The sequence below is a fragment of the Maribacter huludaoensis genome (assembly GCF_029350945.1).
Taxonomy (GTDB): domain Bacteria; phylum Bacteroidota; class Bacteroidia; order Flavobacteriales; family Flavobacteriaceae; genus Maribacter; species Maribacter huludaoensis.
The window spans coordinates 475326-532996 of record NZ_JARKMS010000002.1; the positions used below are offsets into that span (position 1 = coordinate 475326).

A 57671-nucleotide genomic window follows, 5' to 3' on the forward strand; every position below is an offset into this window, starting at 1 on the left:
TGATGGGTCTGTAGATGGGGCATTGATTTATAATAAATTCTCATTAGAGTTAAGATATCCATTAACATTAAAGCCTTCTGCGTCTATTTATGGACTTGCATTTTTAGAAGGTGGTAATTCTTTCAACAATTTTCAGAACTTTAATCCGTTTGAATTAAAACGATCGGCCGGTGTGGGGCTGCGAATCTTTATGCCAGCATTTGGTTTGTTGGGTATTGATTTTGGTTATGGGTTCGATGAGGATCTTAGACCACAGTCTATAGGACAAGGACCTAGCGGATGGCAAACTCACTTCATTATTGGTCAACAGTTTTAATTTTCATTGAATTATTATACTCGTGCTTTATGCTAATCCTTTAATTATGATAGATTTAGTAATTTTGGCACGATATTTTCTATAGGATTAAACGACATTAACAATGAGTACAAAAACAAGAGTTCTATTTATAGTTTCGGTCATCTTCATGACTGTTCAGGGTTTTGCCCAAAGAGGGGTAAGAATGGCATATGTAGATATGGATTACATATTACAGAATGTAGATGAGTATAGAGAAGCTACGCAGCAATTAGAAACTAAAGTACAACGTTGGAAGGTTGAAGTGGAGCAGAAGCAAAGTGTGGTAGAGCAGATGAAGAAAGATTTGATGGCGGAGAAAGTACTGTTAACTCCAGAACTTATAGCGGAGCGCGAAGAGGAGATTCAAATTTTGGAACGTGAGATGATCGAATACCAACAAGATCGTTTTGGACCACAAGGAGATTTAGTGTTGCAAAAAAGAAGGTTGATACAGCCTATACAAGATCAAGTGTTCAATGAGGTTCAGAAAATTGGCACGAATAAAAAGTATGATTTTATTTTTGATAAATCTGCGGATGTTGTAATGTTGTATTCCGAAAAAAGACACGATATTAGTGATTTGGTGCTAAGAGGTATTGCTAGAACAAGAAAAATTAGTAAACCCACCAAAAAGTCGGATGATCGTAGTAGATTAGATGATTTTGAAGGTGAAGAGGAAGAAGAAGTGGTAAGCGTGGCTTTACAAGAGCGTTTGGATAAAGCGGCACAAGCTGCTGAGACAAGGGAGAAAAGTGCAGCTGATGCCAAAGCGGAGCAACTAAAGTTGCGCGAGGAAAGAAAGAGGGCTTACGAAGAAAGAAGAAAAAAGTTATTGGAGGAAAGAGAAGCCAAGAGACAGGAAAAGTTAAAAGACAGAAGCGAAAATAAAAAAGAAGAAAATAGCGATACCGAAAAAGATGATAACGGTACTATTTAAATAGGTCTATAGACCGTAAATTAACACTCAAAATTGAATTAAAATTACACTCATGAAACAAGTAAAACAAATTGTGGTAGCCTTATTGTTGTTCGTAGCAACGACAAGTTTTGTAAATGCCCAAAGTAAAGTAGCTCATATTGATGTTACTCAATTATTATCTGCAATGCCAGAGATGAAAGCTGCAGAAGCAGAGCTTAAAAAGTTACAAGAAACGTACAATGCGGATATCGAAGGTTCAATGACGGAATTGCGTAATAAGTACACACAATACCAAAATGAAGCTGCTACGAAATCTAAAGAAGAAAACGAAAAAAGAGCGGTAGAGTTACAAGGTTACGAGAAGAATATTGGTGAAGCTCAGCAAAGAGCGCAACAAGAATTTCAAAAGAAACAAGCTGAGTTGTTCGCTCCAATTTCTGAAAAAGCTAAAGCGGCAATAGAACAAGTTGCAGCGGCGCAAGGATTTGATTACGTTATCGATGCACAAGCTGGTGGTGGTTTGATCGTTGCGAAAGGAAAAGACCTTTTGGCAGATGTTAAAAAACAATTAGGTTTCTAATAGATACCTCATATTATAAAAAAAAGCCATCTATCAGATGGCTTTTTTTATGCAATTATTTTTCTCTTGATATTCGTCCATCGTAGGTTTCTTATAAATTTACCCTCTTCTTTTGTAACTAAATATGCCCTGCCGTTCAATAAGGCCTGTGTATAACCAAGCATATTGTTCCAAAAAGACTTTATGGATTTATTTTTCATCGCCATTTTTAAGGAAGCTATACATGTAATTGCAAATCCATATCGCATAGCATACATTGCCTTTCCTTGTAGTTTTTTTGCTCTTGCGTTATATCCTTTTCCAGTAGGTCTTAAATGCTTTACATGAAGGTTTTCTTCGGTATATATAGAAAAGCCATGAAACCTTGCTAAGAGCTCATCTACAGTATCCCATCCCATTGCGTTCTTCAGTCCTCCTATGGCTTTAAAACAAGCTTTAGAATAGGCTTTAATGGCTCCTCGTACATGGTCTTTATCCATTGGGTGGTTCAGCATCCATTCTCCAGCATTATTTTGCTCATAAATGAATCCGCCACAAATACCTAAATTCTTATTTTGTTGATAATGCGAACATATTACTTTAAAATAATTAGAAGGTAAAATAACATCTGCATCTAGTTTTACGATAACATCATAATGGTCATCTAATAACTCTAATCCCTTATTAAACGCATTAATGACTTTGCTGCCCGGCATGTGTTGTGTAGACGAAGTTGTGTTCAGCTTTTGAAACAGACTGTTTGTTGTACAGTAGTAGTTTATGATGTTTTCAGTGTCGTCTGTAGAATTATCATTAACTAGAACAACTTTTTTAGGGGCTAATGTCTGTTGTAAAATAGAGTCTAGAGTACTTTTTAGAAAAGCCTCTTCATTGTGTATAGGAATAACTATGTAGTAATCCATTTTAAATGTGGTCTCTTATTTTCTGGTCGCGTAAACAATATAATATCTAGGGGTAAATAATCTTAAAATTGGTCTAAAGCCAATTTGCTTTACGGGATTTGTCCATTTCATTGAATCTTGTATCTCCCAACCAGCTTTCTCCAGAAGCCAATTAAATTGCCAATCTTCAAATTCATGATAGTGCCTATCCCACTTATCGGTTTTGCTTCTGTAAGCGGGCGAAAACCAAAGTTTCAATGGAATACTTGCTACAAGCTTTTTAGATTTTGTGTTGGATAAAAGGTGAAGCGGAGCTAATAGATGTTCAAATATTTCAAATGCCGTTATTACTTCTGCGTCCGTAGTTGTTACGGCACTAAAATCAAAATCCAAATCTTCTCCGTTGGTATTGGTTACTTGGTAACCATATTGCCGCATTATTTTTGTAAACGGATTTTCCACTCCTAAATCTAAAATAGACTCATTAGTGTTTATATGTTTACGTAAAAATTGTAATGTATGCTTATAGCGTTTGTTCGGAAAAGTGTTCTCGTACATGATTAGATTCTGTATACCATTGCATTGACGTTCATTCCGGCGCCAACACTAGCAAAGATAACAACATCTCCCTTTTTAACTTCCTGATTTTCCAATTTACCGTCCTTTACTAGGTCAAATAATGTAGGTATGGTTGCAACAGAGCTGTTGCCCAACTTGGATATACTCATTGGCATAACGCCTTTGGGCATTTCTTTACCATATATTTTGTAGAAGCGTTTTACTATCGCCTCATCCATCTTTTCATTTGCTTGGTGAATAAATATCTTCTTTACTTCATCAATTTTAACGCCACTTTTATCTAGGCATGAAGCCATAGCGGGCGGTACATTGGTAACGGCAAATTCATATATTTTTCTACCGAACATTTTTATGTAATACGCTTTTTTATCGTCCTCTTTGTTATAGGATTTGCCAAAAAACAGAAAGTTTGCTTCGTCGTTCGCAAACGTAGCAGACTCGTGTGCTATAATTTCGCCTCCGTCACTTGATTCTTCTACAATTGCCGCACCTGCGCCATCTGAATAGATCATAGAATCACGATCAAAATCATCTACGATTCTCGATAAGGTTTCGGCACCTATTACCAAACATTTTTTAGCTATGCCACTTTTTATAAACGCGTTGGCCTGGATCATGCCTTCTAGCCAACCTGGGCAGCCAAAAATTAAATCATAAGCAACACATTTAGGATTCTTTATCTGTAATTGATGTTTTACCCTGGTAGCCAGGCTTGGTAAAGTGTCTCCTTGTATATAGCCATCTTTTAGGTCTCCAAAATTATGGGCTACAATAATATAGTCTATAGTCTCTTTATCTACATTAGCATTTTTGATAGCCTTCTCTGCGGCAAAAAAAGCCAAATTAGAAGTCGTATGTTCTTTGGGGGCATATCGCCTTTCCTCAATACCTGTAATGGCCTTAAATTTCTCAATTATAACTTCGTTGTTATGTTTGAAAGAAGTGCCGTCTAAATTTAAAAAATTATGCTTATTAAAATCTTTGTTAGAAATTTTTAAATCAGGAATATAACTTCCTGTTCCTGTAATTGAAATGCTCATTTTTAAATTTTGAATTGTAACCGAAATTTAATCAAATTGTAAAAATATTCTATGCATGCATAATTAATTTTACGATGGTCAAGCTATTTTATTTTAAAGGGAGAAATGAAAAAAGCCTTTTCGAAATGTCGAAAAGGCTTTGATATATGGGGTTTCTGCCATTATTCTGTTTCCATATACGCTTCAATAGGTGCGCAAGTACAAATTAAATTACGGTCTCCATATGCATCATCAACTCTACGGACAGAAGGCCAAAATTTGTTTTCTGCTATGTACGGCAACGGAAAAGTTGCTTTTTGTCTTGAGTATGGAAATTGCCAATCATCTGTAGTGGCCATTTCTAAAGTATGTGGAGCGTTTTTTAGAACATTGTTTGGCTCGTCTGCATTAGATTCATCTATTTCTTCCCTAATAGAGATCATTGCTTCACAGAATCTGTCTAATTCTGCAAGATTTTCACTTTCTGTAGGTTCTATCATAACGGTCCCTGCTACGGGAAAAGAAACTGTTGGTGCGTGAAAACCATAATCCATTAGTCGTTTTGCAATGTCCGTAACTTCAATTCCATTTTTCTTGAATGGTCTGCAGTCCAGAATCATTTCATGGGCAGCTCTTCCTTTTTCACCGGTATAAAGAACATCAAACTTGCCTTCTAATTTATGTTTAATGTAATTGGCGTTCAAAATTGCAATCTTTGTAGATTGGGTTAGACCTTGTTCTCCTAGCATTTTAATATAACCATAAGAAATTAGGCAGACCAATGAGCTTCCCCAAGGTGCTGCTGATATGCCCGTGATAGCATTTGTGCCACCCGTTTTTATTACCGGGTGGCTTGGTAAGAACGGTACTAGTTGTGGTGCAACGCATATTGGGCCAACGCCAGGGCCACCACCACCGTGTGGAATGGCAAATGTCTTGTGAAGGTTTAGGTGACAAACGTCTGCACCAATAGTTGCAGGGTTTGTTAAACCTACTTGTGCGTTCATATTTGCGCCATCCATATAGACTTGTCCGCCGTGGTCATGGATTAATTTTGTAATCTGTTTGATCGATGATTCAAATACACCATGTGTAGATGGGTATGTTACCATCAAAGCAGCTAATTTATCTGAGTGTAATTTTGCTTTTTCCTCAAGATCTGCAACATCAATATTTCCTTTTTCATCTGTTTTGGTTACAACAACTTTCATTCCTGCCATTACAGCGGAAGCCGGATTGGTACCATGCGCGGAAGAAGGGATCAAGCATATGTTTCTTTCGGAGTCTCCTCTAGCTTCGTGGTATGCCCTAATGACCATCAACCCTGCATATTCACCTTGTGCACCAGAGTTAGGTTGCAATGAAGTATCTGCAAAACCTGTAATAACCGAAAGGTCTTTTGCAAGTTCTCTTAATATTGTTTGGTACCCTTCAGCTTGTTCTACTGGTACAAATGGGTGAATATTGCCCCAGTTAGATGAACTTAGAGGAAGCATTTCACTGGCGGCATTTAATTTCATAGTACAACTTCCTAAAGAAATCATACTGTGGTTTAACGCTAGATCTTTACGTTCAAGTTTCTTGATGTAACGCATTAATTCAGTCTCTGAATGATATGAATTAAATACCTTGTTTTCCATAAAAGAACTTGTGCGCTGTACATTACTTGGAATTGAAGTAGTGCTTAATAAACTTGTTATTTCTGACGAGGTTTTACCAAGTGCTTCAGCGAATATGGATACAATCTGATTTAGGTCGTTTAATGAAGTAGCTTCATTGATCGCAATAGAAATAGTGTCATTGTCAACATAGTAGAAATTCACTTCATTTGCTTCTGCAATTGGGCGAACTTTTTTAGCATCTGCTTTTACCGTTATGGTATCGAAATAGGCTGAGTTTGTTTGGTAAATACCTAAATTTTCAAGGGCATCTACCAAAGTAACTGCGGTAGCATGAATTTTTGATGCTATGTATTTTAATCCCTTAGGACCATGATATACTCCGTACATTCCTGCCATTACGGCAAGCAATACCTGTGCGGTACAAATATTAGAAGTTGCTTTGTCCCTTTTAATATGTTGCTCTCTGGTCTGTAAGGCCATTCTTAAAGCAGGCTTACCATCGGTATCCTTGGTTACCCCTATAATTCTGCCGGGGATGTTTCTTTTAAACTCTTCCTTTGTGGCAAAGAATGCTGCATGGGGCCCACCATAGCCAAGTGGAATACCAAAACGTTGTGTTGTGCCCACAACAACATCCACTCCAATTTCTCCAGGTGGTGTCAATAAAACTAAGCTCATAATATCCGCGGCTACGGCTACCTTAATATCATTGTCTTTTGCTTTAGCTACAAATGCGGCATAGTCGTAAACTTGACCGTGTTTACCGGGATATTGTAAAAGTGCACCATAAAAATCAGAGCTGAAATTGAATTCCTCATGGTTTCCTATTACCAATTCAATTCCTAATGGAATAGAACGTGTTTTTAGTAGTGACAACGTTTGTGGTAATATTTCTTCTGAAACAAAGAATTTAGAAATAGAATTCTTTTTTTGTTCACGACTTCTAACATCAAATAACATGGTCATGGCTTCTGCGGCTGCCGTACTTTCATCAAGTAAAGAAGCATTGGCCAAAGTCATGCCAGTTAGGTCGGAAACAATAGTTTGAAAATTTAATAAAGCTTCTAATCTACCCTGGGCTATTTCAGCTTGGTAAGGCGTATATGCAGTATACCATCCTGGGTTTTCAAGAATGTTCCTTTTTATTACTGACGGTGTTAAGCTTTCATGATACCCTAATCCAATATAGGTTCTAAAAACTTTATTTTTTCTGGATAAAGCTTCTGTATGAGCAAGAAATTTATGCTCACTCATTGGTGGGTCTAATTTTAGGGGTTCTTTAAGTCTTATATGTTCTGGTATGGTCTCAAAAATAAGTTGTTCCAGATTTTCAACACCAACCGTGTTGTACATGGTATTTAAATCTTCTTCCCTAATGCCGATATGGCGCAAAGCAAACACGTCAGTCTTCATAGATACTATTGTTATATATCTTGTAAAATTACCACTTTTATGTGTTTAATTTAGTGTCGTAAGATGTCCATATTCTGAAAGTTTTTAACCAAAACAAAAGGTTATAAACACTTTAACTACTTTTGTTTAATGACCATGATCAAAAAGATTTTTGATTTTTACCTTGACGCTAGTATTCATGTCGCTTTGGCGATATTTAGCTTGGTTCATGTTACGGCCCTTACCTTAAACATTAACGTACCTTTTGAACTTTACTGTTTTATCTTTTTTGGGTCTATTAGCTGTTATAATTTTATAAAATTTGGTGTAGAGGCAGAAAAGTATATTCTTGTTGCCAATACGTATCAAAAAAATATTCAATTTTTTAGTCTAGGATGCCTTTTGGTAGCAGCGTATCAATTATTTTTTCTGTCGGAAAAGGTTTTGATTTCATTATTTGTTTTGGCTGCGATTACTGGTCTTTATGCGTTGCCCGTACTGCCCAGGCATAAAAATTTTAGAAGCTTTAGTGGATTAAAAATATTAATAGTTGCGGCAGTTTGGGCTGGTGCTACAGTAGTTTTGCCAAGTATTTCTGTGTTAAATGAAATTTCTTGGAATATAAAAGTAGAAACGTTACAACGATTTTTCTTTGTATTGGTGTTACTGGTGCCTTTTGAAATTAGGGATCTAAAGTATGATAATGTGGCACTTAAAACATTGCCCCAAAGGGTAGGGTTTAAAAGAACAATAGTAATCGGATATTTGTGGGCAATTTTCTTCTATACCCTTACATTCTTAAAATTAGATGTAGATTTAAATTACATAGCGGTTAAAACGATTGTATTTATTATTTTAATGGTAATGCTGTATAAAACAGAATTAGATCAAAAAAGATATTTTTCATCTTTTTGGGTAGAAGCAATTCCATTATTTTGGTGGTTGGTTTTTTTACTTAGCAAGAAGTATATTATTTAGCTTTCGTAAAATTTTCTTTCATCTTCTTTTTCTCTTCATCTGTTAAAACAGCTAATCTTGCCTGATTACATAGAGAAGTTAATTTTGTATTGTCTTTGCTGTGCTTGGCACAGGTTTTACAAATAAGTAAGTGAAACTTTAATTTTAATTTATCCCAACCCGAAGCTTCTTCGTATTGAGCTTTGTCGCAAATATTTGCCGCCTTTTCACATGAAATCATCATAACTAAAACCAATTTTGATTTAAACAACCCATTAAGCCCGTTCTGGCTCTATGTATCATTACCCAAAGGTTAGACGCATTAATACCTAAAGCATTACAAATATCTTCAGTTTCCATTCCTTCAATAGTTTTCATGGTAAAAACTTGGGCTTGCTTTTTTGGTAATTTAGAAATACAAAGTTGTATGGCCAGGCCTAATTCTTCGTTTTCAATAGCATCGTTTTCAAAATTACTGTTGGGGTCCGCAATACGTTCTTCTAACCAATCACCTTCTGCATCGGTCTGTGAACTATAGCTCATACGTACTTCCGCTTTGCCTTTTTTTGAATTTATTTTGCGGTAGTGGTCTATGACCTTGCGTTTTAGAATTGCTATTAACCAAGTACGTTCGGCTGCATCACCCTTAAAATTTTTAGCCGATTTTAGACCTGCGATAAAAGTATCTTGAACAAGATCTTTAGCAATTTCGGCATCGCTTACCCTTGTAATGGCATAATTAAACAGGTAATCTGCATAGAGATCCACCCACTTGTCTGGATTTAGGTTGTTTGTTTCCATTTTATATTCTGCACTTCAAAAGTAATTGAATTTTGGTTATTATATTTATTTTTGGGTATAAACACTGTTATTATGAGGATTTTACTGTTTTGTGTATTGTTGATGAGCGCCCAATTTGTGATCGGCCAGTTAGTGTCTAAGCCAATTGTGGAATTTGCAGGTTATCAACAATCTTCAGAAGTTTTAATAGATGTTAGGACTCCTGTAGAATTTGAAGAGGGGGCAATAGAAGGTGCTGTAAATATTGATTGGTTTTCCCATGACTTTAATCAGCAAGTACAATCCATAGATAAAAACAAAATAATTTATGTGTATTGTAAAAAAGGTGGTAGAAGCTTAAAAGCTCAAGCCAGGTTAGAGGAGTTAGGCTTTAAAAACGTAATTAATCTAGAAGGTGGTTACGATGCTTATTTGCAAGAAGAGTAGGTTGGGAAAAACTACAACTCTGCTAAAATTTTAGTCAATTGGTTGTCCCTTATCGGTTTAACGATGTAGTCCGTTACTTCTTTTATATTTTTTGTTTTTTCAAAATCTACCAGGTCTACAGAAGATGATAAGATGTAAATGGTAATTTTTTTGCTGGTTTTAGGTAGTAATTTTATGTACTCGTCCATAAACCGATAACCGTCCATAACCGGCATATTAACATCCAAAAAAACAACATCGGGCAATTGGTTATGGTTATTTATGTTTTTGGAGAAAAAGCTCATTGCTTCTGCACCATCCGTAAATGGTATGATCTCACTTACTGACCTGTGTGCGTTCAACGTATGAAATATAGTGTATTGAAAAACTTCATCATCATCTATTACGCATACCTTAATACTATGATCCATTTTAGTTTAGTTTAAAGTGATATAAAATGTTGTTCCAATATTTACCTTACTATCTACAGAGATAGAACCTCCCATAGATGTTATCTGTGCTTTTGTCAAAAATAGACCTACACCTTTTGCTTCGGGATGTTTATGAAAAACTTTATTAAGTCCAAAAATTTTGCTCCCGTGCATGTTCATATCTATACCTGATCCATTATCCTTAAATTCTAAAAGTACTCTGCCATTCACTTTTTTTGATGATATAAAAATTTCGGGAACTCTTTCTAGTGATCTGTACTTTAGAGAATTACTAACTAAATTAAGAAAAATACTTTCTAAATAGATAGAATTGTATTTTACATTTTCGGCATTTGTAAAATCACTTGTAATTTTGGCACCTGTTTCTATCATTTCTGCCGCTAAAACATTTTTGGTTTTAAGTAGCATTTGTTCAAATGAGATTTCTTCTGTTACTGCTGCTGCATTATGCTTAATGGTAATAGTCTCTATTAGTGCATTTAATGTTTCTGACAAGTGTTCAATTACAATTTCAAACTTTTCAAAGACCTCTTGTTTTGTTTGCTCGTTCTTGGTTTTTTTGTACAGTGCCAATAGGGCATTTAAATTACTTACCGGTGAACGCAGATTATGTGAGGTAATATGGTTGAATTCGGCAAGCTGCTTATTTTTTGAAGTTAAGATGATAGTGGATTTTTCTAAACTTCTATTCGTGTCCAGTATTTTTTGTTGTGCCTCAATCTGTTCCGTTATATCTTGGCTTGATCCTATTAGCTCAATAACATTATCATCAATATCTAGTATAACCTCACCAATTATTTTAATGGTTCTTATAGAGTTGTCGTTCTTTATAATTCTGTGATGGAAGGTATTGAACTTTTTGGTCTCAATAATTTTTTGACTCATTTCAATAACCTTCTCGCGATCGGCGGGATGCACTTTCTGTAAATATGTACTAAAATCTGGTTTTGTCCCCTGTTCAAAATCTAAAATTTTCAATAAATTTTCAGATTTGTTCATTACATCTTTTACAATATCCCATTTCCAATGACCTATACTAGATAATTGTTCGGCAAAATTCAACAGTTGATTTTTTTCTAGTAAATCCTTTTCTATTTTTAAACGTTCTGTAATGTCTTGTGCAGTTCCTGCTATTACGACTACTTCTCCGCTATGGTTTTTGGTAATACCGGCTATTGATTCTATAGAAAGAACGTTGCCATTATGTAAGACTATGCGAAAAAGGATTGGTTTTGTACTTTCGTCTCCCTCTGTATATCTTTTAACCCGGTCTTTTACATATTCCAAATCGTCTGGATGTATTTTAGAATAGAAAATATTCATATCCATTGGTGAACTCACCTCTAGATTATAAATCTTATAAAGATTATCTGACCATTTTAATTCATTTGTACGTAGATCAAAATGCCAAGAACCCATTTTGGCAATTTCTTCTGCATAAGATAGTAATTGGTTTTTTTCTTTAATTTTCTCCTTGGCCTCAATTTTTTCGGTAACATCACGTGTTGTACCAATTAATTCGGCAATATCTCCGTTTTGATTTTCTATGATTTCAGATACCAATTCTAAAGAACGTACTGTATTATCATTTTTTATAATACGAAATGATAAAATTTTTCCGCTTTCATGCGTTTCAAGAATGTTGTTAATATGTTGATATGTTCTATCTATATCTTCTGGATGTACTTTAGATAAAAACTTTTCGAAAGTCATTGGGGTGTTCAGTTCAATGCCATAAATTTTATAAAGGTTATCTGACCAAGTAGAAACGCCGGTAGTAGGGTTCCACTTCCAAGAGCCCATTGTTGCCATTTCTTCAGATACCGATAATAAATGGTTTTTTTCTTGAATAAGTTGTTTTGCCTTGATCTGATCGGTAATGTCCTGTGTAGAACCAATAATTTCTATATTGCCTTCATTATCTTTTGTAATTTCCCGTCTAACTTCCAAAGTTTTTATTTCTCCGGTATGTAGCAAAATACGGTAGTAGCTATGTTTGTGTTCTTTACCTTCAAAAATTTCTTTGATCAATGTTTTAACATCTTCCAGGTCTGGAGGATAAACACTGGCCAATGCACGTTCAATGTTGATTTCTGACCCTAATTCAAACCCATATATTCTATAAAGGTTATCAGACCATTTGTATATATTCTTTTTTGGTTTCCATTCCCAAGAACCAAGCATTGCCATTTGCTCTGCCATGTTCAATTGTTGGTTTTTTTGCAATAACTCTAACTCTTTGGTTTTTGTTTCTGTAATATCTTGACAAACACCGGTCATTTCCAAAACTTGGCCTTCACTATCACGTATAATTTTCCCTAATGATTTTATAATTTTAATGGTACCGTCATTTAATTGAATTCTATACGTTGAATTTGGAAATTCACCCCCTTTCATGGCACTCGTCAGTTTAGAGACGATCTGCTCTCGATCTTCTTCATGAATATAATTGATATAAGTCTCAAAAGTTAGCGGGGCATCTTTTTTGTGGCCGTAAATGGAATGTAAGTTATTTGACCAAATAACCTCGTTGGTTGGCGTGTTCCATTGCCAATAACCGATCATAGCCATTTTTTCGGCAACGTTTAAACGATAATTCTTTTCTGATAGTTCTAAATCTTTTGTGTTGCCTTCTGTAATATCTAAGCATGTACCCAACAATTCTTGTGTGCCATCTGTTTTGTTAACGGTTACCTTTCCAATAATCTGAATTACTTTTGTTGTCCCGTTTTTAAGAAGGATTCTATGGGTAAAGTTGTAGAATTTGTTGTCATTTATAGATTGAGCTACTTTTTTCTTGACAAAGGCTTTATCTTTTGGGTGGACTTTGTTAAAATATGTTTCAAACGTCAGATTATCTATGATGGGTTGTTCAAAGATCTGAAACAAATTCTTTGACCAAAAAACACTGTTTTCACTAGGTTTATATCTCCAATAACCCATAGTTGTCAGGTGCTCTGCAAAATCTAGCAATTGGTCTTTTTGAACTAATTCATGTTCTATATCTATAGTATTGGTAATATCACGAGTAGTACCTATCAATTCCCTCTCCTTGTTTATGTCATTAGAGATAATATCGGCAACTATTTCTAGCGTTCTAACACTACCGTCTTTGATTATAATTCTATGAACGAACTTACATTTTGTATTTGTGTCCTGTACAAATTGCATTGATTTTTTAACAATGTCCTTGTCTTCAGGATGTATGCGTGTATACAAAAGAGCGAAATTTATGAGGGTGTTTTTGTTAAAATCCATAATTTCATATAGATTTTCTGACCATTTAAACTTGCCTGAAGATGGGTTCCATGACCATGTGCCGGCTTTTGAGGTTTCTTCCGTTAGGCTTAGTTGATGGTGTGTTTGTATCAACTCTAGGTCTTTATTGACTTTATGGGAAATGTCTTGGGTAGTACCAATAAGTTGTATGACCTGACCGCTGGTATCGGTAACCGCATCTGATACTACCTGAACCGTTTTTACCGAACCATTTTCTAAAATAATTCTATGTAAGAACTTGTGAGATTTTTTGTTGAGCAGAATTTCATTGAACTTTTCTTTGAGATGCTCTAAGTCATCTGGATGCGTATAGTTTTGTAATGTCTCAAAAGTCATTTTTGTACCAATCTCTATTTCAAAAATTCTATAGAGATTATCGGTCCACCTGAATTCTTCTTTTTTTAAATCTAACTGCCAAGAACCCGCTTCGTTTATATTTTCCGTTAATTTTAATTGATGGCTGGTCTGTGAAATTTTTTCCTTTATGGCAATCTTTTCTGAAATGTCTTGGCAAGTTCCCAGCATGGAGATAACCTCTCCTTGTTCATTGCAAATAACTTTACCGGTAGAGCATAATGTTTTAACGGTACCATCTTTTAATTGAATTCTATAATTTAATTCTGGAAATTGTTTGGTTTTCAGCGCTAAATCAAACTTAGCCCTTACTGCCTGTTTATCGTCTTTATGAACATAACCAATATATATCTCATAAGAAATGGGGTTGTTTTTGTTATGGTTGAAAATAGCGTAAAAATTATCTGACCAAGTCAATTCACCGGTAACGACATTCAAATTCCAAGATCCGGATTTTGCTAATTTTTCAGCATAGTTCAGTTGATGTTTTATTTGCAGATTTTTACTGTGTGTATGGTCATTCTCGCTCCTATCTTCAACCACTCCATATACACTCGTGCATTCTCCATCAATTATTACCGGTTGTGCAGATAGGTGTAAAGGGCGAGAATTTCCTTTGGCAGTTATAATTTCGTAATCCAGTTCAAATGGAGTGCCGTTTTCTATAGCTTGTTTATGTAATTGTAAGATTTTATTTTTTGAATCAACAGCTTTACACTTGCCATAGCAGTTTGTAATATTTGGAACATGATCCATAGAAACTTCATGAAGTTTCTTTAAGGTGCTGTTCCAATCAACCGTGTTGGTTTTTAAATTGATTTGGAACATACCTGGTTGAGATACTTTCCGGGAAGTTTCTGTAATTTGTATTGCAGGCGAAAGAGCGTCCTCTTTACTCATTATTAAAGTATTAGGTGATTGTCTACAAAATCTCTAATAAAAGCAATAATCGAAAAAGAATAGATTTGTAGCTATATGGCTACAAGATAATTATTAAATATTTGGCACACAGCAAGTTTTTAATTTTTTGGAATTTAAATAACATCACTTTTTTAAATTTTATCTGATTTATGTGGTTGTAGCTTTAATTGCTGTAACTATTATATAGGTTGTACTTTGTATTCTAGTACAAACAATTAATTTAGTCATCTTGTTGTTCAATTAATTTTCTCTAAACTATTCCATGTATAAATTTAAAAGGGTTCTAAGTGTTTTTTCAATTCTAAATTCTAAACATCTACTGCTGTTAAGTGTTTTTTTAATCAGCAATTTACACTTGGCTTATTCACAAAACGATACTATTTTCTTTAACGCCAAGTGGAAAGTGGTTCCTAAAGAGGATGCTTCTTTTTTTAGGCCCAAAGTTAAAAAGGTGGGTGCTTTGTATAAAATTGAAGATTATTACATAAATGGTAATGTTCAAATGCGGGGTATGTCCTCAAGCGCAGAAAAAGATATTTGGGAAGGCGAGGTTATTTGGTATAATGAAGATGGTACACCTTACAGGCAGGGTACGTATGTAAATAATAGGTTGCATGGTAAGTTTATAAGCTATAGTGAAAATGAAAAATTGGTTGCCAATTATGTAAACGGGTATTTCAATTCAGGTGCAATGGTTTCTGATTATGGTGAAGGCCATTTTTTTCAAGAAAAAAAAGGAGACACATTGCTGCAAGTGTATTATGATAATGATAGAAAAGGAATTAGGTATGAGAATTTTAGCACTTCAATAAAAGGAAATTATTATTCTAGGTATTATGGTGATGATGGGGCGTTGATTGGTGACCGTACGCTACTATCAAATGGTTATGTTAAAGGGATTGAGGTGTTTTATTATTACGATCCTATGAGAGTTCGGCAAATAAGATATTTGCCATATGGTCAAGAACTAGCATCTGCAACATACTATGGTAACGGTCAAATACGCGAAAAGGTAAATACCAATGATAAATGGTCAAAAGAGTATTATTCTGAAAAAGGGGCATTATTAGGTAAAATAGAATATACTCTAGACGGTGATTATTTACGCCCAATGAACGGTACGCTAATAAAATTTCAATTAAGTGAAACTAAAGATTACAGTGGGGCAATAGGTTCTATAACTACCTATTCTGATGGGGGAATTCAACTAGAAGAAATTTTTAATGCCGCTAATAAAAAAACTAGGTCTGCCCAATTTGAAAACGGCGTCAAGTCCTTGCAAGTAAATTTTGACGATAACGGGAAGGAAATCCATAGAATGGTCTTTAAAAACGGTTTACCTTTTCATGGTGTAGAGACTACTAATTATCATACTATAGTTTATGAAAATGGAGATTTGGTAGAAGAGGTCTTTTTTTACCGAGATACCAAGAAGCCTCAAAAGAAGTTGAATAAGACTAAAGAGGTTTATTATGACTTTGACGGCAATATTTTGGGCGAGCTAAACATTAAGTTTGAAAACGGATATAGCACTCCTTGGCAGGGACAACGGTTTACCTTAGGCGCAGAAAAGGGTGAGGTTTTAGGTATAAGTGAGTATAAAGAAGGGGTGTTGGTTAAGCGAACTGATTATAGAAAACGTCTTGTGGACAAAGATACTTACAAGACCTTTAAGAAAATTGAAGAATACGGTGACAACGGTTATGATAAAACAAGGGAGGTTCGTTTTTATAGTAATGGAAAAATGCAAAGTGATATAACTTTTTCTAAATACAAGGAGGTGAAAGGTGTGTTTTTTAATGACCAAGGTGAACAATTAGGTGTTTTTGATTATGAAAGCAAAGAAGGAAAAATGTATAAATTCTTTGTTGATACCAATGAAATACAATTAATAGAAAGTTATGAGAATGGCAGACTGGTAGCATCAAAAAGATATGAGATGCAGAGAAATGTAGATTATAACATAAGCAAACCTATTTTAATACATGATGTTGATATTACTTGTTGTGAATCGTTTTATAGCGATGAGACAGGAGAGTTACTTGGCCGTGTTGAATATGTAAACAACAAACCTTGGAAAGGAACAGCTTATAATACCGCAGATAGAACCAAGTTTGTAATAAATCAAGGTAAACGCAATGGTGAATATGTTAAGTATGATTATTCCGGTAAAATAAAAGAACAAGGTAAATTTGTAAATGATAAAAGAGAAGGCGCGTTTAATTATTATAGTTATAATGAAGCTTTAAAGAAAACTGAAAATTATAAGAATGACATATTAGATGGAGATGTAGTTTACTATAACGACGAAGGTAAATTGATTTCTAAAGTTGAATACAAGAATGGCAAGCCTTACAATGGTACAATACTTCTAAATACATACTCTAAACGTGGTGCTAACGAAGAGTCTTACGAAAAAGGTGTCTTGGTAAAACGTATAACCTATGGTGAAAATGGTAAAAATGTAACTACATATGTAAATGGAATAGAAGATGAGACTCTTTCTTTTTATCCCGAATCAGATTTTATAAGGCTTAAGTACCGGTCAAAAAACAATTATATAGATGGTGATGTAATTAGATATGATGAAAAAGGTAACCAAGAGTTTAAGGCCAATTTAAAAATGGGAAAATTATTATCGGGCACTATATTGTTAACTACAAATGATTATAATAACAGGGTAAAGTATGTTAAACTTACCAAAGACAATGAATATGTAAAAACAGAAGTATTCGATATTGACAGCATAGTTATTTTTGAGGCCAAAGAAAAAATAATATTAGGTTCTAGACCAGAATATTTAGAACGTTTAAATATTGTTACGAAGTTTATTGACAGCAATTATCTGTATTGATTTTATATATACAATTACCACTAATAATTAAAAAGGGAGTCGATGTAAATCGACTCCCTTTTTTAGTTTATAAGTAAAATATTAAGATTGTAATAAGCCTGCTCTCTCTAATAATGCTTCTACTTTTGGTTCTGCTCCTCTAAACCTTTTGTAAAGTGTCATTGGGTTTTCTGTACCACCTTGAGAAAGTACATTGTCCTTAAATTTCGTGGCGACTTCCTTATTGAAAATTCCTTCTTCTTTAAAGTAGGCAAAGGCATCTGCATCTAACACTTCAGCCCATTTGTAGCTGTAGTAGCCAGATGAATATCCACCTTGAAAAATATGTGAGAATGCGGTACTCATGCACGTTTCTGGTGTTGCTGGGTAAAGACTGGTGTCTTTAAATGCTTCGTCTTCGTGTGCTTTTACGTTGGTAATGCCTGTTGGGTCAATACCGTGCCAAGACATATCCAATAATCCAAAACTTAACTGTCGCAGTGTCTGCATACCTTCTTGGAAAGTTGCCGATTCCTTTATTTTTTTAACCAGTTCCATTGGTATGGTTTCTCCGGTTTCGTAATGCTTTGCAAACAGTTCTAATGCTTCTTTTTCGTAACACCAATTTTCTAAAACCTGACTAGGTAATTCTACAAAATCCCAAAAAACAGATGTTCCAGATAGGCTAGGGTAGGTGGTGTTTGCCAACATGCCGTGCAAACCGTGTCCAAACTCATGGAACAAAGTAGTAACCTCATTAAAAGTCAATAAAGATGGTTTGCTCTTTGTTGACGGAGTAAAGTTGCATACGTTGGATATATGCGGACGCACATTTTCTCCATTTCGCTTCCATTGGCTTTTAAAGGAAGTCATCCAAGCTCCACCACGTTTTCCTGCTCTAGGGTGAAAATCTGCATAAAATAATGAAATGAAGTTTTTATCGGCATCATAAACTTTATAGGTTTTAACCTCGTCATGATATTTTTCAATGTCGTTAACTTCTTCAAACTGTAAATCGAATAAGTTTTCCGCTACTTTAAAAACACCGTTTATAACATTTTCTAATTTGAAATAGGGTTTCAGTTTTTCATCATCTAAGTTGAATAACTCTTGCTTTAGTTTTTCTGAATAATAACTACTGTCCCATTTCTGTAACTTGTCTATTCCGTCTAATTTTTTAGCGAAGTCTTCTAATTGCTTGAACTCACGTTCTGCAGCTGGTTTCGCTTTTTCAAGCAATTCGTTTAGAAATGAATGTACTTTTTCTGGCGTCTCTGCCATTCGCTCTTCCAAAACAAAATTGGCATGTGTTTTATAACCTAATAAGTTGGCTCTCTCAAAGCGTAATTTGGCAATTTCTAGTACGTTTTCTTGATTGTCCAATTCATCATTATGAAAACCTTTGCTACCAAAAGCCAATGAAAGTTCTTTGCGTAACGCACGGTTTTTGGCATACTTCATAAACGGAATATAACTGGGGTAATCTAAAGTAATCATCCAGCCATCTTCTTTTCCTTTAGATAGTGCTAGCTGTGCGGCAGCTTCTTTTGCTCCTTCTGGTAAACCGTCCAAGTCAGACTCATCTGTAAGATGCAATTGGTATTTATTGGTTTCGGCAAGTACGTTTTCGCCAAAAGTCAATTTCAATTTAGCCAGTTTGGCATCTATTTCACGTAGTCGTTTCTTTTTCTCTTCTGATAAATTAGCGCCGTTTCGGCTAAAACTCTTGTATTTCTTATCTAAAAGAGTGTTTTGCTCAACCGTAAGGTCCAAATCATCCTTCTGGTCATAAACTGCTTTTACTCTCTTGAACAAATCTTCATTTAAAGTAATGTCATTACCGAATTCTGAAAGTAGCGGAGAAATTTCCTGTGCTATTTTCTGAATTTCCTCATTTGTTTCAGCGGAATTTAGATTGAAAAATACACTTGAAATTCGGTCTAATTGCTGACCCGAAAATTCTAAGGCTTCAATGGTATTTTCAAATGTTGCGGCATCTGTATTTTGTGTAATGGTATCTATTTCTGCTCTTGCATCTTCTATTGATTGTAAAAATGCAGGTTTAAAGTGCTCGTTTTTTATTTGTGAAAAAGGAGCGGTATCAAATGGAGATAATAATGGATTCATATGTCAAATTCAATTTCAAGTGTCAAATTCAAGACCACTCAAATAAATTAAAATTAGTTTAACTCGATAATCGAGATTTAAATGCTCCGACGTTTCAGTCGAAATCTAAATAAAATTTTCAATTCAATGCTTCGCGGCTTGTTCCCAGGTTGTTTACTAACTATTTACCGTTTACAGCCTTTGCGCCATCTATTACTTTTTGCTTTAAACCTTCTTTGTATAAAATAATCTTGTCTAAAACACATTTGTCTGAACTGCCTATAATTTGTGCTGCCAAAATTCCGGCATTCTTTGCGCCGTTAAGAGCAACGGTAGCAACTGGTACGCCACCTGGCATTTGTAATATAGATAGTACAGAGTCCCATCCATCTATTGAATTACTACTTTTTACGGGCACGCCGATAACTGGTAAGGGTGACATTGAAGCTACCATACCAGGTAAATGTGCTGCGCCACCGGCACCTGCGATAATTACAGAATATCCGTTAGTATGTGCATTCTTACTGAAATCGAACAGTTTTTCCGGTGTTCTATGCGCAGATACGATATCTACATCTACCTCTATATCAAAACCTTTTAAAATATCTATGGCGTCTTGCATTACGGGCATATCACTAGTGCTACCCATTACTACGGCTACTTTACTCATGTTTTTTATTTTGAAATCACTTGAATTGTTGACTTTACCTTTTCGGCTATCGCTCTCGCTTTGCCCAAATCATTATTTACAATGGTAACATGGCCCATTTTTCGAAATGGCCTTGTTTGTGCCTTTCCGTATATATGTGGAGTAACATTTTCCATCGCTAAAATTTCTTCTATATTTTTATAAACCACATCACCTGTGTGATTTTCTGCACCAACTAGATTTACCATGACACCCGCAACTTTGCTGTCAGTGTTACCTAGCGGTAGCCCTAAAATACTTCTAATATGTTGCTCAAATTGGTTGGTGTAACTGGCTTCTATGCTATAGTGGCCGCTGTTATGCGGTCTTGGTGCTACTTCGTTTACCAATATATCATCATCTTCAGTTTGGAACATTTCTACGGCCAACAACCCGGTAAGTCCTATTTTATCCGCTACTTTTAACGCTAAGGCCCTTGCTTTTTCAGCTACTTCATCTTTAATACGAGCGGGGCAGATTACATATTCTACCTGATTGGCCTCTGGGTGAAATTCCATCTCTACCACAGGGTAGGTCTTAATTTCCCCTTTTGCATTTCTAGATACGATTACCGCCAACTCATTTTTAAATGGAATCATGCTTTCGGCAATGCATTCACCGGCCGGCAACCCTTCAAGGTCGGCCATGCTTCTGATTACTTTAACCCCTTGACCGTCATAACCAAACTGTGCTACTTTCCAAACAAAAGGAAATTCTAATCCGCCATTGGTTATACTATCCTTTATTTCGCTTGAGTAGGCAAAACGATTAAAATCTGCGGTAGGTATTTCATTGTCTACGTAGAATAATTTTTGTTTCGCTTTGTTCTGTATAATACGCAAGGCCTTTGGCTGTGGAAATACTTTTACGCCCTCATCCTCTAACTTCTCTAGCGCATCAAGGTTTACGTTTTCAATTTCAATGGTCAACACATCTACATCTTTACCAAAATTGTAAACGGTATCAAAATCCAATAGACTTCCTTGAACAAACTCGTTACAGGCCATTCTACTTGGTGCTTCAGAAGAACCGTCTAAAACTTTAGTGTAAATATCCCATTTACGGGTTTCGTACAACATCATTTTACCTAGTTGCCCACCACCTAAAATGCCTAATTTAAAACCTGAAGAAAAATAATCCATATAATTGTTGCTTTTGGCAGATGAAAAATGCCTTAAGTACTACAAAAATACGGTTAAATCTTAGAAACCAATTCCTTTCTATTCAAAAACACAAGGCAAAAGCTTATCTTTGCAAACCTTGATAATTTATGAAAATTGATACAAATTCACGACAAGTTTTTTAAACCTTATCTCAGCGAATCTGAAATTTTGCAGGCGGTAAAAACGGTTGCCGATAAGATTGCTGTAGATTATAAAGATGAAACACCCATTTTTGTTGGTGTGTTGAACGGGTCTTTTATGTTTGTGTCAGACTTAATGAAAGCCTACCAGCACCCGTGCGAAGTTTCATTTGTTAGGCTTAGTTCTTACCAAGGTCTAACATCTACGGGTATCGTTGAAACATTGTTGGATGTACCTGAAAATATTGAAGGGCGCAGCGTCATTATTTTAGAAGATATTATTGATACAGGGCGTACCTTGCAGAAATTGGTGCATTTATTTTCAAAAACAAAGGTCAAAGAATTTAAAATAGCCAGTCTTTTTTATAAACCAGATGTGTACAAGGGCGAATATGCCATAGATTATTTTGGCTTGGCCATTCCTGATAATTTTATTGTCGGTTACGGTCTGGATTATAAGGAACAGGGAAGAAATTTAAAAGAAGTATACCAATTAAACCAGAAACATATGATTAATCTTGTACTCTTTGGTAAGCCAGGAGCCGGCAAGGGCACACAAGCACAATTCTTAAAAGAGAAATATAATTTAAAGCATATTTCTACGGGAGATGTTTTTAGATTCAATATCAAAAACGGAACCGAGTTAGGTACTTTGGCCAAATCATATATTGATAAGGGAGAGCTAGTGCCAGATGAGGTAACTATTAAAATGTTGCAAGAAGAGGTAGAGAAAAATGCAGATGCAGACGGCTTTATTTTTGACGGTTTTCCAAGAACGGCTGCACAAGCAGAAGCTTTGGATAATTTCTTGGAGTCCAAAGACATGGGTATCAACGCAACTATTGCTTTAGAGGCCAATGACGAAATTTTAATTGATCGTCTTTTAGAGAGAGGTAAGGTTAGTGGAAGAACAGATGATCAAGATGTGGCCAAGATTAGAAATCGTTTTGACGAGTATAATGCTAAAACTACGCCTGTAAAGGAATTTTATGAGGCGCAAAACAAGTTTCATAGTGTTAACGGTATTGGTACTATTGCCGAAATTACCGAACGCCTTACCGATGTAATCGAAGGCTTAAAATAATATCGATTTTTTATATCAATTTGTTTGATGTAATTGGTTGAACTGAAAGAATTAAAATGACCGAAGGTAATTTTGTAGACTACGTAAAAGTGGGTTTGACTTCTGGTAAAGGGGGCAAGGGATCTGTGCATTTGCATCGTGAAAAATTTATTACCAAAGGTGGTCCTGATGGTGGTGATGGTGGTCGTGGCGGACATATAATTGTTCGTGGAAACGAAAACTTGTGGACCTTGATCAATTTTAAATACAAAAAGCATTTTAAAGCTGGTCATGGTGCTCACGGTAGTAAAAGCCGTAGTACCGGGGCAGATGGTGAAGATGTGTATTTAGATGTGCCGTTAGGTACTGTAGTTAAAGATTTTGAGACCAAAGAAGTGCTTTTTGAAATCACCGAGCATGGTGAAGAAAGAATTCTACTTAAAGGTGGTATGGGTGGTCGTGGTAATTGGCATTTTAGAACATCTACCAATCAAACACCAAGATATGCACAACCTGGTATGGACGGTCTTGAGGGTGAGTTTTTGTTAGAGCTTAAAGTTTTGGCAGATGTTGGTCTGGTTGGTTTCCCAAATGCTGGGAAGTCTACTTTATTATCCGTTATTACTTCTGCAAAACCCAAAATTGCCGATTACGAGTTTACCACCTTAAAGCCAAACTTGGGGATTGTGGAGTACCGTGATTTCAAAAGTTTTGTAATGGCAGATATACCTGGTATTATTGAAGGTGCCGCAGAAGGTAAAGGTTTGGGCCATTATTTTTTAAGACATATAGAACGTAATGCCAATTTATTGTTTTTAATTCCTGCAGATAGTAAGGATATCAGTAAGGAATACGAAATTTTATTGGATGAATTGCGCCGTTACAATCCAGAGTTGTTAGATAAGGAACGTCTTATCTGCATTTCTAAAAGCGATATGCTAGATGACGAATTAATGGATGAAATGCGAGAAGAACTCAACAAAGAGTTAAACGGAACTCCGTTCATGTTTATATCATCTGTTGCGCAAATGGGAATCCAAGAATTAAAGGATAAGCTTTGGGCAATGCTTAATGCAGAATAATGGTTAATGAAACAGTATCTCAAAAATATTGTTGAAATTAATGATAATAGAAAGAGCAGGGTATTTGCCTATTTTATACAAGCTTTAATATTTATTTCTATTATCTCCTTTTCTTATGAGACTATTCCAGATTTAGATACCTCGACCCGAAAAATATTGAGGATAATAGAGGTTTTTTGTGTACTCGTTTTTTCAATAGAATATTTACTGAGAATTTATGTGGCCGATCACAAATTAAAGTTTGTATTCAGCTTTTATGGTATTATTGATTTATTGGCCATACTCCCTTTTTATTTGGCGTTGGGTATAGATTTAAGATCATTAAGGGCACTTAGGTTTTTAAGATTGTTCCGTATTTTAAAACTAATGCGGTACAATAGGGCCATTAACCATTTTACAAAGGCTATAGCATTGGCAAAAGAAGAGATATTACTGTTCCTAATAGTCACGCTGATTTTAATTTACTTTTCTGCCGTTGGTATCTACTATTTTGAAAATGAAGTGCAACCGGAAAATTTTTCTTCAATTTTTGACAGTCTTTGGTGGGCAATAATAACACTTACAACTGTGGGGTATGGAGATGTTTACCCTATTACGGTGGGCGGTAAGGTATTTACGTTCTTTATTCTCATGATCGGTCTAGGTATCGTAGCTATTCCTACAGGAATTATTTCTTCTGCCTTAACAAAATCCGTAGATATAAAGGAAGATGAATAACATTTTTTGTAGAGATAAGGTCACTAAGGCATGTTTTGGGTTCACATTTAGTCGAATACCTTTATAAAATCATATAATAATCTTTTAATTTCTTTAATTTTAAGAAAATACATTTTCATGAGAACTTTTCTTTTTAGTATGGTCTTGATCGTTTTGGCTTCTTGCGGTGCGGCAAGGGTCAATTATGATTATGATGACCAAACCGATTTTACGTCTTATGCTACATATAACTATTTTAGTGATATGGAGACCGGGCTAAGTGAATTGGACGAAAAAAGATTGATGGATGCCTTAGATGCTACCTTAGGCGAAAAAGGTTTTATGTTCGCAGAAGAACCGGATATGTTCATTAACATTAAAAGCTCTGTTTACAGAGACCAGGCTAGTGGTAGTAATGTTGGTGTGGGACTTGGTGGTGGTAACCGTGGTATTGGTGGGGGAGTGTCCATTGGTATTCCCGTAGGCGGTCCAAAAATGACAAGGCAGCTACAGATAGATTTTGTTGACAGTAACAAAGATATGCTTATCTGGCAAGCCATTAGCGAAAGTCCGTTTCGTGAAGGAGATACACCTCAAGAAAAATCGGAAAAGCTACAGGCAGTTGTTGATAAGATATTTAGTAAGTACCCGCCAGAATAATATTATTTTACTTTAATGACATAGGTAGCGATCAGTTGTTCGTTGACCGAAATATGAACATCGTATAAACCTTTCTTTTCAAAGAGTTGTACCAGACTTATTTCATTTGCTTTTCTATTCACAACTGGATCAGCTTTTCTTTGATTACCTCCTCTATTTAATAATAACTGAACTTCTCCGTAAAATTCTGTTGGTACTTTAATGGTAAATGTTAATGATGTTCCTTTTTCTATATTATGAAGCATTTTAGTTGGTGAAATGGGAATTATAGGAGCTAAAAATGCTTCTTTATAAACCACCGGTCCTGCCAAGTAGGTCTTAAATGCTTCAGTTTTTAGATATTGTTCATTTTCTTTTTTCAAAGGGAAATGATTTTTTGCAAATAACTCTGGGTCAGCTAAAAAATAACCATCGAAATAGTCTGGTTGAAAGTACGGTGTGCCGTTTACAACAATAGTTTCTCCTGCAGACCAAGTAGCATCGCACAGATACCATTTGTCATTTATTTTTATCCTATTCCAAGAATGATTTGGTGTACTATCTTCTTTCAATACTAAAGTAGGTGTACGTCCATAGCCATCAATAATATCACATTCAAAGCCTGCAAGGTTCGCCATTTCTTTTACCAAGTAGGCATAGCCCGTACAAGCCGTTTTTCGGTCTTTTAATAAGCTTTTGAACATTTTAGGTGTAACACTCATATTCCAATCTAAAAAAGCTACACGATCTTTAGCAAGTCTTTTTCTTTTGTTGCTAATTTTTAAGTATGAAGAATAATCATTGGTAATGTTAGCGCAGATCCAGGTATAAATTGCCCTGAATTTTTCAACATCGGTCTTTAATGAGGCTGTTAAATTATGGGTGAGCACCGGTAAATTTTTAAGGCTTGCATCTTTATAATAATCAGCAATGCTATCGGCCTGTATAAAATCTATTTCTTGAAAATCTTCACGTTGGGCAAAGCTTGTTATATAAAAAAAGAACAAAATCGTAAAAAAGGAAATTCTCATTTTTTAAAGATGTCCCCTATTTTCTGAAAGATGTTTCTTTTGCTTTTATAGGCACCAACGATTACAATTTCGCCCATTAGTTCAACATCATAAGTGTCAAACGCTAGGCTAATGTCTATGTTAGAATCTGTGCTTGCCGCTACTTGGTAGGTTTTGGTTTCATATCCTATAAAGCTAAACACCAAAATATCATTTACTTCTAGTTGTTGTGGAAATTCAAACTTACCATCAAAATCTGTTTGTGTACCAATGGTAGTGCCTTTTAAAACTACGTTTACGCCAGGTAAAGGTTCATTTGCCTCATCAACAATGGTGCCTGTTAATGTGTATTTTTCTTGTGCTACTTGTACTTTGCCTACAACACCTTCCAATGAAGACACTAATTCAATTGGTGGGTCTAAACTTGCGGTTTCTTGACCCTTTACGTCAGTGGCACACAGTGCCAACAAAGAAAAACCCATCATTGCCATTCCTTTGGGAAATATAGAATTGTTCATAGTGTGTAAAGAATTGGTTTCATATGTTTTTAATTGTGATGCCTTGAACATACCGCAGGCTTTTTTGTTACCATGGTTTAAATAATTGATAAGCTCGTTATCAGAGAAATTGGTGAAATCAATTACTTCCTTTTCACAGCTTTTGCAAAAACCTCCCTTTTCGGTTTTACTAAAATTACTAAATTTTTCTTTGCAAGGTTCTTTTACGGAAATTGTTAATGTGCTTCTCATATTGTTATGGTTTTATATTTATGGTTCTAAAGTATTACGGATACCAGTTGTATAAAATAGAGAATGAGTAAAGTGCTACTTTCAATGAGTCAACAAGATTTTGTTATGATTTTAGGAGTTGTAAATAGCTTATTGTCAAATGTTAATCTTGTAAATTGATAGTGAAATAAACCTATTGAAAATAAAATCCTGTTATTTTTGTAACAAAACTCAAAACGGGCGTCCTATAGGGCAATACGTTTAAAACTAACTCACAAATGAAAAAAGTTTATTTATTCGCTGCCGGTTTGGTAGCCCTGGCTTCATGTAAAGAAGAGGCTAAACCTACTGCTGAAGTAGAAAAAATTCCCGGTATTGTTCTTGCGAATATGGATACTACCCAAAACCCTAAGTCAGATTTCTATAATTATGTAAACGGTAACTGGATGAAGTTTACCGAAATACCTGATGATAGAACCAGTTGGGGCGGTTTCAGCGTACTTCGTAAGTCTACCGATGACGATGTGTTGAAAATATTGGCAACTGCCAAAGAAAGCGGAAACTACGCGGCAGATACGGACCAAGCGAAAGCTTTGGCAATTTTTGATTCAAAATTAGATACTACTGCTAGGAACAAAGCTGGTATTACGCCTTTAAATTCAGCTTTTGAAGCTATAGCAGGTGTAAAGAATCTAAATGATCTACAAACGGTATTGGCTACAAATGCAGCTGTGTCTTCTCCTTTTCTTAATATTGGTGCCGGTGCAGATTTGAATAATAGCAGCATGAATGCCGTGTATTTAGGTGCAAACGGATTAGGATTGCCGGATCGTGATTTCTATTTGGAGGAAGATGAAAAGTCTATTGAAATACGTGAAGAGTACAAGAAGCATATTTCTAAAATGTTGCAGAAATTAGGTGATTCCGAAGCTGATGCAACAAAGGCTGCTGACAAAATTTTGGCTTTGGAAACTCAATTGGCGGAACCTCGTTTGAACAAAGTGGAACGTAGGGATGCTAGAAATTATAACAACCCTAGGACGATTGATGAGGTTGATAAGATGATGTCTACTATAGATATGAAAAAACTTATCGCTGATTTAGGTATTACTAAAAAATTTGACACCCTGTTGGTTACTCAATTAAGATATACGGAGGCCTTGGACAAGTTCTTGAAATCTACACCCATAGAGGATATTAAAACTTTGGTTAGATGGGATACGTTCAATAGTGCCGCGGGTAAATTGACTACTGAAATTGAAACTGCAAACTGGGAATTTTACAGTAAATATCTTAGAGGGGCTAAAGAACAACGCCCAGCGGACGAGCGTGCATTGGCAACGGTAAACGGTACTGTTGGTGAAGCTTTAGGGCAGCTATACGTAGACGCTAAATTTCCGCCAGAAGCAAAGGCTAAAGCTGAATTGATGATCGCGAATGTAATCGATGCTTTTAAGGAACGTATTTCTGTTTTAGATTGGATGAGCGATTCTACAAAAACAAAGGCGATAGAAAAGTTGGACAAGTTCACCGTTAAGATTGCGTACCCGGACAAATGGGAAGATTATTCTACCATGGAAGTTTCTGCCGATAAGTCTTATTTTGATAATATGACTGCGGTTAACAAATGGGGAGAGTTAAAGAACTATTCTGAAATTGGTGAGCCTGTAGACAAAACAGAATGGGGAATGTCTCCACAGACTGTGAATGCATATTTTAATCCGTTGAACAATGAAATCGTTTTTCCTGCAGCTATATTACAACCTCCTTTTTATAACTATACGGCTGATGAAGCTGTAAATTATGGTGGTATTGGTGCAGTTATAGGACACGAGATTTCCCATGCTTTTGATGATAGTGGTTCTCGTTTTGATGCCGACGGAAATCTTAAGAACTGGTGGACAGATGCTGATTTGGCCGCTTTTACTGAAAGAGCTGATGCTTTGGCGGTACAGTACGATAGCGTAATGGTATTACCAGAAGTATATGTAAATGGTAAATTCACCTTAGGTGAAAACATCGGTGACTTAGGCGGATTGCTAGGTGCTTATGACGGATTACAGAAATACTATGCTGAAAATGGACGTCCTGAAGATATTGATGGTTTTACGGCAGAGCAACGTTTCTTTATGTCTTGGGCTACGGTTTGGAGAACCAAAAGTAGAGATGAGGCTTTAAGAACACAGATCAAAACCGATCCGCATTCTCCTGGTATGGTTAGGGCTACACAACCTTTATTAAATATTCAAGCGTTTTATGATGCTTTTGATATCAAAGAAGGTGATGATATGTACCTAGCTCCTGAAAAGAGAGTTCATATTTGGTAAGCTAATTTTTTAGTAAAAGACGGAAAAGGCGCTACATTGTAGCGCCTTTTTTTGTGCTATTTCGTCCTTACGAGGAGCATTTTTCGCGACGAAGCAATCTGTGTGTTATTGGTAAGGAGTAAGTTTTAGTCAGTTCATAAACAGATTACTTCACGCTGTTCGTAATTAAATTAGTTGCTCACCGAAACACGAACTCCTTCACTATGACTACTAAACTCCGGTGCATACATACTTTCAATTGTAGTAATACCATTGCTAAAATCGCCAGCATTATTTACACGAACATCATATTCAAATACATAAACTCCTTTACGTAAATAGTCAAAGAAGAAATTGGTGCTAGCATCTTTTGTGCTTTCGTAATACCCAAGTCCGTCTTGCCATTTGTATCTGGAAATTACGTTTATTGGCTCAAAACCGGCAGCTCGCATATCTTTCATATGTACAAACTCCATGTCTCTATCCGCTCTTAATTCTATTCTTATTTTAACCAAATCTCCCACCTTTAAAGTAGTTTTATCCGTTATTACAGAAATTTCCTCGCCACTATCGGTATTCTTTTTTAAGAAGATTTTCTTCTTTAGATTTAATGGGGTCTCAGCGCTTGTAATTTTGTCTAAGTCCTCAAAATACTGCCAGTACAAAGCTCCCCAGGCAATACCGTTGCCTTTTTTACTGATTTGCACATCACCCATTTTAGGAGAAATCTCAGCAGTATTCCATGACGTTTTAAAGTAACCTGTACCAGCTTCGACCTTTACATCCTCTAAACTGGAAGGGTCTATCTTTTCTCCTCCAATTAGAACATCTACAGCATCTGTAACGGATAGCCATTCACTACCCTGAAGTAGTAACGCATATACTGCTTCTGTGGTAGCTTTAGTAGTGCTCCATTGGTTGGTCTGTTTGTTTTTAAGCAACCAAATCTTAAGGTTGTCTATGGTTTCAACATCCGTAGGGCGAATTTCGGAAAATGCTTCAATTAATAGCGCTTGTGTTTCAATGGGCGCTTGGTACCAAAACCATGAGCTGGTATTGCTTTTCCAGTACATGCCCAATTCATCACTAGTAATACTATTTTCTTCTAAAGCACGTAGAATCTTGGTAGATGTGTTTGCATCATTATTTCTATGTAGAACCAATGCTAACATTCCTTGTGCATACAAGCTTCTCTTTGTCCAATATTTCTGCGCTTGCTTTATATAATACTCGGTTATCTCATCTACTTTTTTAGAGGTTTTAATATCCTTAAAAAAGCTGCGCATGTATAGGTAGTGTACTTGATGAGTACTTAAATTATCATTATTGATATTAGAAGTGTATTTCTTCATTTGTTCGTATTCAGCTACAAATTCCCTATCCAAAAAATCAATGGCATTCTCAATCGCTACAGATTTGGAATTGAATAAAATTGATATATCATTAGGGTCACTATCGTCTGAATCTGTTAATTTGTTCAAATGTCCCATTCCAGTAATAATGTGTTGGGTAATGAAACGGTTGTCCGGTCCGCCATTGAACCATGACCAAGCTCCGTTTGCATTCTGATTTTGCACAAGTTTGTTCAATGCTGATTGCTGCTCATTTTTCATCTTGTTTAAATTGAACAATAAACCAATTCTTTTCTTTTGTTCGGTTTCTGACTGGGCGTCTCTTAACCAGGGCGTTTCTTGAATTAATAGGGATTTCAGTTCTTCGTTCTTTTCTAAATTGCTCATCAAAGCATCTGAATTTGCCCATTGATCGAATACTTCACGAATTCTTGGGGTACTGTTGGCAATGTGGCTTGCCAAGGTATACGCGTAATATCTAGAGAAGGTCTGTTCGTTACAATCATACGGATACTCCATTAAATAGGGTAGTGCCTGAACCGCGTACCAAGCAGGGTTAGAAGTCATCTCTAAAGTTAACTTATGATGATTTAACGTTGACGATGAGGTGTTCTTCAATTTATCTAACGTAAAGGTTTTGGTCTGGTTACTACCAATCCACATGGGTAATGTTTCCGTTACTAAAGTTCTATTCATTAGTACCGGTAACATATTTTGTTCGCCATCGGAGAAATCACCGGCTTTTGCAATAATTTTGTACTGAACGGATTGCAAGCCGTCAGGAATTTTTAGTGCCCAGGATACTTGTGTGTTACCCATGGCATCAACTTCAAAAGAATTGGTGCCTACTGCATCGGCAGCCATCAATAGCTGTTTTGAAATATCCTTACCTGTTACCGCATCGGTCAGTTCTAATTTTGCATGCCCGGAAAGTAGTTTTTCTGTAAGGTTGGCAATTTTGCTACTTATGGTTATTTCATCTCCTTGTCTTAAGAAGCGTGGTGCATTTGGTGTTACCATCAACTCTTTCTGGGTTGTCGTAGTTAAATCGGTAATTGTGCTCTCCAGTCCTTTGGTATGCGCCAGGAGCTGTACATTCCATCTGGTCAAAGCCTCGGGTGTAGTGAAGTTGAAAGAAACGTTTCCTTCTTTATCTGTTTTTAGCGTAGGGAAGAAAAATGCTGTTTCCTGTAGGTTCTTGCGTATAGTGACCGACCCAAAATCTAACTTATCTGTATCGGGTTCAGGTAACGTTTCGTTAGTTTCAACACCTGCAACAGCATCGGATAACTCACTTTCTTTTTTGGTAGTTCCATAACCAACGGTAACTACTTCTTCTAAAAGAGCATCATCTGCCACCATGGCATTGCTCATTAATGTACTTGATTTTTGGTACCTAGACCGAGATTGACGCCATGCAGGTGAATTAAAATCTAGATTAAATAAATTAAAAGTGTCGAAGCCAAGGCTTGGGTAGTCCAAATTGATATTGTGAGAAAATGTTCTAAAATCAACCGTAGCAAAACTTTTATATGCGCTAGTTCTTCTACGAGAATAATAGTAATGCTGGTTGATAGGATTAAAATACCATGAGTGTGGTTTAAATTGATCTAAAGAGGCATCATACATGCTTGCCAATAGCTCTGCACTCACTTTATCACCTGCAGGTCCTTTGACTTTAAAAGACCAGGTTTCATCAATACCAGGTGCTATTTTATCCCTGAACGTTGTTGTCTCTATTTGTAACTTGTTTGACGGGTAGGGTACCATTAAATTAAGTGTACTCTCCTTAAAATGATTGGCGAATGAAAAACTGTACGTAATAGCAAAACCACCCAAATCATTTTTGGTTATAGGTACTGTAATTGCTTGGGAATTGTTATTTAACGTAATAATTTTTTCTTCAAAAATTTTATGGTTTTTTTCAATGTGTACGGTAATGTTTAAATTTTTTGCACTTGAAAAAAAGGTAATCTTGGCCATGTCTCCAATTGCGTACTGTTCCTTATCCGTTTTTACATGGAACAATTGGTTATCGGCTAAGCTACGCTCATTGCCCGTAATTGAAAAAATGGCAATATCTTTTACTTCTTGTCCAAATTTATCTTTAGAAAAGAGTTCCATCCGGTATTTGCCGGATGTCCAATTTTTTGTTTTGCCAAAACCGAATTCATTAGATTTTTCAGTATCAAATGTAGATTGCCAAACCATTTTACCCTTTTTCCAATTAGAAGAATTGTCTTCATTTTCATAAGCATCATGCGGATATAATTTTTTGAATTCTTCTTTAGAAAAACCGGCATAATCTGGTGCTGCCCATGGCCTTGGTCTAATAACATAGTCCGGTGCTTGTAGTTTGTATAATTTTACGTCTCCCGTGGCGGCAACAGACTGCCCGTTTAAATTATTGCTAATAATATTAAAGCTTGTGTTTTTCAATGATTTGTCCAAGATCTCTGGTACTATCAATCTTACATTTAATGCGTGATAGCCAACCTTGACCGTGGTAGTGGTACTGCGTGTTTCTCCATTAATATCGGTCACATCTGCCGTAACTTCATAGGTAAAAGTGGGCATGTTCTCTTTATCAACAGTATGGTCAGGAATGGACTTAAAGGAAATTTTATAATTCCCTGTTGCATCCGTTTCTGTTTCTCCATGAACAATTTCTTGTGATGAACCATTAAAATATGGTTTGATCCAATAATGCCATCTTGGTACGCTTACCATTCTTTTTACACGGTACACTACCTTGGCATTAGAAATGTTACTACCGGCATATGCGGTTGCTTTACCGGTGACCGTTACACTATCGTTTACCTTGTAGGTATCTGTTATAGGTTCAAAATTTGTTTCGAACTTGGGTCTTTTATATTCTTCTACCGAGATTGAAGCGTATCCGTTTAAAGCGTATGTCTCTGAAGTTGCGTGAATGGAAAATTGCCCTGTTAGCCCAGAATTTGGCAGTATAAATTCACCTGAAACCGAACCGTATTCGTTTGATACCAATGTAAGTGTTTCAATTTGTTGTCCGTTTACATCTCGTAAGATTACATTGACAGGGGTATTCGTTAAGACTTTGGATACATCATTTTCTTGACTAATGGCAATACCTTTAAAATAAACAGGCTGCCCCGGTCTATAGATGCTACGGTCTGTAAATAGAAAGCAAGTATAATTAATTCCTTTATCGTTTTGGGAATAATTCCGGTCTACGTAGTATTCGCCAAAATTAGCTTTATCATTTTTGGTCTTAACGGTTATATTAATGTTGTTCCAATTTTCTTGCTTGTTTTGAACAGTTACAAAACCAGTTTTGTTTGTTCTATACGTGGATTGTTTTTGACCGTCTTTATAATTTATACGATAATTTAAATTGACCTCTGCATCAGAAATTGGATTACCGTTGTTTCGGTCTATAATTTGGTATTGCTGCTGTGAGCTCATATTAGATTCTACTACGGCAATATTCGTTACCTGTATATTGGTATAGCTGAACACATCTTTTTTTTCATCACTTGATTCTGCGGTTAAAATATAACTTCCGTTTTCTAGTGCAGGCACTATAACTTCTGTATTATGACGCTGATAATCTTTTTCGTTCTTTAAATCTGTGGACCACGTTTTAGCAATGGGTAATTTTTTAATAATCGTTTTTCTTTCAATGTCCGGATAAGTTTTTTCTAGTTTTAAAAGTTGATTCCGGTTTATTTTATAGGCTTTTAAGTGTAAGCGCTCAACATTTGTATAGGTTACCAAAAGTCTGCTGATAGTATTTTTTGGAATGTACTTCTCAGCTGTCAACTGAACGTTGTAATCTTGAATCTCTTTCTTTAGGACTTCGCATTTTTTTGCGGCCAAACTTTTTGGAAACCTGGCTATGATTTCGTCACATAAAGAGACGGCCTTTACTAGTTCCCATTGTTCTTCTGCATTGCCTTCAGATGTATAAGTACGTCCTTCTTGTTGGTGTTGCAAGGCTATTTCATAGGTGTATAGGCCAGAAAGGGGGCTATGCTTAATATGCTCTGCAGAATTTTTAAGTACTTCCAAATACAAATCGTCCTTATTGTCAAATATGGCGTTCTTGTGAATAAAGCGTAAGCGTTCAATATCGACCAGAACAAGTGGGCTAATATCTGGATTGGTAAAATGAAATGCTACTAGTTGCTGGTATATAGTAAGGGCTTTAGATTTGAAGGAAATGTTCTTGTTATGATTAATATTTAAAAAGTTGGCGGTGTAAGCTTCGCATAAAACAGCTTTATCATCGATTTCAAAAACTGTTGCAGGTTGGTTGATGCTATGCTCACTGGTGGTGTAAAATTTAAGTGACGTATGTGCTAAAAGATCAAATAACGTAGGTCTAAAATTTCTATTCGTTTTATCTTCATATAAAATATCATCAAAATTGGAAATAGGTAATTTCTGCGTAGCGCTAGCGTTTTGTAAAGAGGCGGTAAAATGGTAGTCAATTTCTTCTAAAAGAGTGTCAAGATCCCAAGTTCTAAAGTCTACTGGGTCTATTTTTTTACCTGTTCTAGTTCTATTGTAAAAACGAAATCTATTATGTTGAAAATACTGCCAATATAAGGTCGCTAAATGACTGTGTAGTATTTGTTTGGTTGGTTCATCTGCTACTTCAATTTCAGATTTAAAATCTTTAACGATGGCTAATTCAGCATCTTCTTCAAGTAATTTGATGAAACTGGACTTATAGAGCAGGGCTTTGATCAGTTGTATTTTATTACCTTCTTTTTTAGCTTTTGTAAAGATGGCTTTGGTCTGCTTTAAAGCAGATTTACTTAAGTTTTCCTTCTCTAAATCGATAACTTCATTCCATAATAAATCATATGAATCAGGCTCTTGGGCATTACCAAAGTGTACGGACATAAACAGAATAAGAATTAAATGTAGCTTTTTCATCATAGTAAAATTACAATACAAAACTGTGCCAAGGTAATTTTATATACAATCAAAAATGAGTGAAACTTACTTTTCGGTTAGTAATTATGATTGTTCTAAGTTAATGGCGAAGATAATTACTGGACCAAGGAACTAGTATTGTAGAAGTATTTGGGTAGTATAGTCGGTTATAGAGAGAGGAAATTTAATTGTTGTGTAGATGTGTTTTTAAATTTTAAAGCTATTTTTTACTTGCCCATTAATCGCTTTCCGTTAATGGCGATATGCGTTTTCTTTTCATTCAGAAAACAGAAAGAGGTAGTAACTTCGGTACCATCATCGTAAACAAACTTAGCTACATAATCTGAAAGGTAATATCTACCGCCCGTTTTGTTACTGGAAGATGTTGATCCCCTTACTCCACCGGTTGCGTTAGCAAAACCTGTTTTAGAATGGGCAAAACGACCGTTGTTCTTAAAACACCATGAACTGGCATTACCTACGGTGCCGCCACCACCATAGCCTTCGGTACTTCTTGATGTAATATTGCCGTAGCAACTGTTAAGTTTTAAATTTTCTTTAGCTGGCTGCGTAAGCCAGTCTCTTGCATCTTTATACTCTGTTTTACCATGTGCTTTTAATTCTAGCTCATTGTTTCGCATACGCCAATGTCCCCATCTATTTGGTTTTTCACTTTTAGATGCCGCAATACCTTTAGAAAAAGTGCGTCCTATATCGCTAGTATAGGTACCATCTTTAAAAAGGGCAATGACACCGCTGGTGGTAGTGAGCATACCATTTGAAAAACCTCTTTTTAGCACACCTCTAAGTACCAAAAAACCTTTGGGAGCATTACCCGGCGATAAAGCCTCATTAGATGTCTCAACAGCGGTAGTAACAGTTGGTGTGGTAGCTGTTAGGTTAGATGCCTTACTCTTTGTAGCTGCCTTGGTAGTTTTTTTAGTCAACATGTCTGCTTTTATATTTTTCACTAAATCGTCAAATCTGGTACCGTATTTTAAAACAATCACAAGGTCGGTAGATGTTATAAGTCTTATAAAGAAATTACGACCATCTTCTAATTTGCCACCTTGGTAGGCAACTTGCATGGTTACACCATTGCCGTCAACGTAACTATTGGTAATTGCATAATCTTCTTTTTCAGATTTTACTACCCATTTTTTAAGAGGTTGGCCTAATTCCTTTTGTTTATCTTTTGCAGTTTCAGACACCCAATTTTTTAAATCTTGGGTTAAAGTTTCTATAGGTCCGTAGGTGTAAACGTCAAACGTTTTATTGCTCTTTAAATCTTTGGGCGTGTAGATTTTAATATCTCCATCATAATTTATATTCCATTTTTCCTGTGCTAAAATTTGTATTGTGCACAGGGTTGTAAGACAGATAAAAAGCATCAATTTTTTCACGGTAGTAAGATTTTTTAACTTGTAGTCAATTACCTAAAATTAATTGATTATGAGTCAATTAGTCATGTTTTGTGGTTAAGTTTTTGTAAAAAAAAAGCAATAGATTTAAAAGGTTAGCTGTAGGGTATATGAATAATCCTTACTTAAAATAATTTTAGGATCGGAACGAATTTTGATTTTCAACGCTGAATCTAATTGTTTTAAACACCATTTCTATTTATAGTCTTACCACGCATTAAGCAGTTGTTTACAAGAACTTAATACCTTCGTAATAATTATTTGCAACACGGTTAACCCCAACTTTACATTGATCTATTTGTTTTGATACTTAAAACCAAACTGTATTAAAATGAAAAATGTATTAAGACCTTTTTGTATTGGAATTCTTGGAATTTCGCTAATGTTTACATCATGTGCCGATGATGGTATTGATGGTATCGACGGTAAAGATGGTGTAGATGGAGTAGATGGAACGGACGGTGCCAACGGCTCTGACGGCGCCGATGGTATGGATGCCGAATTCCCAATAACTATTGATCAACTTAGTTTTACTAAAATAGGAACTTTTACCAATGGTAATGACGAAGCCTTCGCAGAAATTTCTGCTTTTGATGCCGTTACCAAAAAGTTGTTCATAGTAAACCCAGAGGAAGATGAAATTTCTGTTTTGGATTTGACCGATGCAACAAACCCTATCAAAGGGGCTTCAATTCCTTTAACCGGTAGTCCTAATTCTGTTGCCGTTCATAATGGTATTTTAGCCATTGCTGTTGAAAATAGCGATAAACAATTGAACGGTACTGTTGATACTTATGACACCGATACGCAAGTTTTGATCAAGTCTTATGTAGCAGGTGCGTTGCCTGATATGGTTGCTTTCTCTCCTGATGGGGAGTATATCGTTGCTGCAAATGAAGGTGAGCCAAATGATGATTATACGGTAGATCCAGAAGGTTCAATAACTGTAATTGAAATGGCTACCGAAACCGCAACGCAAATTTCTTTTGCAGGGCAGATGAATCCTGGTAACGGATTTAGAGTTTTTGGTAATGACGGTGCTTCCTCATTTGTACAAGACGTGGAACCGGAATATGTTACCATTTCAGACGATTCTAGTACTGCATATATTGGTTTACAGGAGAATAACGGAATGGCAATAGTTGACCTTACTACCAAAACCATTACCGGTCTGGTAGGTTTGGGAACAAAAAATCATAATGTATCAGGAAATGAAATTGATGCATCTAATCAAGACGGAATAGCAGGTGATTTAAAAAATTGGAATGTTTTAGGTTTTTATATGCCAGATGCAATAGACTATTTCACGGCCAATGGAAACGGTTTTATCGTTTCAGCCAACGAGGGCGATTCAAGGGACTATGATGGATATTCTGAAGAGGTACGGGTCAAAGATCTAAATTTGGACCCCGCTTTTTATCCTGATTTTGAAGTTTTGCAAGAAGATGAAAATCTAGGTAGATTAAAAACAACTATTGCAAACGGGGACGAAGATAACGATGGGTTATATGAGCAGATATATTCATACGGTGCTCGTTCTTTCTCTATTTGGGATACGAACGGACAATTGGTGTACGATTCCGGTTCTGAAATAGCTAGAAGAACATTGGCAGTGGCTCCAGCTATATTTAACCAGGATGAGGGCGAAGTAGATGGTAGGTCAGATGATAAAGGTGCCGAGCCAGAAGCCGTAAAAACGTTAAAAGTTGGTGAAGAGACGTTATTATTTGTAGGACTGGAAAGAACGAGTGGAATATTGGCTTACAACGTAACCAATCCATATAACCCAGTTTTTGTTACTTGGATCTATGATGCCACTGATATCTCACCAGAGGGCTTAATAGTGGTAGATAAGAGCGATAGCCCAACAGGAAATTATTTAATGATCGCAACGCATGAAGTGTCCAGTACCATTGCAATTTATGAGATGAAATAAATGTTTACAATTGATTCCAGAGAATATCTAAAAAATGAAAACGCCAAATACTACTATTTGGCGTTTTTTAGTTTTGAGAAGACTACTTTGATTGTATGTCGTCTTTAGTACCTAGTTTACCATCAGGTCCTAAAGATGTTATCAAAAAATTATTTCCATTTCTTGTAACGATATAGGAATACGGTCTATTCCAACCATCTGTTTTCCATTTTTGTCTTAAAGGATTATTGCGAATTAAATCATTTAATTCTTTAGGGTAATAACCAAGCGTCTCTTTGTAATTCTCAATTCTTTCGCTTATTTCAAGAATTTCATTTTGTGTGTTTTTTGGAATAATTGTGGTTCTATGATAAATAGAAAATAAAGCTGAACCAATGCCAGTTAACAATATTAAAATATAGAATATTATTAGACTTGGTTGAAATAGATATTTCTGAATAGGGCGTTTTTTGCCATCATGTTTTTCCTTTTTGCGTACTCTCTTTTGGTGTAAATAATCTTCTCGTATTAAACCGAAATCTACTAAAATTGAAAGTATGGTTTCTATCATTAATTGTACTTTTCAGTTGAAGTCGTTTATGTAAACAACATACAGTAGTTAGGTGACTATTGGTAGTAGTTTAATTGCTTTTAGGGAAGTTCTGTCTTTGGCTATACGGTCAATATTTTTTTTAGTTCTGTAATGGTACTTTCCTTTTCTAGATGAAACCCTAGATGTGGTATTCCAAAAACAAGCAACAATAACGCAATAGGGACTAGAATATAATACGGTTCAATTTGTTGGTATGATACTAAATATACGAAGGCAAAAAGTGCACAGATAATAAAAGCGTAAAACAAGATTAAAAATATACTAACAAATGAGTCCACTTTTAAGGTTATCACTATTTTGGTGCCTTTTGGCTCTTCCTGAAATATACCGGTTACCTGAGGTAGAAACGAATTTCGTTGGTAGGTAAATTTTTTGCATTTAAAATGGTCAGGGAAAACGGTGCCTACAAAATACTTGTTAGACTTTTTTATTGATCCGATGCTATAACTGCGGTGTTTTTGTATGTTTTCTCTTAGGTGCCCTTCTAATTCCGCCATAGAAAGAGAGGTGGTCAATTCTAATTTTTCTGATGGAATAATTTTCATAATAATGATTATTGTTCTGTGGTTTGGTTGAATAATAGCACTAATACAAAAATAACAATAGCAATTCTTATTAATTCCTGGTAAAGGTTAGCTAAGAAAATAGCTTTTATGGAACATCTATATAATACTTTTCGGTTAACGGCTCATCTTGCCAAAAAGCAAGCTCAAATGTCCAATATGGGTTGTCTTCATAAATAGTGTGGTAATTGCCCCATGTATATTGAAAAGGATAGTTTTGTTGTTTTTCTTTATTAAAGACTTTTCCAAAAAGATAAACGCTAGATGTTCCACTTACCCAATTCGTATGTATCTCTATTTTATCTATGTGTACTTCTGTGCCGGTAGGTATCTCGGCTACAATTTCTAAATCAGAGTTCATGCCAAAACCATTACCATCTTCTAAATGATAGCTGTAGTCTTCATGTCTCGGTAAATCTTCATTTAAAATTAGGGTGGGTCTTTTAGTGATTATGGGTTTGCTTAAAATCTCTACAAAAGGTTTTTCTTTTGATACGTCTCTGTACTTAGGTCTTGTAAGTATATAGAACAATAGCGTTACCGTACCTATGACCAATACTAAAAATATTCCGCAACCAATAGCTATTTTTTTCATTAAAGGTGTTTTCTTAAAGCCTAAGGTAAATTGATTTATGTATTACGGCTAATAATTGTAGAACTATTTGGTGAAGATCTGTTGTAAGGTCTATTACTGTACAATGCCAATTATTTAGGTTTGTATGAAATTTATTAGGTGTCCTATTAATTTGCAGGTTTTTAAAATCTATAGATGAAGTACCTAGATTATATACTTTTTATTTTTCCTTAATTGTAAATGTAGCGGTCAGCCCAACACTAAAATTTCTTGGTAATTTCTCAACACCGAATATTGCTCTTGAATGTTTTCCTTTTTCCCCTAGAACCTTAACGAACAGATCTGATGCGCCGTTGACAACAATTGGCGAATCGTCCCAATCAGGTTCTGATTGAAAATACGCATCAATGTGATTAAGCCCAATAATATTATCAAATCCAACTTTATTTTCTACTTGGCTTAAAACATTTAAGGCACACAATTCCATTGCTTTGTAGCCTTCTTCTGTTGAAATTTCTTTGCCTAACCGTCCTTGATAATGGTATTGTTGGTTTAATATTGGAAATTGAATTGCTATATAAGCTATGTTTTTTCTAATGTTTACGGAAACATAACTTCCTCCTGGGGTTGAAACTTCTGGAAGTTCAAGGTTTAATTTTTTAAGATTTTCTTTTGGGTTCATCTTCTTCCATTACATATATTAAAACAATTGTTCTGGTTTTTAAATGGTTGATCCAAGTATCTTACAAAAGCAATACAACTAATTATTTTTCTTTTGTCAAAATTCTAATTCTCATTAAATTATAAGGTGTTTGCTTTGAAATCCCCAATTTTAATTGTGTTTTAGTTTTTGGGCTATCATATCATAATACTCTTGCGTAACTACTTCGGTCCATGAAGTTGGTTGACCTCCCCCATATAAAGCTAAATAGGTAACGTCACTAAATTTTGTAGAAGAATGCCAATGTTCTATGTCTTTCTTACACTTAATTACATCGCCTTGTTTTAAAATTATAGGGTCATTTCCTTTTTCTTGATAATAAGCTTCTCCATCAACAATTATTAGCACTTGGGCGGTACCATGTTTATGCCAATCTAGTGTTGAGTTGGCCTTAAATGTCGCTTTTGTAATATTATAGCCCAATTCCTCATCATCGTGTATAATTGCATTAAGCCAAGCTTCGCCTATGTAGTGGGTGTTAAGTGCTTTTGTTCCCTCGGTTAAATAGGAAGACACATTGTAATCCGTACTTTGGGAAAATACCGATGTAGAGACTAAAATAAATAAAGATAAAATTGAATTTTTCATACTCTCATGATAAATATTTAATTGTGATTATAGTATGTTGGTGTATCATTAGCGTTCCAGAAATAGCATTTTTACTTTTATCTTGATACAAGATCAAAACTTTAAGATTAGGGTCCTTGTAAATGTACACAGATCTATCGGATTAAATTAGGAGTTCGCTTTTGGCGTAGCTATAGTTACTTTTATTGCTTTTTACGCCCCAAAATATCCATCTTCATAAACAAGTTAACCTTTGCCAATTTAAACTAGAAAAGAATTTGGATATATAATTCTACTAATTGGGCTATAACCAAAATAACTACAAGGATTTTAAAAGGCCTCCATCAATGGGAATATTGGTTCCTGTGATATAAGCGGCATTGTCAGATGCCAAGAAAGCTGCTAAATACCCATATTCTTCCGGTTTGCCAATACGTTGTACTGCCACTCTAGATTCCATTTCTTTTCTAACCTGGCTAGCTTCAATACCTAATTGTTCGGCTTTTTTTGCATTTAGCTGGGTAATTCTGTCGGTGTCAAAATAACCGGTAAGAACACTGTTAACGGTTATGTTATGCTTGCCTACATCCGTTGCCAATGACTTTGCCCATGTTACCACTGCAGCTCTGATAGAATTGGATAATGCTAAATATGAAAGCGGCTCTTTTACCGATACGGATGCTACATTAATAATGCGTCCCCAATTGTTTTTTGTCATTGATTTCAAAGCCAATTCAGTAGTGAAAACAACAGTTTTAAAGAGAAGGTCAAATGCTTCTTGATAGTCGTTTACTTTTTTTTCTATGGCACTACCGGCAGACGGACCTTGGGTGTTGTTCACTAAGATATCTACGCTGTTGTCTTCAAAATACTTGGAGATCACTTTTTGGTAGTCATTGAAATTATTAAAATCTACGGCCAGATATTGATGTTGTTGCCCTTGGTCAGTAGATAGTTCATTGACGATATGGTGCAATTTCTCCTCGCTATGGGACATTAAGGTTACACTTGCGCCGCTAGCTGCCAGTTGAACGGCAATTGCTTTGCCTATGCCGCCACTACTGCCGCCAACCAATGCTTTTTTATTTTTTAGGGATATATTCATTTCTCAAATTTGTTTTAAAAACGGTAAGTGGGCGTAACCGAAGTTACAGACATACAAACAAGTGACAATTAGCGGTACTCTTCTCTTGTAGGACTAAAGACATCCAATAATTTACAAGGGGTCAAAGCAAGACCGCTATGTTTTAAATGCGGGGCGATCACTACAATATCGCCTTTATGGTAGACTTTGGTATTACCATCTACAGTAAATTCAAAATCACCCTCCATAACATGCATAATCTGCTCGTTCATGTGTGCATGTTCAGGTACCGTAGCGCCTTTTTCTACCTCCCAAAATGCCATGCTCATATTTTTGGAATGTACCAATTTGCCATGAAGACCGGGCATAATTTCCTTTGAAGGAATTGTAGAAAGATTGTAATTCATTGTTCTTTGGTTTTAAGAACTAAAGATAATGGAATCTATAATAAATTTATAATGTTGTTTGCAGAACAACGCAATCTTATTAATTGCTGTATTCCCAACTAAGAACTACAAATTCACAACGACGGTTCCACTCATGGTCTTCCTCTGAACAGGCGTCTTCCGTTGCACAGACCACTATAGGTTTAGACTCTCCGTATCCTTTGGATACCACTCTATCAGATTCAATTCCGTTTTTCACCAAGTAATCTTTGGCAGAATCTGCACGTTTTTGAGAGAGGTCTTTATTATATCCTCTATTGCCACGTATATCTGTATGCGTACCAATTTCAATGACCATACCCGGGTTTTTCTTCATAATATCTATGACCGTTTGTAAACGCTCCCTAGACTCTCTGCGCAGGTACCACAAACTATAATCAAAATGGATCTCTTCGGTTTGTATTATGGTACGGTCAGCTTCTTTAACAAGTGCATTTTGAGTTTTTATGGCATCTTCTATTTTCTTTGCCAATGCCTTCTCCGCTTTTGCTTTTTCTGCAATGCGTTTTTGTGTTAAACGTTCTGCTTCTTCAATACGTTGTTTTTCTGCTAATAGTGCAGCTTTTTTATCTGCTTCCAACTTTTTAGCAGCCATTTGTTCTGTGCGTAGTCTTTCAGATTCTTGCTTTTCTTGCAATGCTAGTGCTTCTGTTTTTTGTTTTTCTAGGATGGAATATAAAGACATGGAAGCATCATGTTCCACATTTCTTTCTTTTGTACTACGGATGTTCTTGGCATTACCCTCATACCCATTTTTCTCTGCCTTGACCTCGTAGTATGTTGCACAGACAATATTAAAATCGAACGCACCATTTTCTTTGGTTAAACATGTGCCTATTACTTCATTATTTTCATCCAATAACGTTACCGTTGCACTTGCCAATGGTAGTGCAGTGGTACGGTCGGTTATGATACCAGTAATAAATTGTGCACAATTTTCAATCGTCAGATCCTTGGTTACGCTAAAACTATAGATATCATCGCTGCCTTTACCGGATGGTCTATTACTTGCAAAATATCCTGATGCATTATCACTATTCAATACATAGGAGAAATCATCATAACCGCTGTTTACGGGAAGGCCTAAATTATCAGGTTTTTGAAATGTTCCATTCTGGTCTTTGGAAATAAAAACATCTAAAAGACCAAATCCCGGGTGACCGTTCGATGAAAAATAAAGTGAATTATCAGAAGCTATAAATGGAAATTGCTCTTTCTTGTCCGTGTTGATTACACTACCTAAATTAACGGGAGTACTAAATGTGTTATCTGCTTGTAAGCTTGTTACATAAATATCAAAAGACCCGAATCCTCCCGGACGGTCCGAAGAGAAATATAGTTTTGTGCCATCGGTATTCAAAGCAGGGTGCTCGTTAGAAAAATCATCACTATTAAAGGATAGCTCCGTAACATTCTTCCATTCCCCGTCCACTAAATTTGCACTATAAATCTTTAGGTTTGAAACCTTTTTGTCATCTGTTTTGCGCTTGCCATTGTTGTAATTGTTTCTTGTAAAATACATGGTTGTACCGTTGGGTGCAATGGTAAATGATCCTTCATGTAATTTGGTGTTTACATGGTTAGATAAACTGATGCTAAGACTATCTCCCATTTGTATTTTGTCTATGGCGTGGGTGTAAATATCCAAATAATGTTGATTGTTCCAGCGATAGTTTTTTGAGGTCGATTTTTTATGCGAAGCGGTATACCAAAGTGCATCGCCAACCTGCATTGCACCAAATTCTGAAGTGGTGGTATTCAGTTCACTGTTTTCAATAGTGAAACGATTCCCTATGGCACTTACATTTTCTAGATATGTAATCCCTTCTTTTAGTTGCTGTAGTTGCGCCATATTACCTTCTTTGGTGTGATAGTCTATGAGAACATTATTTGCTTCTTCATATTCGCCAATAGCTTTTAAAGATTGATTCAGCTTAAAATAATACTGCTCATCTACGGTGTCGCCATAATTAGAAATTAGGTAATGGTACCAACGTGCCGATGCATTAAGGTCAAAGGTGTGGTAGTAGCTATCTGCTAAATTTTTAATGACCAAACTGCTTTTGTTGTTGGGCAATGCCGCTTCATATAAAGCAATGGCATCTGCATAGTATTTCTTTTCAAAAAGGTTGTTGGCACGTTTTAATTCTTCTTGTGCCCAGGCGGATTGAAAAACCCCTAGGAGTATGATAACGTATAATTGTATTTTTTTCATTTTAGTAGAATCTAGGTGATTTATCATAGCCTTTTTTAAGTCCCCAAAGGTCTAGGTTGAACAATACAAAAATTTCATGGGATCCATCATTGAATGCACCTAAATTAGACAACGTGTAGTCATAAGCATAGCCAATACGTAAAGACGGTAGTACCGCAATATTGAACATGGCATTGACAGAGTCATCTAACCTGTAAGATATGCCGCCTTCAAAACGTTTGTTGAATAAAGCGTTGAGCGAAACATCTGCCGTTATTGGCGCTCCGGACACCATTTTTGTCAATACTGATGGCTTTAGCTTTAAATTTGAATTCACATCAAAAACATAACCCGCCATACCAAAAAGGTGAATGGCTTCTGATCCAATACGGTTTATGCCATCTCTATTTTCTAAATGTTTAGATGTCAATAAATTGGGTATGGATAGCCCTGCATAAAATTTGTCCCTGTTATAGAATGCACCAATACCCACATTAGGGAAGGTGTTGTTCATATTTTCATTGAATGCTGGATCGTCTTGTATTTCTGGGAGCCTAAAGCCATTGAAGTTAGTTTCAAAAGTAGTGACACCTCCTTTAAGGCCCAAGTTTAAATTACTTTGCTCGTCCAATTTTAAAATATAGGCGAAATCAACATAAATGTTATTTTCTTTTAAAGAACCGTCGCCAATATCATCAGAGATAATAGAAGCTCCCATTTCAATTTTTTCCGATAACGGAGTATGGGCGAAAAAGGTCAATGTTTTTGGTGCGCCAACAGCATTTTCCCACTGGGTTCTATATAGCGTGCCAAAATTAAGCATACCTGGATCGTTAGTGGTATACGCTGGGTTGACCACGTTCATATTGTACATGTATTGCGTGTACTGCGGGTCTTGCTGACCTTGCAGTTGTATCAAGAACAAAAGCATTACTATGCAGATGCCCCAAGTGGTGTTTGTTATTTTTTTATGCATGGGTTATCTGTTTAAGTATAAGCGCCCTTGAATAGGCTCTGAATTGTCTTTGTTATAATTGATGATATAAAAGTAAACTCCGTTTGGTGCCGTGGCAGAACCATTTCTACCATCCCAAGCAGGATTGTTAATGTCGCCCTTAAATAATGAAGTACCGTATCTGTTCAATATTTCTAAGGTGAAATCAGGGAAAATGGTTTCTATATTCGGAACAAAAAAGGTGTCGTTTCTGCCATCATCATTAGGTGAGAATCCGTCCGGAATAAAGAAATCATAATTTTCAGGATCACAATTGCTAAAGTCTATAGTTACGGGAACACGTGTTGCAGAAGAACATCCGGTAACGGAATTATAATTTTCAGCATAATACACGGTGTCTTTAAGTAACGGAGTGTCATCTGTTAGCGCTGTACTGCCAGTTTCGGTTATAAACCAGAATACTTCATTTGCTGTTTCGTTTTCTAAAGTCCGTAATGCTACAACGGTAGGGTCATCCAGACCACAAACGGTCAACATGTCTGATGATAGGGTAGTTGGAGCTACAGAAATTACTGTTGGTGATATTTCTATACGTTCTTGGCTATTACAGCCACCGGTGTTGGTAGCCGCAAAATAAGATTGACCGTTTACCAATACTGTTGATGCCTCTATTTCGCTACCACCTGTAGCTGCATTAAACCAAGTAACGGAACTGCCTGCGGCAACATCTACCATAACATTCGCTAAAGTAGGGTTCGTTTCTGCGCAGAACAATGGGTTAATATTAGTAATGGTTGGTGCATTAGGATTGCTGAAATTGACCGTTATCTGAACACGATCGGTACCTTCGCAATTGGTAAGAGGGTCACTATTGGTAACAAAATAATCTTCACCATTTTCAAGTGGCGTTGAAATAGGTAAAATATCATTGTCTGTTGCAGTTTCATAAAACAAGACATCTCCTTCTGCGGTAACTTGAATATCCATCAAAGTTGGTGTAACGGTAAAATCACTTAAACAGAAGGTTTGTATGGCATTTGCCACAGGAGCTTCTGGCATTCCGCCACGAGAGAAATTTTCATTTTCCTCGAATTCAAAATCTAAACGACAAGGTGTAGTGTCATCTTGAATGCTACGTACATTGGCTGTATAATTACCAATAGGTAGCGCGTCTACATCTATTTGATATGCTGCCGTACCCCCTGTAAAATTAATGGTGTTAGTGGTCAACACGGTATTGGAACCTAATTCTGTAACATCATATGTTATGGTATAGGTGCCATCTGGTAAAATAGGCGCATCTACCAAAACATCTATTTGTGTGGCATCGCAATTATTGTCAACAATAAGGTCTAGCTGAATAGCATCTGGTAAAGGAATTACGGTAAAAGTCTCTACTAATGGGCAACTTGTTTCATAAATATCTGTTATTGTAGGTCTTATACTGTACTCGCCTTCTAAGCTGAAATTAGTTGCAGGTACCGTGAACGAAGCGTTCCCATCTGTAAATTCAAGCTCAAAAGGATCAGAATCTAAGATGCTACCACTAGGGGTTGTTAAGGAATATGTTGTTGTGAAATATCCGCTTGCAAAATTGCCGTCCTCATCTAGGATATCAGTTATTTGAATAGTATTGTCTGTCTGTACACATATATCATTGGCAGTAATATCTGAACTGGTCACTAAAAAAGTGGTTGTTGGTACAATGACCCTAGGGCAAACATCTCGGGGAGGTGTTACGCTTCTAATACCAATGACTTCTAAGGTAACCTCTTCATTTAAAGGTACTAGGCCTTGGTCTATTACAAAACTCCCATTTCCGTCTAATAGTGTTGTTGGGGATTCCCCAAAAGAGTTGTTAACGAGATATTGTAGCAAAAAATCGCCATTGAACAGGAGTGTGTCGTCATACTCAAGATCAACGACATATGCCGACCCAACACAGATGTCAACGGTTTCTACTGTGCCATTTAATTTGGGCAATATTCTAATGCTAACCTCTGAAATTCGTTTTTCACACACTGGGTGACTTGGGAAAACGGTGTAATTGAAGGTAAAATCGGCATACCCAAAATTATCGTACATTTCTTGAATGTTAATGACAGAATCGTTTAGGTCACTTAATTGATCGGTTCCATTTTCTGTCCATGTTCCATTAGGGTCCTCACCTATTAAATGTTCACTAAGGTTAAATGCCGTATATGCTGATAGATCATCACCGGCACAAAAAGTTAATACTGGAGCAAAACCTGCGTTTGGCGGTGGGTGCACTTCTAGAATTACGGTAGACGTTCTACCTAAACAACTATCAACGTTCGGTACGGTATAGGTAAAAGTGTAAATACCTGGACCTGCTTGTTGGGCATTGAAAAAATTATCCTCTAACTGACCCGTAAATGTGCTAGGGTCTTCTTGCCAAAGACCATTAAAATCTTGAACTTTTCCGTCTACATTGCTGCCAAGAAAACCATGAAGGTTAACGTTAGGGTCATCTCCGCAGGCATTGGCACTACCATCAATATTATCTTCTCCAGGGTAACCGCCTAAGGTTATGGATACGGTAGCCGTTTCATTACAATCAGTATTTGTATATACAAAGGAATGTGTGCCATAATTATTAATGCGCCAGAGATCAACGATTCCCGTACTTTGATTTAAAGCGTAGAAATTTTCTGGATTTGTGGTGGACCATGTGCCGCCAGCAGTAGGTGAGCCGCCTAATCTTGGGAATAATGCAAAGTTTCTATTGGTGTCGTCCGCATCCTTTTCGCAAACTACAACACTGGCATCATTTCCTGCACATTGCGCTTGTACCATGGTGGTGAAACCAAACGTAAAGAACAGTATGGCTAAGAACCTAATTTTTAATTTATTCATTAATAGGGGGTTGGTTGTTGAAAACAATATTGGAGGTTAAAAGTATTTGCCAAATTCTTTGTAAGAAATTATATGTTGTGAAATGTTAAAAATGTAGGGTGAATACTATTAATAATGATAGGAAGTGTTAAAATTTAATGTAATTCATCGATAATATATTGATTTTCTTACATGTTTATGTCGTCTTAGGTTTGTAAGAATTGCTAAGTTTTAATTGCACAATACGTATCTTTATGTCCTAAATTTTAGGAATGCAAATACATTTTATTGCAATAGGGGGGAGTGCCATGCACAATTTGGCACTGGCCTTGGAACATAAAGGATATGTAATTACCGGTAGTGACGACGTCATTTTTGAACCTTCTAAATCAAGATTGGCGGCAAAAGGTTTATTGCCCCTAGAATTTGGTTGGTTTCCTGAAAAAATAACGGAGGAACTTGATGCAATCGTTCTAGGTATGCATGCCAAAGCTGATAATCCAGAATTGTTAAAAGCGCAAGAACTGGGAATCACCATTTATTCTTATCCAGAGTTCTTATATGAGCAATCTAAAAATAAAACTAGAGTGGTCATTGGTGGTAGTCACGGTAAAACGACCATTACATCTATGATTCTTCATGTACTTAATTTTCATGATATTGAAGTAGATTATATGGTAGGTGCGCAGTTAGATGGCTTTGATAGAATGGTACACCTGACCGAGGATAACGATTTTATAGTTTTAGAGGGCGATGAGTATTTGTCTTCGCCTATAGACCGTAGACCTAAATTTCATTTATACCAGCCAAATATTGCCTTGCTAAGTGGAATAGCATGGGATCATATCAATGTATTCCCAACTTTTGAGAACTATGTTGAGCAATTTAAAATATTTGTAGACAGTATTGTAAATGGCGGGTCTATTACATATAATGTTGAAGATGAGATAGTAAAAGAGGTAGTTGAAGCTTCTGAAAATGCCATTAGAAAATTGCCTTATACTACACCTGAATACAACGTTGAAGATGGTGAAACTTTGTTAGAGACTAACGAAGGCCCTATGCCTATAGAAGTTTTTGGTAAGCATAATCTAAGTAATTTGGCAGGTGCAAAGTGGATTTGCCAAAACATGGGTGTTGATGAAGATGATTTTTACGAAGCTATTGCTACTTTTAAAGGAGCGTCTAAACGTTTAGAGAAAATAGCCGAAGGGAATACAAGTATAGCTTATAAAGATTTTGCACACTCCCCAAGTAAAGTAGCCGCTACTACAAAAGCCGTAAAGGAACAATACCCAAATAGAAAATTGATTGCTTGTTTAGAGTTGCATACGTACAGTAGTTTTAATCCGGAATTCTTAAAGGAATATAAAGGTGCTCTTGCTGCTGCCGATGAAGCGGTTATTTTCTTTTTGCCAGAATCTGTGGCCATTAAAAAACTTGAAGCCGTTACACCAACACAAATATCTGAAGCCTTTCAAAGAGAGGATTTAAACATATTTACGGACGCCATGTCTTTTCATGAGTTTGTGAAAAACAAAAAATACTCAAATTCCACTTTATTGTTAATGAGTTCGGGAAATTATGGTGGGCTAAATTTGGAAGAATTACGAAACATAATCGTAAGTAATTAATAGTGAGACAATAAATTGATGTGTTTTTCGTTTCATTTTCACTAATCATTACATGTAAATTATGAAAAAATTGAACATTCCAGTAGTATTCTTTATTTTATTATGTGCTTTCTCATGTAGAGATACCGCAAAAGAACAAGAAGAATTAGATGCAACGTTAGATAAAATAGAAGCCGTTGAAGAAGATTTAAAAGAAACTTCAAAAGAAGTAGAAAGTAAAGCAAAAGAGGTAGAATCTGCATTATCTGAATTAGATAGCATTTAATAAAAAAGGTATGAAAGTTATTTTAAAAAAAATAGGATTAGTATTAGTCATTTTTACACTTGCAACAGCTGCTGGTTATTCTCAGGGAAATTCTGAAGGAAAGGGTAAGGGTAAAGAGAAAAAAGAAAAATTTCAAAAGTCTGTTGAAGATGAGGCCGAGTTGCAAAAAGATAAAGCCAAAAACATGAAACAGAAAGGCCAGGATAAAATTAAAGAAAAAGGAAAGGGCAAAAAAGGGGAAGTAGAAGCATCTATTGAAAACGAAGCCAATCGCCAAAAAGGTAAAGCTGAAGAAATGAAGCAGAAAGGTAAAAAGGCTAAAGAAAAAAAGGGTCTTGATGATGATGATGATGATGATGATGATGATGATGATGATGATGATGATGATGAAGTTAAGACGGAACAGAAAGAAAAAAAGTCTAAATCAGAAAAGTCTAACAATGGCAATGCTTATGGTAGGGATAAGGGCGAAATGAGTGGTAAGGAATTTGGAAATTACAGAGCTTCAATTGCGAAAGAGCAAGTTAAAGAGACTGAAAAAGAGCTTAACAATAAAGAAGAGATTCTTAAAAATGGTAGGGCTAAGGTCAAAACTGCTAAAGAAAAAGTAGCAAAGGAGAGAGAAGTTAAGGGGTCAAATGATCAAGTACTTAAGGAGAAAGAAGAGAAAATCTCAAATGCAGAAAAAAAGCTTGACGAGTTAGAAGAAGTAATTAAAAAGAACAGAGAAAAGGTTAAACAAAAGGCGGAAGAAATTGAAAAGGTTGCTAAGCCTGTTGAATAGCCTTCATTAAATAACAGTTTGTAAGCCCTTGTAATTTTTGCAAGGGTTTTTTTTGCTAAAAACTGAATATACATGACATGATTATTTTATTAGATTCCAAATTATCTTAAATAGTTGTCTAGGGGATTAGCATATAATTAGAAAGTAAAAGATAAGAATAGAGTAAACAGCTTTGTGTAGAGGGCAAAGTGAATAGTACAAAATATTAAGTATTAAGCAAAGAGTTTGTATAGAGAAAATAGAGACTGGAAAATTGGGTAAAAAGTAACAAGCTTTTTTGCTATTGAACTTGGACTTTTATTTTTTCCAACAACCAACAACCAACAACTAAATTATACTCCAAACTGTTTTAAGTGGTGGTCTAAATGTTTGTATTCCAGTTGTCCCCATTGTTCAGGTGTAAAAACTCCAAAAGCAGGGTGAGGGTACCATTTATCTCTGGTACGAACCGCATAGAAATCATCTATCAACGATTTTAATTTCGCTATTTCTTTTTTGAAGTCCTTCTCATCGGCTGTTTTCATTAGAGATGAGGTCGGTAAGTTTTTTCTCCAAGGCTTTTCGTTGTAAAGCGATTTTTTAAAAAATGTTCTAACGAACCAATTGCCTTTAGAGGAATTCGGCTTATTGGTTATGGCCAATTGTAATGGATATTGGCAATGCCAGGCCATCTGCCCTACGGTCATTTTGCCCCAACCTTTTTTAGAATTTTCAGAGAGCTTTTCAATTCTGGATGTTATATCTTGGTAACCATCTTCCGTTAATAATGATTTCATGATCGTTTTTTAAATGATGCATAAATTTACCATAAAATAATTAGTTCTGTATCTTTAGCCAATGCACGATAAATCCACTTCATTTTCCATTAAAAATTGGTCAGATGACGATAAGCCTAGAGAAAAACTGGTACAAAAGGGGCGTTCCGTACTTTCAGATGCTGAGTTGATCGCTATTTTAATAGGCTCGGGCAGTAGGTCTGAAAGTGCGGTAGAATTGTCTAAGCGTATTTTATCATCGGTAGATAACAATCTTAATGAATTGGGCAGACTTTCCATTAAGCAATTAATGGCTTTTAAAGGAATAGGAGAGGCAAAGGCGGTAAGTATTGCGGCAGCATTGGAAGTAGGAAGAAGGCGTAGAGGGGAAGACGCCGCTAAAATAGAGAAAATAGGAAGTAGCAAAGATGTATTTGAAATATTACAACCGCTGCTTGGCGATTTGGAGCATGAAGAATTTTGGATCCTTTTTCTTAACAACTCCAATAAGGTACTGCACAAGGCACAGTTAAGTAAAGGAGGAATAACGGGTACTTTGGTAGATGTTCGCATTGTTATGAAACAGGCCTTAGAGTTAGGGGCAGTAGCAATTATTCTTGCGCATAACCACCCTTCGGGTACGTTAAGACCTAGTACGGCCGATAAGCAGATTACTCAAAAATTAAAAATTGCGAGCGAAACTTTAGATATTAAAGTGTTAGATCATTTGATCATTACCCAAAAAAGTTACTATAGCTTTGCCGACGAAAAAATTTTATAGATGTTATTGATTTATACGCATAAAATTACGCCACGTCTTACCTATGTAATGAGGCATATTTTCGTGAATATCTTGGGTATTGAGCTAGATTTTACTACTAAAGTAGAAGAGTTTATAAAACATACGGGACCTAAAATTACCTACACAAAACAACCGTTACAGAATGAATTTTTTATTCGTAGCAATGAATTGTTGTTTGAACAGGGCATTAATGATATTCAATTGAATATAGGAGATTGGGATGGCACACCCTGCTTTTTTCAAGCTGGGGAAAGAAGCACAATACCTTTTGATATTTTTGCAGCTAGTTTTTTTATGCTTTCTCGGTATGAAGAGTATTTGCCGCATGTAAAAGATATACATGGAAGGTTTTCGCCAAAGGACAGTATTGCTTTTCAAAACGGTTTTCTACAAAAACCTGTAGTCGATATTTGGGCATACAAAGTATTGCAAGCGCTCAAAAAGCGTTTTGAAGATTTAGAGTATAAAACCAAAACATACGAATTTATTTCCCTTATCGATGTTGCCACCTCTCATTGTTACGCTAACCGAGGTATAGTGCGTGGTATCGTTGGTATGTTAATGGATCTGGGCACATTTAAACTAAAACGAGTAGTTGAGCGTATTGCCGTAGGTTTCAACAGACAAAAGGATCCCTATGATAATTATGCCGAAATTATAGCCCTGCACAAAAAATATGGGATAAAATGTAACTTCTTTTTTCAGTTCGCAGATTATTCCAAGTATGATAAAAATGTCTCTACCAATAGTATAAAGTTTAAGTCGCTCATAAAACATGTGGCAGATTATATGCCAGTGTCGTTAGCGGCTAGTTACAGTTCGTTTTCCGATCTAGAGCTTTTGAAAAAAGAAAAGGCAAACTTAGAGGTGGTAATTAATAGACCGGTGAACAATTGTAAGATGAGGTATAATAGAGTAGATATACCGCAAACTTATCGAAATTTGATTGCAACGGAATTTACCAATGATTTTACAATGGGGTATACGTTTGAACTGGGTTTTAGGGCAGGTACCTGTACTCCATTTCAGTTCTACGATATTCCGTTAGAAGTAAAGCAGCCAATAAAAGTACATCCGTTCGCTATACATGATATATCGCTTTCAAAAATTAAAAAGGACCAAGATTTATTTCATCAAGTACAATTGATTACGAACGAGGTTAAAAAGGTAAATGGTACATTGATCGCAATGTTTTCAAATGAGGTTTTGGGAAATAGGGAGGATAGGAATTGGATGAATGTCTATTCAGAAGTAATAAAACAACAGTATGTTTAAAGATAAGGTAACAGATGTTTTTTTCGATTTGGACCATACGCTTTGGGATTTTGACCAAAATTCGGCGCTTACGTTCAAGAAGATATTTAAAGAGCAAAAAGTTGATTTAAGCTTAGAAGATTTTTTGAAGGTTTATGTGCCTGCTAACTTGAAGTTTTGGCGATTGTTTAGAGAAGATAAAATAACGAAGTCAGAATTGCGGTACCAACGTTTAAAATCGGTTTTTGATACTTTAGGCTACCCCGCTAGCGATGATTTAATTCATACGTTATCAGAAGAATATATCAGTCATTTATCTTCGTTCAATACCCTATTTCCAAACACTATAGAAATTTTAGATTATTTAAAATCTAACTACAGACTGCATATTATTACCAACGGTTTTCAAGAGGTACAAGAAAAAAAACTAAAAAACTCAGGTATTTATAAATACTTTGATCAAATCATAGATTCTGAAATGGCGGGGGCAAAAAAGCCAAACCCTATCATTTTTAATTTGGCTTTGGATAAGGCTAAAGTACTGCCGGAGAAATCAGTAATGATCGGTGATAGTTTAGAGGCAGATATTATCGGGGCTAAATCTCTAGGTTTTTATACCATTCATTTTAATGCTCACAAGGAAAAAAGTCATGATGTAGCCCCAATTATTTATGATTTGCAAGAAATAAAATCCTTTTTGTAGAGTTATTATAATTATAGACGTTTGTCTATCTGTTAAAAACTTTAAAAAGGTGATTAAAGCGCTACGTATTCTAGTTTTGGTTTTGGTAGGTTTTCATCTGGTTACATCTTGTTCTGAAGAGCAAGATTTTGATCAGATAGATGATTTGGCAATTGCTCCAAGCTATGAAACCAGTATTTTCTATGTAAAAGCACAAGAAACCTTGATCAATAGGGTTGAGGGACTCAATTTCTTTACTCAAGATTTCAATTTTGATGCTTTTGAAGAACCTTTTTTTACCAAAAGAGTGTTGGCCGGAGTAATAACTTACGAGTTAGAGAATACCACGAGTAAACCAATAGAAATAAGACTAGAATTTTTAGATCAGGCAGAAAATGTTTTAGATACCGAAATATTTAGTATGGATGCCGCACCTACGGCCATATTGCAGCGAGATGTTGCATATGGGGCTACCGGTAAAAGTTTGGACATCATCAAAACTACTTCTGAAATAAGATTGACCGCTATTAACTTAGGTGATAATACTAGTGAGTCTACTATACAAGATCCTGCAATAGTGCTACGTTCTAGCGCTCAATTTACTTTAGAATTAAAATGAGAATAAGGCACTGCCTTTTAATAGCTGGCATATTGCTTACTTTGGGCCTCACGGCACAGAATAAGCAAATTCTGTATGATTTTAATGAAATACCACAATCCCTTTCTATTAACCCTGGTGTTGAAGCCGATTTTGAATGGTATGCAGGTGTTCCATTGTTGTCCGGTATTTCTGCTTATGGTGGGTCTAACGCAATTTCTATCAACGATATTTTTGCCAATGACGGAGTAGATATCAATATAAAGTTTAGAGAGCGCGCCTTAAATGTGCTTACTCCTAAAGATGAGCTAAGCACAACAATACAACTGGAATACTTGAATGGCGGATTTAGAAGCAATGATCCAAATATATTTTATTCATTTGGTGGTTATGTTGAATTTGATAATATAGGTTACTGGCCGCAGGACTATGCCTACTTGTTATATGATGGAAATGCAGGCCAGTTGGGCAGAAGATATGATTTGGGAGATTTAAAAGTACGCGGATCTATGGTCAATGTGTTTCATTTTGGTATCAATAAAAAAGTAGACCGCAGTTTAACCCTAGGTGCAAGAGGTAAGTTGTATTCGGCTATTGCGGATTATAGTTCTTCTACCAATAACGGGCATTTAAGAAATGTAGAAGGACAAAATAATAGAATTGCCACAAATTTGAATGCCGATTTACTTTTGCGCACATCTGGTCTACGATCTTTAAGAAATGCCAATAATGATGATTCACTTTCAAATGAAATTATTGGGAGGGCACTTTTTGGTGGTGATTTAGGTTTGGGAGTTGATGTTGGGTTTACCTATCATTTATCTGAACGTACAACAATAACAGGCAGTTTATTGGATGTAGGATTTATATATCATTCCGGTGATGCTAAGAGTTATAGCCTTAATGGTAACGCAACTGTTGAAGGTATAGAAATAGATGTGTTGGAAAATTTTGCAAGTTTAGATAGGGATTTTTGGCAAGAATTAGTCGATGAAATTGAACAAATTGTGCCTTTTGATACTGACACCAAAGGCTATATCTCTTTTAGGCCTACAAAGCTATATGCTTCTATAAGAAATGATTTTGGAGAACCGGTAGGTAATGGCAGCTCTCAAAATTGTGATTGTACCGCCGGCTCTTACGATGGGGGGCCGTTACGAACCAAGTACAGAAATTCTTATGGAGGTCAATTATATATGATCAATAGACCTAGAGGTCCACAATTGGCATTGACAGGATTTTACACGCGCAGAATTGGTAATGCTTTAGCACTTAAAGGAACTTATACCATAGATAAGTTTAGTAAGACAAATGTAGGGTTAGGGATGAATTTGCAGGCAGGTCCATTTAATTTTTATGCCATGGCCGATAACTTATTATCCTATAACAATATAGCGGCTACCAATTATGCCTCTTTTCAATTTGGGTTGAATATTATTTCATGGGGGCGTAAATAGTAGTATACCTTCTTCGCTTCTTTTTATTTTTTTGGCATGCTTTTTTCATATCTTACCATGAATTTAAAATTATGTCGTTTTGAAAACAGTTATTGCATTACTATTTACTTTTATAGGTTTTTCCTCATATGCGCAAGCTAACTTAGATGATTACAAATACATTATTGTTCCAAAAAAGTTCGATGCCTTTAAGAATGTAAATGAGCATCAAACAAGTACGTTGGTAAAATTTTTATTTACCGGAAAGGGCTTTACAACGGTCTATGACGATCAATTGCCGGAAGATTTAAAATTTAATAGA

The 57671-nt window shown here is 35.8% G+C and carries 47 protein-coding genes (2 of these 47 cut by a window edge); 21 read left to right on the forward strand and 26 right to left on the reverse strand.

The window, feature by feature from the left end:
* From PXC01_RS07085 to PXC01_RS07095, 3 genes are all read left to right on the forward strand, one after another.
* Positions 1-316 carry the 3' end of a BamA/OMP85 family outer membrane protein gene (locus tag PXC01_RS07085; RefSeq protein WP_276472121.1) on the forward strand. 2282 nt of this gene lie to the left of the window's left edge, so the window shows 316 of its 2598 coding nt (coding positions 2283-2598); its start codon lies off the left edge, out of view; the stop codon is at positions 314-316.
* Between the two features lie 103 nt (positions 317-419).
* Entirely contained in the window at positions 420-1274 is an 855-nt protein-coding gene (locus PXC01_RS07090) for an OmpH/Skp family outer membrane protein (protein WP_276471612.1), read from the forward strand.
* A 52-nt stretch (positions 1275-1326) separates the two neighbouring features.
* Positions 1327-1836 carry an OmpH/Skp family outer membrane protein gene (locus PXC01_RS07095; RefSeq protein WP_276471613.1) on the forward strand — a complete coding sequence of 170 codons (510 nt, stop codon included), beginning with the start codon at positions 1327-1329 and terminating at the stop codon, positions 1834-1836.
* 47 nt (positions 1837-1883) lie between these two features.
* On the opposite strand, the gene PXC01_RS07100 is transcribed toward PXC01_RS07095, so the two are convergent.
* The 4 genes from PXC01_RS07100 to gcvP form a co-directional block, all read right to left on the reverse strand.
* Entirely contained in the window at positions 1884-2738 is an 855-nt protein-coding gene (locus PXC01_RS07100) for a glycosyltransferase family 2 protein (protein ID WP_276471614.1), read from the reverse strand.
* A 15-nt stretch (positions 2739-2753) separates the two neighbouring features.
* Positions 2754-3275, reverse strand: coding sequence for a class I SAM-dependent methyltransferase (locus PXC01_RS07105; RefSeq protein ID WP_276471615.1), 522 nt, complete (start codon positions 3273-3275; stop codon positions 2754-2756).
* A 2-nt stretch (positions 3276-3277) separates the two neighbouring features.
* Positions 3278-4336 (reverse strand): 3-oxoacyl-ACP synthase III family protein, encoded by a 1059-nt coding sequence (locus tag PXC01_RS07110; protein WP_276471616.1) that lies wholly within the window; start codon positions 4334-4336, stop codon positions 3278-3280.
* A 161-nt stretch (positions 4337-4497) separates the two neighbouring features.
* Positions 4498-7350, reverse strand: coding sequence for an aminomethyl-transferring glycine dehydrogenase (gcvP, locus tag PXC01_RS07115; RefSeq protein ID WP_276471617.1), 2853 nt, complete (start codon positions 7348-7350; stop codon positions 4498-4500).
* Positions 7351-7485: 135 nt separating this feature from the next.
* On the opposite strand from gcvP, the gene PXC01_RS07120 reads away from it, so the two are divergent.
* Complete coding sequence (locus PXC01_RS07120; protein ID WP_276471618.1) at positions 7486-8307, forward strand: UbiA prenyltransferase family protein; 822 nt, start codon at positions 7486-7488, stop codon at positions 8305-8307.
* Here PXC01_RS07120 and PXC01_RS07125 read toward each other — a convergent pair.
* Both PXC01_RS07125 and PXC01_RS07130 read right to left on the reverse strand, forming a co-directional pair.
* Positions 8300-8530 carry a hypothetical protein gene (locus PXC01_RS07125; protein ID WP_338089453.1) on the reverse strand — a complete coding sequence of 77 codons (231 nt, stop codon included), beginning with the start codon at positions 8528-8530 and terminating at the stop codon, positions 8300-8302. The genes PXC01_RS07120 and PXC01_RS07125 overlap by 8 nt on opposite strands.
* A 2-nt stretch (positions 8531-8532) precedes the next feature.
* Entirely contained in the window at positions 8533-9087 is a 555-nt protein-coding gene (locus PXC01_RS07130; RefSeq protein WP_276471619.1) for a sigma-70 family RNA polymerase sigma factor, read from the reverse strand.
* A 72-nt stretch (positions 9088-9159) separates the two neighbouring features.
* Between PXC01_RS07130 and PXC01_RS07135 the strand changes: the two genes are divergently transcribed.
* Complete coding sequence (locus PXC01_RS07135) at positions 9160-9513, forward strand: rhodanese-like domain-containing protein (RefSeq protein WP_276471620.1); 354 nt, start codon at positions 9160-9162, stop codon at positions 9511-9513.
* 11 nt (positions 9514-9524) lie between these two features.
* Here PXC01_RS07135 and PXC01_RS07140 read toward each other — a convergent pair whose 3' ends face one another.
* Positions 9525-9923, reverse strand: a complete 399-nt coding sequence (locus tag PXC01_RS07140; RefSeq protein ID WP_276471621.1) for a response regulator — start codon at positions 9921-9923, stop codon at positions 9525-9527.
* Positions 9924-9929: 6 nt separating this feature from the next.
* Positions 9930-14477, reverse strand: coding sequence for a PAS domain-containing protein (locus tag PXC01_RS07145; protein WP_276471622.1), 4548 nt, complete (start codon positions 14475-14477; stop codon positions 9930-9932).
* 376 nt (positions 14478-14853) lie between these two features.
* Here PXC01_RS07145 and PXC01_RS07150 point away from each other — a divergent pair, with 376 nt between their 5' ends.
* Positions 14854-17352, forward strand: coding sequence for a toxin-antitoxin system YwqK family antitoxin (locus PXC01_RS07150; protein ID WP_276471623.1), 2499 nt, complete (start codon positions 14854-14856; stop codon positions 17350-17352).
* Positions 17353-17433: 81 nt separating this feature from the next.
* Here the strand turns inward: PXC01_RS07150 and PXC01_RS07155 are convergent, their stop codons facing one another.
* The 3 genes from PXC01_RS07155 to PXC01_RS07165 form a co-directional block, all read right to left on the reverse strand.
* Positions 17434-19458 carry a M3 family metallopeptidase gene (locus PXC01_RS07155; protein WP_276471624.1) on the reverse strand — a complete coding sequence of 675 codons (2025 nt, stop codon included), beginning with the start codon at positions 19456-19458 and terminating at the stop codon, positions 17434-17436.
* A 160-nt stretch (positions 19459-19618) separates the two neighbouring features.
* Positions 19619-20107, reverse strand: a complete 489-nt coding sequence (gene purE, locus PXC01_RS07160; RefSeq protein ID WP_099189691.1) for a 5-(carboxyamino)imidazole ribonucleotide mutase — start codon at positions 20105-20107, stop codon at positions 19619-19621.
* 5 nt (positions 20108-20112) lie between these two features.
* Positions 20113-21267: a 5-(carboxyamino)imidazole ribonucleotide synthase gene (locus PXC01_RS07165; protein WP_276471625.1), complete on the reverse strand. Its 1155-nt coding sequence runs from the start codon at positions 21265-21267 to the stop codon at positions 20113-20115.
* A 135-nt stretch (positions 21268-21402) separates the two neighbouring features.
* On the opposite strand from PXC01_RS07165, the gene PXC01_RS07170 reads away from it, so the two are divergent.
* The 4 genes from PXC01_RS07170 (at position 21403) to PXC01_RS07185 (ending at position 24929) form a co-directional block, all read left to right on the forward strand.
* A complete protein-coding gene (locus PXC01_RS07170; RefSeq protein WP_276471626.1) occupies positions 21403-22512 on the forward strand; it encodes an adenylate kinase in 1110 nt (369 codons plus the stop codon).
* A gap of 56 nt (positions 22513-22568) precedes the next feature.
* Positions 22569-23573: a GTPase ObgE gene (gene obgE / locus PXC01_RS07175; RefSeq protein ID WP_276471627.1), complete on the forward strand. Its 1005-nt coding sequence runs from the start codon at positions 22569-22571 to the stop codon at positions 23571-23573.
* A gap of 6 nt (positions 23574-23579) precedes the next feature.
* The gene (locus PXC01_RS07180) at positions 23580-24290 is read left to right on the forward strand and encodes an ion transporter (RefSeq protein WP_276471628.1); all 711 of its coding nucleotides are present in this window, start codon (positions 23580-23582) and stop codon (positions 24288-24290) included.
* A 117-nt stretch (positions 24291-24407) separates the two neighbouring features.
* A complete protein-coding gene (locus PXC01_RS07185; protein ID WP_276471629.1) occupies positions 24408-24929 on the forward strand; it encodes a DUF4136 domain-containing protein in 522 nt (173 codons plus the stop codon).
* Between the two features lie 2 nt (positions 24930-24931).
* On the opposite strand, the gene PXC01_RS07190 is transcribed toward PXC01_RS07185, so the two are convergent.
* On the reverse strand, positions 24932-25939 hold the full coding sequence (locus tag PXC01_RS07190) for a transglutaminase domain-containing protein (protein WP_276471630.1): 1008 nt from the start codon (positions 25937-25939) through the stop codon (positions 24932-24934).
* Positions 25936-26667, reverse strand: coding sequence for a carboxypeptidase-like regulatory domain-containing protein (locus PXC01_RS07195; RefSeq protein ID WP_276471631.1), 732 nt, complete (start codon positions 26665-26667; stop codon positions 25936-25938). The genes PXC01_RS07190 and PXC01_RS07195 overlap by 4 nt, the downstream gene beginning before the upstream one ends.
* A gap of 257 nt (positions 26668-26924) precedes the next feature.
* Between PXC01_RS07195 and PXC01_RS07200 the strand changes: the two genes are divergently transcribed.
* The gene (locus PXC01_RS07200; protein WP_276471632.1) at positions 26925-28973 is read left to right on the forward strand and encodes a M13 family metallopeptidase; all 2049 of its coding nucleotides are present in this window, start codon (positions 26925-26927) and stop codon (positions 28971-28973) included.
* 170 nt (positions 28974-29143) lie between these two features.
* Here PXC01_RS07200 and PXC01_RS07205 read toward each other — a convergent pair whose 3' ends face one another.
* On the reverse strand, positions 29144-35230 hold the full coding sequence (locus tag PXC01_RS07205) for an alpha-2-macroglobulin family protein (RefSeq protein WP_276472123.1): 6087 nt from the start codon (positions 35228-35230) through the stop codon (positions 29144-29146).
* 227 nt (positions 35231-35457) lie between these two features.
* Positions 35458-36633, reverse strand: a complete 1176-nt coding sequence (locus PXC01_RS07210; protein ID WP_276471633.1) for a hypothetical protein — start codon at positions 36631-36633, stop codon at positions 35458-35460.
* Positions 36634-36982: 349 nt separating this feature from the next.
* Between PXC01_RS07210 and PXC01_RS07215 the strand changes: the two genes are divergently transcribed.
* Positions 36983-38587 (forward strand): choice-of-anchor I family protein, encoded by a 1605-nt coding sequence (locus PXC01_RS07215; protein WP_276471634.1) that lies wholly within the window; start codon positions 36983-36985, stop codon positions 38585-38587.
* Positions 38588-38669: 82 nt separating this feature from the next.
* Here PXC01_RS07215 and PXC01_RS07220 read toward each other — a convergent pair whose 3' ends face one another.
* The 10 genes from PXC01_RS07220 to PXC01_RS07265 form a co-directional block, all read right to left on the reverse strand.
* Positions 38670-39137 (reverse strand): type II secretion system protein GspG, encoded by a 468-nt coding sequence (locus PXC01_RS07220; protein ID WP_276471635.1) that lies wholly within the window; start codon positions 39135-39137, stop codon positions 38670-38672.
* Between the two features lie 101 nt (positions 39138-39238).
* Positions 39239-39724, reverse strand: a complete 486-nt coding sequence (locus PXC01_RS07225) for a hypothetical protein (RefSeq protein WP_276471636.1) — start codon at positions 39722-39724, stop codon at positions 39239-39241.
* 106 nt (positions 39725-39830) lie between these two features.
* The gene (locus PXC01_RS07230) at positions 39831-40337 is read right to left on the reverse strand and encodes a hypothetical protein (RefSeq protein WP_276471637.1); all 507 of its coding nucleotides are present in this window, start codon (positions 40335-40337) and stop codon (positions 39831-39833) included.
* Between the two features lie 199 nt (positions 40338-40536).
* Positions 40537-40998: a RidA family protein gene (locus PXC01_RS07235; RefSeq protein ID WP_276471638.1), complete on the reverse strand. Its 462-nt coding sequence runs from the start codon at positions 40996-40998 to the stop codon at positions 40537-40539.
* A 150-nt stretch (positions 40999-41148) separates the two neighbouring features.
* The gene (locus tag PXC01_RS07240) at positions 41149-41625 is read right to left on the reverse strand and encodes a cupin domain-containing protein (RefSeq protein ID WP_276471639.1); all 477 of its coding nucleotides are present in this window, start codon (positions 41623-41625) and stop codon (positions 41149-41151) included.
* Between the two features lie 298 nt (positions 41626-41923).
* A complete protein-coding gene (locus PXC01_RS07245) occupies positions 41924-42709 on the reverse strand; it encodes an SDR family oxidoreductase (protein ID WP_276471640.1) in 786 nt (261 codons plus the stop codon).
* A gap of 68 nt (positions 42710-42777) precedes the next feature.
* Positions 42778-43095: a cupin domain-containing protein gene (locus PXC01_RS07250; protein WP_276471641.1), complete on the reverse strand. Its 318-nt coding sequence runs from the start codon at positions 43093-43095 to the stop codon at positions 42778-42780.
* Positions 43096-43174: 79 nt separating this feature from the next.
* On the reverse strand, positions 43175-45349 hold the full coding sequence (locus PXC01_RS07255; RefSeq protein ID WP_276471642.1) for an OmpA family protein: 2175 nt from the start codon (positions 45347-45349) through the stop codon (positions 43175-43177).
* A gap of 1 nt (position 45350) precedes the next feature.
* Positions 45351-46304, reverse strand: coding sequence for a PorP/SprF family type IX secretion system membrane protein (locus tag PXC01_RS07260; protein ID WP_276471643.1), 954 nt, complete (start codon positions 46302-46304; stop codon positions 45351-45353).
* A 3-nt stretch (positions 46305-46307) separates the two neighbouring features.
* A complete protein-coding gene (locus tag PXC01_RS07265) occupies positions 46308-49160 on the reverse strand; it encodes a T9SS type B sorting domain-containing protein (RefSeq protein ID WP_276471644.1) in 2853 nt (950 codons plus the stop codon).
* Between the two features lie 251 nt (positions 49161-49411).
* Here PXC01_RS07265 and PXC01_RS07270 point away from each other — a divergent pair, with 251 nt between their 5' ends.
* From PXC01_RS07270 to PXC01_RS07280, 3 genes are all read left to right on the forward strand, one after another.
* Entirely contained in the window at positions 49412-50773 is a 1362-nt protein-coding gene (locus tag PXC01_RS07270) for a UDP-N-acetylmuramate--L-alanine ligase (RefSeq protein WP_276471645.1), read from the forward strand.
* A gap of 70 nt (positions 50774-50843) precedes the next feature.
* Positions 50844-51038, forward strand: coding sequence for a hypothetical protein (locus tag PXC01_RS07275; protein WP_276471646.1), 195 nt, complete (start codon positions 50844-50846; stop codon positions 51036-51038).
* A 10-nt stretch (positions 51039-51048) separates the two neighbouring features.
* Positions 51049-51822: a hypothetical protein gene (locus tag PXC01_RS07280; RefSeq protein WP_276471647.1), complete on the forward strand. Its 774-nt coding sequence runs from the start codon at positions 51049-51051 to the stop codon at positions 51820-51822.
* A gap of 332 nt (positions 51823-52154) precedes the next feature.
* On the opposite strand, the gene PXC01_RS07285 is transcribed toward PXC01_RS07280, so the two are convergent.
* Entirely contained in the window at positions 52155-52598 is a 444-nt protein-coding gene (locus PXC01_RS07285) for a DUF1569 domain-containing protein (protein WP_276471648.1), read from the reverse strand.
* 61 nt (positions 52599-52659) lie between these two features.
* On the opposite strand from PXC01_RS07285, the gene radC reads away from it, so the two are divergent.
* The 6 genes from radC to PXC01_RS07315 all read left to right on the forward strand — a co-directional run.
* Positions 52660-53358 carry a RadC family protein gene (gene radC / locus PXC01_RS07290; RefSeq protein WP_276471649.1) on the forward strand — a complete coding sequence of 233 codons (699 nt, stop codon included), beginning with the start codon at positions 52660-52662 and terminating at the stop codon, positions 53356-53358.
* Positions 53359-54654: a polysaccharide deacetylase family protein gene (locus PXC01_RS07295; RefSeq protein ID WP_276471650.1), complete on the forward strand. Its 1296-nt coding sequence runs from the start codon at positions 53359-53361 to the stop codon at positions 54652-54654.
* Positions 54647-55336: a YjjG family noncanonical pyrimidine nucleotidase gene (locus tag PXC01_RS07300; RefSeq protein WP_276471651.1), complete on the forward strand. Its 690-nt coding sequence runs from the start codon at positions 54647-54649 to the stop codon at positions 55334-55336. Before PXC01_RS07295 ends, PXC01_RS07300 begins: the two co-directional genes overlap by 8 nt.
* Before the next feature lie 49 nt (positions 55337-55385).
* Positions 55386-55934 (forward strand): hypothetical protein, encoded by a 549-nt coding sequence (locus PXC01_RS07305; protein ID WP_276471652.1) that lies wholly within the window; start codon positions 55386-55388, stop codon positions 55932-55934.
* Complete coding sequence (locus tag PXC01_RS07310) at positions 55931-57370, forward strand: DUF5723 family protein (RefSeq protein ID WP_276471653.1); 1440 nt, start codon at positions 55931-55933, stop codon at positions 57368-57370. Before PXC01_RS07305 ends, PXC01_RS07310 begins: the two co-directional genes overlap by 4 nt.
* A 79-nt stretch (positions 57371-57449) precedes the next feature.
* Positions 57450-57671, forward strand: the beginning of a protein-coding gene (locus PXC01_RS07315) for a hypothetical protein (protein WP_276471654.1). Its footprint extends 681 nt past the window's final position; the window shows 222 of its 903 coding nt (coding positions 1-222); its start codon is at positions 57450-57452; its stop codon lies off the right edge, out of view.

Excerpts from the sequence above, each read along its gene's own strand:
- PXC01_RS07090 (WP_276471612.1), top strand. The coding sequence starts at position 420 with ATGAGTACAAAAACAAGAGTTCTATTTATAGTTTCGGTCATCTTCATG.
- PXC01_RS07095 (WP_276471613.1), top strand. The coding sequence starts at position 1,327 with ATGAAACAAGTAAAACAAATTGTGGTAGCCTTATTGTTGTTCGTAGCA.
- PXC01_RS07100 (WP_276471614.1), bottom strand. The coding sequence starts at position 2,738 with ATGGATTACTACATAGTTATTCCTATACACAATGAAGAGGCTTTTCTA.
- PXC01_RS07105 (WP_276471615.1), bottom strand. The coding sequence starts at position 3,275 with ATGTACGAGAACACTTTTCCGAACAAACGCTATAAGCATACATTACAA.
- PXC01_RS07110 (WP_276471616.1), bottom strand. The coding sequence starts at position 4,336 with ATGAGCATTTCAATTACAGGAACAGGAAGTTATATTCCTGATTTAAAA.
- gcvP (WP_276471617.1), bottom strand. The coding sequence starts at position 7,350 with ATGAAGACTGACGTGTTTGCTTTGCGCCATATCGGCATTAGGGAAGAA.
- PXC01_RS07120 (WP_276471618.1), top strand. The coding sequence starts at position 7,486 with ATGATCAAAAAGATTTTTGATTTTTACCTTGACGCTAGTATTCATGTC.
- PXC01_RS07125 (WP_338089453.1), bottom strand. The coding sequence starts at position 8,530 with ATGATGATTTCATGTGAAAAGGCGGCAAATATTTGCGACAAAGCTCAA.
- PXC01_RS07130 (WP_276471619.1), bottom strand. The coding sequence starts at position 9,087 with ATGGAAACAAACAACCTAAATCCAGACAAGTGGGTGGATCTCTATGCA.
- PXC01_RS07135 (WP_276471620.1), top strand. The coding sequence starts at position 9,160 with ATGAGGATTTTACTGTTTTGTGTATTGTTGATGAGCGCCCAATTTGTG.
- PXC01_RS07140 (WP_276471621.1), bottom strand. The coding sequence starts at position 9,923 with ATGGATCATAGTATTAAGGTATGCGTAATAGATGATGATGAAGTTTTT.
- PXC01_RS07145 (WP_276471622.1), bottom strand. The coding sequence starts at position 14,477 with ATGAGTAAAGAGGACGCTCTTTCGCCTGCAATACAAATTACAGAAACT.
- PXC01_RS07155 (WP_276471624.1), bottom strand. The coding sequence starts at position 19,458 with ATGAATCCATTATTATCTCCATTTGATACCGCTCCTTTTTCACAAATA.
- purE (WP_099189691.1), bottom strand. The coding sequence starts at position 20,107 with ATGAGTAAAGTAGCCGTAGTAATGGGTAGCACTAGTGATATGCCCGTA.
- PXC01_RS07165 (WP_276471625.1), bottom strand. The coding sequence starts at position 21,267 with ATGGATTATTTTTCTTCAGGTTTTAAATTAGGCATTTTAGGTGGTGGG.
- obgE (WP_276471627.1), top strand. The coding sequence starts at position 22,569 with ATGACCGAAGGTAATTTTGTAGACTACGTAAAAGTGGGTTTGACTTCT.
- PXC01_RS07180 (WP_276471628.1), top strand. The coding sequence starts at position 23,580 with ATGAAACAGTATCTCAAAAATATTGTTGAAATTAATGATAATAGAAAG.
- PXC01_RS07185 (WP_276471629.1), top strand. The coding sequence starts at position 24,408 with ATGAGAACTTTTCTTTTTAGTATGGTCTTGATCGTTTTGGCTTCTTGC.
- PXC01_RS07190 (WP_276471630.1), bottom strand. The coding sequence starts at position 25,939 with ATGAGAATTTCCTTTTTTACGATTTTGTTCTTTTTTTATATAACAAGC.
- PXC01_RS07195 (WP_276471631.1), bottom strand. The coding sequence starts at position 26,667 with ATGAGAAGCACATTAACAATTTCCGTAAAAGAACCTTGCAAAGAAAAA.
- PXC01_RS07200 (WP_276471632.1), top strand. The coding sequence starts at position 26,925 with ATGAAAAAAGTTTATTTATTCGCTGCCGGTTTGGTAGCCCTGGCTTCA.
- PXC01_RS07205 (WP_276472123.1), bottom strand. The coding sequence starts at position 35,230 with ATGAAAAAGCTACATTTAATTCTTATTCTGTTTATGTCCGTACACTTT.
- PXC01_RS07215 (WP_276471634.1), top strand. The coding sequence starts at position 36,983 with ATGAAAAATGTATTAAGACCTTTTTGTATTGGAATTCTTGGAATTTCG.
- PXC01_RS07220 (WP_276471635.1), bottom strand. The coding sequence starts at position 39,137 with ATGATAGAAACCATACTTTCAATTTTAGTAGATTTCGGTTTAATACGA.
- PXC01_RS07225 (WP_276471636.1), bottom strand. The coding sequence starts at position 39,724 with ATGAAAATTATTCCATCAGAAAAATTAGAATTGACCACCTCTCTTTCT.
- PXC01_RS07230 (WP_276471637.1), bottom strand. The coding sequence starts at position 40,337 with ATGAAAAAAATAGCTATTGGTTGCGGAATATTTTTAGTATTGGTCATA.
- PXC01_RS07235 (WP_276471638.1), bottom strand. The coding sequence starts at position 40,998 with ATGAACCCAAAAGAAAATCTTAAAAAATTAAACCTTGAACTTCCAGAA.
- PXC01_RS07240 (WP_276471639.1), bottom strand. The coding sequence starts at position 41,625 with ATGAAAAATTCAATTTTATCTTTATTTATTTTAGTCTCTACATCGGTA.
- PXC01_RS07245 (WP_276471640.1), bottom strand. The coding sequence starts at position 42,709 with ATGAATATATCCCTAAAAAATAAAAAAGCATTGGTTGGCGGCAGTAGT.
- PXC01_RS07250 (WP_276471641.1), bottom strand. The coding sequence starts at position 43,095 with ATGAATTACAATCTTTCTACAATTCCTTCAAAGGAAATTATGCCCGGT.
- PXC01_RS07255 (WP_276471642.1), bottom strand. The coding sequence starts at position 45,349 with ATGAAAAAAATACAATTATACGTTATCATACTCCTAGGGGTTTTTCAA.
- PXC01_RS07260 (WP_276471643.1), bottom strand. The coding sequence starts at position 46,304 with ATGCATAAAAAAATAACAAACACCACTTGGGGCATCTGCATAGTAATG.
- PXC01_RS07265 (WP_276471644.1), bottom strand. The coding sequence starts at position 49,160 with ATGAATAAATTAAAAATTAGGTTCTTAGCCATACTGTTCTTTACGTTT.
- PXC01_RS07270 (WP_276471645.1), top strand. The coding sequence starts at position 49,412 with ATGCAAATACATTTTATTGCAATAGGGGGGAGTGCCATGCACAATTTG.
- PXC01_RS07280 (WP_276471647.1), top strand. The coding sequence starts at position 51,049 with ATGAAAGTTATTTTAAAAAAAATAGGATTAGTATTAGTCATTTTTACA.
- PXC01_RS07285 (WP_276471648.1), bottom strand. The coding sequence starts at position 52,598 with ATGAAATCATTATTAACGGAAGATGGTTACCAAGATATAACATCCAGA.
- radC (WP_276471649.1), top strand. The coding sequence starts at position 52,660 with ATGCACGATAAATCCACTTCATTTTCCATTAAAAATTGGTCAGATGAC.
- PXC01_RS07295 (WP_276471650.1), top strand. The coding sequence starts at position 53,359 with ATGTTATTGATTTATACGCATAAAATTACGCCACGTCTTACCTATGTA.
- PXC01_RS07300 (WP_276471651.1), top strand. The coding sequence starts at position 54,647 with ATGTTTAAAGATAAGGTAACAGATGTTTTTTTCGATTTGGACCATACG.
- PXC01_RS07310 (WP_276471653.1), top strand. The coding sequence starts at position 55,931 with ATGAGAATAAGGCACTGCCTTTTAATAGCTGGCATATTGCTTACTTTG.